Consider the following 56,184-nt stretch of genomic DNA (forward strand, 5'->3'; position numbering starts at 1 on the left):
TTGCTGCGATCATCGCGGGGCTTGGTGTGGCGCTCAACATGCTTCCCTGGTCGACCGGCAAGCAGTTCAAGGTCGACGATCTGCCAACCGCAGAACTTCCGCCGAAATATCGGAAAGCTCGCGTCTCATCTCGTGTGGGATGAAAGCGCGGGTAGTTCCATAATAGAGCTTAGCCCGAGGTAGTCTGGAAACGTTCATGCTGACAGTTGCAGTCGGGAGCAATGGACGGTCGGTCGAAAACTGGTTCGCCGATTATCGGTGCTCGTCATTATGGCTTCGGCTCGATGTCACTGCTCAAGCTGTGAAACCAGCGCCTGCATGTTCACACGCAGTCCGTCAGGATCGTAATTGATCTCGACGCCCCCGTTCCCAGGAGGCCCATGCGGATCAGAACATCGGGTGAGGCAGATCTTATCCGCCACGGGCGTGGGACACCAGCAGGGGCACGACTTCGCGCTCAAGCCGCTCGACAGACCAGCTGTGCACAGGAGCGGATACGACGATGGCTCCCGCCGGACGACCCTCTGGTCCCGGTACCGCAGCAGCAACATTTACCTCGTCGCGGATCGACTGGCGATCCGTGAAAGCCACGCCTCGAACGCTTGCTTCCAGAATCTCTGTGCGGATTTCGTCCTTGTTCGTAACGGTAAAGGGAGTACCGGGCTGGACGGGGCTTTCCGAAAGAATTCTGTCAATCTCTCCAGGTGGCAGCCACGACAGGATCGCCCGACCACCGGAAGATGAAACGGCCGGAAGTCGCCTGCCCGGGTAGGCGGTTCTGAAAGCCGGTTGCGGTCGGCTTTGAACATGCAGCAGGTGGATGATTTCCGTGCCGTCCAGGATGCAGAAGGAACAACGCAGCCCGCATTCTTCCCGCAGCCTTATAAGCCGAGGCCATACCGACCGGAGCAACGCGTTTCCCATCTGGAAACGATAAAGAAGATCAAGCGCCCGCTCCGAGACATGGAAAGCGCGTTTGGGCTGATCTTTCTTCAGATAGCCCAGTCCCGCCAGCGTATCTGTAATGCGCTGGACAGTCGGCACCGGAAAGCCGGTCTGCTGTGAAAGTTGCGTCAGGGTGAGCAGCGGCGTTTGCAGGTGGAAAAACTGCAATAAATGCAGGCTTTTGGAAACTGCGGTCACCGCGAGCGGATCATTCTCGTCGTCGACCAGCGGCCACAGCGTGCGTGGATTTGGCTCGAGGTTGGCCGGGCGTACCGCCCGTGTCACCATCAACTCCCCCATGCGTGAGACGGTTTCGCAAAGTTGCCCGGTCACCGTGCCTGCTGCCTCCGTGTCTACAGGACCGGAAAGCGAAATCGCAGCAAGCGGCTGGCCGGCTGCATCGCGAAAAGCGGTCGCAATGACTTGGCGGGATCCGCCTTCGACAGTACCGTCAAAGGAAAATCCCACGCTGCGCTCAGAGGCTATCCGCTCGCGCAGCAAACCCGCGTCGCCTGTCCATGTTGCCAGAAATGTATCGAGTGTTGTCGCATCCATAAGAGACAACAGCGCCCGGCCTGGCGCGGTCTCGGCAAGTGCGACGCGGCTGCCAACCGGGGCAAGTGCCAGGGATGCGGCGGGTGACGGGACCCGGGCCAGCGTAACAGCGGTCTTGCCGTCGAGGAGCCAGAGGTCGGTGCTGAGGCCGGTGCGTGCATTCAGTTCCACGACCAACGGCATCACGAGATCGATCAACTCGTTGCTGTAAAGATAGACATGTGCGGGATAACACGCCCGGTGCCCGAGAGAAAGGACACCGCTCAGTGCGTCGCGTTCAAGCCAATGGGATTTGACAAGTGTATGAACCAGACGCTGGGCGCTGGATCTGTTCATCCCTCCTCGCCTCGCAACATCGGCAATTCTCAGTTCAGGCGTTTCTGGCCCGAACATCTCAAGCACGGCAAATGCCTTCTCCAGCGCGGCAATACGGGCCCGGTGATCGGACCCGTCTGAGGGTTTGGTAAAATTCATTTTGCGACGCAGCAAGATCGTTGACAAGGCTTTCAACGAACCTATAATCGATAGTCGAGAATAGCAATCGCATCGCGGTAAAATAATCCTAAGGGGAACGCCTTGCACTCTATGCCAATCGGAATGACATCATAGTCAGCTATGCCCACATGCTCGCCATGTGACGGTAAGCTGAACCTTGCAAGCCTGTCGCGTTGCGGTCTCACAGCCGCGGTTGCGAAAGCTATTGCAGTCGTATGTTTCGCCGCACCTTTGCGGCGGTACAAGTGCTCTTCGCTGCGCAAACTTTGAGGGATCGCAGCGACATTATCGAAAACGGTCCGGATCGGAAGGGTGCCGTGCGCTTGCGTGCGGGCCAATGCCCGCGCGTTTCGGTCGCTACCTGCCAAACAAAAAAGGGAACAGCGAAATCATGCACGCTCAGTTGACCAGAAAAGCAAGCCGGGCAAGAAGCCGGCTCGTTGCGGCGATCATCGCCCTTTCAGCCTGTGTTGCGGGCTTTGGAACGGATGCCTCGGCCACAACAATGATGGCCGTACCGCATTCTGGCCTGCGTATTCTCGATCCGATCATCACGACCGCTCATATCGTGCGCAATCACGGCTACATGATCTATGACACGCTGCTGGCGCTTGATGCCGATTTCAAACCGCAGCCCCAGATGGCTGACTACACTGTTTCGGATGACAAGCTGACCTATACATTCACGCTGCGCGACGGTCTGAAATGGCACGACGGCACACCTGTGACAGCAGAAGACTGCATTGCCTCGCTTCAGCGCTGGGGCAAGCGGGATACTTCCGGTCAGATCCTCTTCGACAAGACAGAAAGCCTGACGGCTACGGACGACAGGACCTTTGTTTTCAAGCTGAAGGAACCCTTCGGCTTCTTACCCGACGTTCTGGCCAAGCCGTCTTCGGTCGTGCCGTTCATGATGCCGAAACGTATTGCCGCAACCCCGGCCGATACCGCCATTACCGAATTTGTCGGTTCCGGCCCCTTCAGGTTCGTCACGGCCGAGTACCAGCCGGGCGTCAAGGCGGTCTATGAAAAATTTACCGATTATGTGCCGCGCAACGAGCCTGCGAGCTGGCTGGCCGGCGGAAAGGTGGTCAAGGTCGACCGTGTGGAATGGTTGAGCATGCCCGATGCCCAGACGGCAATCAACGCTATCCAGTCCGGGGAGATCGACTATATCGAAGCTCCGCCAGTTGATCTTCTGCCACTTGTCGAGAGCAATGACGAACTGACCGTCAAGACGCTAAACACGCTTGGCTCGCAGACCATGGGCCGCATGAATTTCCTCTACCCGCCATTCGATAACAAGAAGATCCGCCGGGCTGCTCTCAAAGCGATGAACCAGAAGGATGTTCTCGACGCGCTGATCGGCAATCCGGACTACTACACCATCTGCGGCTCGGTCTTCGGCTGCGGTACGCCGCTTGAAGCGCTGGCCGGTTCGGAAAGCCTGACCGGCGCGGGCGATATGGAAAGCGCAAAGGCACTCCTCAAGGAGGCCGGTTACGACGGAACTCCCGTTGTCATCCTTCAGCCAACCGACGTCGTGACCGTCAAGGCCCAGCCCGTCGTGGCGGCGGCTGCGCTGAGGAGTGCGGGCTTCAACGTAGAACTTCAGCCCATGGACTGGCAGACGCTCGTCACTCGCCGCGCCTCGCAGAAGCCGGTGGCTGAGGGTGGCTGGAACATGTTCTTCACCAACTGGATTGTGCCGGAAATCATGACGCCGCTTAACAATCCGATGTTGAACGGTCGCGGCGCCAAGGGATTTTTTGGCTGGCAGACAGACGAGAAGCTGGAAGCGTTGCGCGCCAAATACATCGCCGCGGCGACAGCTGAAGAGCAGAAGGCTGCGGCCGCCGAGCTTCAGGCCCATGCCATGGACGAGGTCAGCTACGTTCCGCTTGGCCAGTACAAGAACCCCTCCGTGTGGCGCAACCAGCTTTCCGGCTTCCTGGAATCGCCGGTTCCCGTGTTCTGGAACATCGAGAAAACAGAAGACTGAGCCTCGTGGAAGAACATGGCGGCATCCTGTGGATGCCGCTGCCCTGCCTGCCCAACCGACGTGAGGATGCTTATGCTCGCCTATACGTTCCGCCGAATTCTGGCCTCCGTTCCGGTAATGATCACGGTCGCCGTCTTCGTTTTTCTCCTGCTGCGCATAACGCCCGGCGATCCGGCCGCCATCATCGCCGGCGACATGGCCACGCCAGAGCAGCTTGAGAAAATCCGCGCTGCCCTCGGCCTCGACAAACCAATCGTCGTGCAATTCGTCTCGTGGTTCTGGCTGCTTCTCCAGGGCGACCTTGGCGTGTCGCTGATTTCCAATACGCCAGTCACTGCGATGATCGGCAAGCACATCGAACCGACCGTGAGCCTTGCGCTCGTCACGATCGTCCTGTCGGTGCTGATTGCCGTTCCACTTGGGGTCATCGCTGCGTGGCGCCACGGCACGTGGATCGACTATGCCGTCATGACGGTGTCGGTCGTCGGCTTCTCCGTGCCGGTTTTCGTGATCGGCTATATCCTCATCCAGGTCTTCGCCATCGACCTCAAATGGTTTCCGGTGCAGGGCTTCCGGAGCATCACCAAAGGCGTCGGTCCTTTCGCGGAACGCGCCATTTTGCCGGCCCTCACACTTGCTTCCATTTATATCGCGCTGATCGCCCGCATGACACGCGCCTCCGTGCTCGAAGTGCTGGGCGAGGATTATGTGCGAACCGCCCGCGCAAAAGGGCTGAAGGAAAATACCGTCCTGTTCCGCCACGCGCTGCGCAATGCCGCGGTTCCTGTGCTCACCATTATCGGCACCGGCTTTGCGCTGCTTATTTCCGGCGTCGTGGTAACGGAGAGCGTATTCAACATTCCCGGCATTGGAAGGCTCACGGTCGATGCCATTCTTGCCCGCGATTACCCTGTCATTCAGGGCATGATCCTGCTGACAAGCGGTATCTATGTGATGGTCAATCTCCTCATCGACCTCTCCTACTCCTTCTTCGATCCGAGGATACGGTACTGATGGCCAATTCCACGCTTTTTGGTGCCGCCATGCGGCTACCCGTTTTCGCCGGCAGAAAAAAACGCGGACAAGCTGTCCTCGTCCCTGCCATCGCGCTTGCAATTCTTATCCTGATCATTCTCATGGCTGTTCTCGCGCCATGGCTTGCTCCGCATGATCCCGTGGCCATGACGCCCTCTGCCCGCCTCAAGCCCGCCAGCGATATCTACCCGCTCGGTTCCGATGCCTACGGACGGGACCTGCTGTCGCGTGTGCTCTACGGGGCTCGCATCTCCCTTTTTATTGGTATCGGAGCGACTGTCATCTCGGTGGCTGTCGGACTGGGGATTGGCCTGGTCTCGGGCTTCTTTCGGTTCCTCGACGCCGTGGTCATGCGGATCATGGACGCACTGATGGCAATTCCAAGCCTGCTGCTCGCCATCGCCGTGGTTTCGCTCACCGGGGCAAATATCTGGACCGTCATGTTCGCCATTACTGTCCCGGAAATTCCTCGTGTGGTGCGTCTTGTTCGCTCGGTGGTGCTGACTGCACGCGAAGAGCCCTACGTCGAGGCCGCGATCGCTGCCGGTTCGGGCCTTCCGAAAATCCTCTGGCGGCATCTGATGCCGAATACCCTGGCGCCGCTCATCGTGCAGGCCACCTATGTCTGCGCCTCGGCGATTCTTACAGAAGCGATCCTGTCTTTCCTCGGGGCTGGTGTCTCCACGGAAATACCGACATGGGGAAATATCATGGCCGAGGGACGCGCCTATTTCCAGATCAATCCGCAACTGATCTTCTGGCCAGGTCTGGTGCTCTCGCTCTGCATTCTATCCATCAACCTTCTCGGTGATACGGCGCGCGATCTGCTCGATCCGCGCATGAAGAAAAGGGAGGCCGCGAAATGACGGCTGTTGCATTCGATCCCGCCACCGCGTCCGAAGTATTGCGCGTCGAGAACCTCGTCATCCGCCTGACCGGAGACGATGACAGCGTGCCGGTCCTCAACGGCATTTCGGTCACCATCCGAGCCGGAGAAACTGTGTGCCTTGTGGGCGAGAGCGGTTCTGGCAAATCGGTGACCTCGCTCGCTACGATGGGGCTCCTGCCGCGAAATTCTCTTGAACCTGCAGGGGGTACAATCCTGTTTGAAGGTGAAGACCTCCTCAAGGCCGACGCCGGCCGCATGCGGGCACTGCGCTCGAAAAGTATTGCCATGATTTTCCAGGAGCCGATGACAGCACTCAACCCGGTGCTGACGGTTGGCCGGCAGATTTGCGAGGTGCTTCAGGAGCACACGACGCTTTCAGCAAGAGAGCAGAAGATCGCCGTTCTTGAGATGATGCGGGAAGTGCATCTGCCCGATGTCGAGCGGATATTCGCAGCCTATCCCCATCAGCTCTCGGGTGGACAGCGCCAGCGTATCATGATTGCCATGGCCTTGATCCTCAAACCCAGACTGCTGATCGCCGACGAACCGACCACAGCCCTTGATGTGACGACCCAGAAGCAGATCCTCAAGCTCATCAATGAACTTCAGGAAAAGCAGGGTACCGCCGTTCTCTTTATAACCCACGACATGGGCGTAGTGGCCGAGATTGCAGACACCGTCTACGTCATGAACCGTGGCAATCTCGTCGAGAGTGGTCCGGTCGACACGATTTTAAGAGCGCCGGAAATGGACTATACCCGCACGCTTCTTTCTTCCGTGCCAAGCCTTCAACCGCGCGAGCCGCGCCCCGCGCTCTCGGACGAGGTCGTGCTCTCGGCCTCGGAGCTTGAGAAGGTGTATGGCAAAAAAGGCTTTTTCGGAAAAACCGCGGCCGAAACAAAAGCCGCGACGGATGTGTCCTTCACACTGAAGAAGGGTCGTACACTCGGTATCGTCGGTGAAAGCGGCTCTGGCAAGTCGACCGTCGCTCGCTGTATCATGCGGCTGATCGATCCCACCTCCGGCTCGATCCGCATTTCCGGACAGGAAATCGCCGATTTCTCCCGCCGGACCCTGCAGCCATATCGCCAGCATATCCAGATGGTGTTTCAGGATCCCTATCGCTCGCTCAACCCGCGTATCACGGTGGGGGAAAGCATCATTGAAGGGCCAGTAAATTACGGTACGCCGAGGCGGGACGCCCTGAAGCGAGCGCGCGAACTTCTCGCAATCGTCGGCCTGCCCCCGGATGCAGTGGGCCGCTATCCTCACCAGTTCTCAGGCGGCCAGCGCCAGCGCATCGCGATCGCCCGTGCCGTTGCCATGAACCCGAAGGTTCTCGTGGCCGACGAGGCAGTGTCGGCACTCGACGTATCGGTTCAGGCACAGGTACTCGACCTTCTTGCGGACTTGCAGGAAAAGCTCGGTATTTCCATCCTGTTCATCACGCATGATCTTCGCGTTGCCGCCCAGATATGTGACGACGTGATCGTTATGCAGAAAGGTCGCATTGTGGAATATGCCAGCGGCTACGAAGTGCTCACCAGTCCGGTTCATGCATACACCCGCCAGCTTATCGATGCCGCCCCGGGGCGGCATTGGGATTTCGCCAATTTCCGGCCGCTTGCCCCCGAAGCTGCATAATTTCCAGGAGAATGACCGATGACGTCCCGGCGTGTCGCCTTTGCCGGTTTCATTCATGAGACCAATACATTTGCTCCCACCAAAGCCACTTATGACGCCTTTCTGAAGGGATCGGGCCATCTGCCGCTCTGCCGTGGCGAGGAGATGATCGCTCTCGTCCGGGGCGCAAATACCGGTATCGAGGGCGCGCTCGATTACGCCCGGCAAGCAAACTGGGAAGTTGTTCCTATACTGCGGGCAAGCGCCGTTCCTTCTGCTCATGTTACCGAGGATGCTTTCGAGCGCATTGCCGGTGAGATCGTTGCCGGCATCGTGGCAGCGCTGCCCGTCGACGGAATCTACCTCGATCTTCATGGAGCCATGGTCTGTGAACATCTGGACGATGGCGAGGGCGAACTTCTCGCCCGCATCAAAAGCGCAGTCGGCCACGACATCCCCGTCGCTGTCAGTCTCGACCTGCACGGCAACATAACCAGGCGGTCGGTCGACGACGCCGATGTCATGATCGGCTACCGCACCTATCCGCATGTGGACATGGCCCTGACTGGCAAACGTGCCGCGGGTTTGCTTGACCGCCTGATGGATGGTGAGCGTTTTGCGAAGTCCTATCGTCAGATCGACTATCTGATCCCCATATCGTGGCAATGTACTGAGATGGAGCCGGCGCAATCCATCTACGCCCGCCTCGCAGGACTGGAGGAAGAGAAAACAATTGTCTCGCTCTCCTTCTTTCCCGGCTTCCCGGCTGCCGATTTCAACGATTGCGGTGCGACTGTTCTCTCCTATGGAACGACGCAGGAAGCAGCTGATCTTGCCGCCGACGAGCTGAAGGCCCTGATCGACGCCAGTGAGCCCGCCTTTGCCGGGCGCGTCTACAGCGCTGATGAGGGCGTAAAGGAGGCAATCCGTCTTTCCGCAACCGCCGCAAAGCCTGTCGTGCTTGCGGATACGCAGGACAATCCCGGGGCCGGTGGCGATTCCGATACGACCGGAATGCTGCGGGCTCTCATCGACAACGGTGCACAGAACGCGGCGCTTGGCCTGCTCTATGACCCTGAGGCTGCGCTGGCAGCACAGGCAGCAGGCGTCGGCGCAACGATCCGCATCGCGCTCGGTGGAAAATCCGGCATTCCCGGTGACGAGCCGCTTGAGGCCGAGTTCATCGTCGAAGCATTGTCCGACGGGTTGACACGCGTCACCGGTCCCTACTACGGCGACACCCTGATGCGGCTTGGACCTTCAGCGTGCCTCAGGATCGGTGGCGTTCGCGTAGCCGTAGCCTCTCACAAGGTGCAGATGGCCGACCGCGGCCTGTTCCGTTATCTCGGCATCGAGCCGGAAACGTCGAGCATTCTCGTCAACAAGAGCTCGGTGCACTTCCGCGCAGATTTCGAACCGTTTGCCGAGACAATTCTCGTTTGTGCCGCACCCGGTCCAATGGCCGTTGACCCGGCTGCCCTTCCATGGAGGAGGCTTCGCCCGGGCGTCCGCCTCTCCCCTCTCTCTGCCGCCCTCTCCTGATCCGTCACTTTTTTGAATTCAAGGATACAGCAATGCCCGTTATCGAGAAAATTGCCGCCTGGCACGATGAAATGACTGCCCTTCGCCGTGACATTCACGCTCATCCGGAGATCGGTTTTGAGGAGATACGAACTTCCGCCATCGTTGCCGATAAGCTGGCGAGCTACGGCATCGAGGTGCATCGCGGCATCGGCAAGACCGGCGTTGTCGGCGTTTTGAAGGGGGCTAAGGGAAGCGGGCGTACCATCGGCCTGCGTGCCGACATGGACGCGCTGCCGATGGAGGAGCGTACCAACCTGCCTTACTCGTCGAAAATAGCGAACCGCTTCCACGGCTGCGGCCATGACGGTCACACGACCATGTTACTTGGTGCCGCGCGATACCTCGCCGAAACCCGCAATTTTGCCGGCACGGCCGTATTCATTTTTCAGCCCGGCGAAGAAGGCTGCGGAGGGGCTCGCGCCATGCTTGCAGACGGCCTGTTTGAACGTTTCCCCTGTGACGAGCTCTACGGGTTGCACAATATGCCGAACGAGGAGCCGAACAAGATCGGCATCAAGCCGGGCACCGCAATGGCCGGCGCTGATTTCTTCGATTTTCACATCAAGGGACGCGGCAGCCACGGTGCGCGTCCCGAAGGGTCCAAGGATCCCGTCATTGTCGCAACTCACTTGGTCTCGGCCCTGCAATCGATCGTGTCGCGCAACATTTCTCCACTTCGGTCAGCCGTGGTGTCGGTCACGCAGATTCATGCCGGCTCCGCCTATAATGTCGTTCCGGAAGAGGCGACAGTCTCCGGCACCGTGCGTTATCTCGACCGCGAGGTGAATGAACAGATCCGTGAGCGTATGCGCACCATCGCAGCCGGCCTTGCCGCGTCTTTCGAAGTCGAAATTGAAACAGACATTCGCAATGTTTTCGACGTCCTCATCAATACGGAAGAACTTGTCGAGGGCTTCGCCGATGCCGCCCGCGACATCGTGGGTGCAGACCTTGTCTATGCGAAGGACGAGCCTGTCATGGGCAGCGAGGACTTTGCCGATATGCTCTACAAGGTGCCCGGCGTCTACTGCACCGTTGGCCATGCCGGATCGGTACAGCTGCACAATCCGGGCTTTGTTCTGGATGACAATATTCTGCCGGTTGGTGCGAGCCTTCTGGCGCGTGTCGTCGAAAAACGTCTGGCCGCCTGACGCCCATGCCCTGCCACAAGATCGGGATTGCTCCCTCCCTTGAGCGCGGGCGTCCCGTCACGATGAAACGAGCCCCCTATTATGGATTTCACCAAACTTCCCCTTGATATAGACGCCATGCTGAAGCGTCTCAGGCCCTGGATAGAATGCGAAAGCCCGACATTCGATGCTGCAGCCGTGGATCGCATGATGGATCTTGCTGCCACCGATTTCGCAACGATCGGTGCCACAATAGAACGAATCCCCGGCCGTATGGGACTTGGCGGCAGCCTGCGTGCGCGTTTTGGCGACACGCACGGCACGCCTGGAATTCTTGTCTCCGGTCATCTCGATACGGTTCACCCGGTTGGCACGCTGAAAGAACTCCCGTTTCGTATCGAGGATACACGTGCCTACGGCCCGGGCATACTCGACATGAAGGGTGGCAATTTTCTGGTACTGGAAGCAATGAGGCAGCTTCTGAACACGGGCATCGGCACCCGCCTTCCCGTCACCGTCTTGCTGACCCCCGACGAAGAGATCGGCACACCCTCGACGCGGGACCTGATCGAGGCTGAGGCCCGGCGCAACAAATACGTGCTGGTTCCCGAACCGGCACGGGAGGAGAACGGGGTGGTCACCGGTCGCTATGCCATCGCCCGCTACAACCTGGTGGCCCGCGGCAGACCCTCGCATGCCGGCGTTTCGCCGAAATCCGGGCGGTCTGCAATTCGCGAAATGGCCCGCAGGGTGATTGAAATAGATGCAATGAGCGACGACGACTGCACTTTTTCCGTTGGCGTCATGCATGGCGGGCAATGGGTCAATTGTGTCTCTTCGCTGTGCACGGCCGAGGCACTGTCCATGGCGAAAACCGATGACGATCTCGCGTCCGGTGTCGCCCGAATGCTCAATTTGTCAGGGGTGGAAAACGAGGTGGAGTTCTCGGTCACCTGCGGCGTCACCAGACCCGTCTGGCCACCGGACCGTCCGGAAACCATGGCGCTTTACGAAAAGGCTCGTTTGCTTGCCGACAGTCTTGGGGTTTGCCTTCCCCACGGCAGTTCAGGCGGCGGTTCCGACGGCAATTTTACGGGCGCGCTCGGCATTGCCACGCTCTGTGGCCTGGGGCTGCGTGGCGCAGGTTATCACACCCTCGAAGAGCACATCGAAATTGACAGCCTGATTGATCGCGGCAGGCTTATGGCCGGTCTTCTGGCGACGCTGGATTGAGGATAGAGTAATGACAGGCGACATCACCCGGCTCTCCGCAGCCGCGCTTTCCAGGGCAATCCACCTGCGGCAGGTTTCCTGCCTCTCCGTGATGGAAGCCTATCTCGATCGCATCGACAGTCTCAATCCGGCCGTGAATGCGATCGTCTTTCGTCGACCAAGCACACAGTTGCTGGAGGAGGCGCGCGCCTGTGACCGGGAACTTGAGGGGGGTCGCTCGCGCGGATGGATGCACGGGTTCCCCCAGGCGGTAAAAGATCTCTCCGAAGTTCAGGGCCTGCCGTGCTCCTGGGGGTCGCCGCTCTTTGACAATTTTGTTTCCACCGCCGACAGTCTCCATGTGGAACGTGTTCGCGCCGCCGGCGCGATTTTCATTGGCAAGACCAACACGCCCGAATTTGGCCTTGGGTCCCATACGACCAACCCTGTCCATGGCCCAACCCGAAACCCCTATGACAGGACCAGAAGCGCCGGCGGTTCTTCCGGTGGCGCGGCGGCGGCGCTCGCATGCCGGATGCTGCCGGTCGCAGATGGCTCTGACATGATGGGCTCGCTGCGCAATCCTGCCGCCTTCAACAACGTTGTCGGCTTCCGGCCGAGTTTTGGGAGGGTTCCAGGCACAAAAGGGAACGAGCTTTTCCTTGGCCAGCTTGCCACTTCAGGCCCCATGGGCAAGACGGTGGAGGACGCCGCTCTGCTTCTCGCAACGCAGGCAGGTTATGACCGGCGCGACCCGCTATCCCTGGCGGATGAAAGTCTCGCGATCCGAGGTCCTGCAACGACACAGGGAATGAAAGTCGCCTGGTTTGGTGATTTCGGTGGATATCTTCCCTTTGAGCCCGGGGTTCTGGATGTCGATCGCAAGGCTCTCGCCGTCCTGGCGAACATGGGCTGCGATATCGATGAACTCGTGCCGGATTTCGAACTGCCGAAACTCTGGGAAGCGTGGATGACATTGCGCAGCTTCAGCGTGACCCACGGCCTGCGCGCCTTTTATGACCAGCCGGAAACACGGTCGCTTCTCAATCGGCAACAGATGTTTGAATTCGACATCGCGCTTTCGTGCAGTGCCGCCGATATCTTTAATGCGTCCGTCGTCCGGACAGCCTGGTACCAGTATCTCTGCAGATTGTTTGAACGGTACGATTTTATTTTGATGCCGAGTGCACAGGTATTCCCTTTCGATATCGATCTCTCGTGGCCGACCGAAATCGACGGAAAAGCCATGGACACCTATCATCGCTGGATGGAGGTCGTGATCGGTCCCACGCTGGCTGGACTTCCCGTGGCGGCCGTTCCCGCGGGATTCGGGGTTAACGGGTTGCCGACTGGTATACAGCTGGTGGGACCACCACGCAGTGACCGGGCAACCCTTGAATTTGCACTGGCGTATGAGCAGTCAGCTGACATCCAGACGGGTGATGTGGTCATGTAAACCCCTTTGGCGCTCCGGGGCTTTCTTTGAAGCGCGAGCCGGTCTGAGACGGATAGCTTATGCGGCTTGTAGCAAGTAATATCGTCTCGTTGGACCGGGTCCTGCGTTCAATTGCGGAGCCATGAGTATGGTTTCTGTTGCATCCCGGGCTTCCGTCTGTTCGCAACAACACATCTCTGCCATTGCCTGTAGCGGCTGAGGCGCTATCATGGGGATGCTGTGGGGCGCTAAGCTTTGGGAGGAGCGATACGTGAGACGGATGTGGCCAGATGAATTTGCGTTTCTGCTGGACGATGCGGAAGAGGTCGACTTGCATATTCCACCAGTGGCACATGAGGATGGATCGCCGGGAAAAACCATTTCCAGGAAGGCTTTGAAAGTTCGTATCAGCCAGCAGGACTTCGAGAAAATTTGGCCGCTTGCCGAGGCTCGCTATCGGTTGAACGGCAGGTTTGCGGGCAAGGCCATTACGCTGATCGCCAATAATCCCCATTACCAGAAGTGGCATCCCTCCGATGGCGGCAGTGTCGAAACCGTGTCGGATAGCGGTCAAAAATATACCACGCCTTATGTGATCGTGCACTTTCTGCTGGATGATGTCCGCGAGCCTGTCGAGGTTTAGTTCGCAGAGCCGCCTGCCGTCAGTTAGCCCCGGCCTTTCATGGCGTCCCGATATTGGACGTTGCGGGAATAGTCTCTCGCTTCAAAGGCTCTCGCATATGATCGAACGATCGTTGAAGATTGAGGCAGCCATTGTATGAAAACGGGAGACGCGGCCGCTGGCCGCGCCCTTCGGGTTCAGAAGCCGCTTTTTGCAAGAAATGCCCTGCTGGCTGCCAGATCATCGAGAATGCTGCCAGTATTACGCGGATCGCGTTCCTGTTCGATGGTGATATAGCCGCCATAACCAAGTTCGGTCAGGAGGCTGCGGATGGCTGGATAGTCAATCGAGCCGCGGCCTATCGGACACATCACGCCCTTGGCGCAGGCCTCGAAGAAGCGGATGCGCTCCGCCATCACTTCCTGAAAGACCGCGGCGTCGATATCCTTGAAATGAATGTAGTCGACGCGATCCCAATAGCGGCGCAACGTGGCGACGGGGTCCATGCCGGAATAGGCCATATGGCCGGTATCGAGGCAGAAACCCGCAAGATCTGCGGGAATGTCCTCAACGATCTGCTGCAACTCATCGGCAAACTCGATGTAGCCGCCGGCATGGGGATGTAAGGTGGCGCGCACGCCATATTTGTCCCGGGCGAGCGTTGCGATGGCCCGGATGTTCTCCACCATGCCCCGCCAGGCGGTTTTATCGAGACGTGGCGCGCGGTCAGAATGTCCGGCGGCATAATCACGCTCGTCATGGCCCCAGTCCATCACCGTCAGATAGGGGGCGGAAAAACGTTGGCCCGCATGGGTTTCCGGCTTTGGCAGGCGCGTTATCAGCGCGCAGATCTCCTCAGTCTGGCGTAGCAGATTGTCGCGATTTCCGGGTGAGACCAGATCGTCGAAGATGGTGCCGGCGACGATCTTGAGGCCTCGTTCATCCAGCGCCTGCGAAACGCGCCTGAGGTCGAGCGGCAGATAACCGTAGGGGCCGAGTTCCAGACCGCCGAAACCGGCTGCTTTCGCTTCGTCCAGCACCCTTTCCCAATGGGGAAGATGCGGGTTCTTGACATCGTCGACGCCCCAGCAGCAGGGAGCGGTGGTGATGGTGATCGGGTTGGTCATTTGATCCTCATGGCGGCAGCGGCATCGGCCTGTTCTCTAGCCCGGTGCAACGTCTCATCGGTTGATGGCGGCTTGCAGGGCAACGATGGAGGGCCGGCTGTCCGCTTGGTGAATATGATGAAATCCTCACATGAAGGCTGACCCAGCCGGAGGAGGATTGATCCGGAATGCCCTTAAATTCATTATGCGAAATCGACCCAGGTGGCACCGGCATCGGCCGAACGAACGCAGTTTTCCAGCCAGCGGACGCCTTCTGTGCCGGCTGCGATGCCGGGATAGTGATGGGTCTTGAGAAAAGCCCTGTCACCGCGATTGGCCGCATCGATTGCCTGGGCGATCCAGAGGTAAATGTTCGACCAGCTATCACCGAGACCTTCGGTGTGCAGCGCGCCCATACGATCGACAGCAAGGCTCTCCTCTTCCAGATACGGCATGCCGTGATGCAGGATACGCTCCGGCTCGCCCTGAACCTGATAGATCAGCTGATCGGGACGCGAATCGGACCATTCAAGCGACGCCCTGGAACCGATGAAGCGGTAACGCTGCGACCCCATATTGCCGGCATTGACGGAAGAAACCCACAGACGCCCGCGTGCGCCATTATCATAATGCATGAGTACCGTCGCATGGTCCTCCAGCGGCGCCCGCGTCGGGATGAAAGCCTTCCGGTCGCAAAGCAGTCGTTCCACCTTCATGTGCGGCAGCACGATTTCCGAGAGATAATAGAGATGCGTACCGATATCGCCGAGCACGAAGGTCGGGCCAGCGGTACGGGGATTGGTGCGCCATTTGACGGCCTCGCCTGCGCCCGCATCGTCGCCGGCATTGAAGCCGTGGGTATATTGCAGATCGACGATGCGGATATCGCCCAGCATCCCCTTTTTGACCATGGCAGCCATCTGGTGCACCAGCGGATGGCCGGTATAGCCATAGGTGACGCCGACGATCAGTCCCTTCTGTTCGGCCAGCCGCGCCACCTCGTCACATTCTGCAACGGTGAAGAATAACGGTTTTTCGCAGATGACGTGCAGCCCGGCTTCAAGGCAGGCCTTGGTGATCTCGTAATGGGTAAAGTTGGGGGTGGCGATGGAGACGACGTCGATACCGTCTTTGCGCGCGGTTTCGCCAGCTATCAGTGCCCTGTAATCCGGGTAGCAGCGTTCCGCCTCCACGCCGAGATTGACGCCGAAATCGCGGCCCATTTCGGCATCCAGGTCGAAGGCGCCGGCGACGAGCTGGTAATTGCCATCGCGCAGGGCGCCGGTGCGGTGCTTGTATCCTACCTGTCCCGTGCGGCCGCCGCCCACCATGGCCCAGCGCAGCGGTCGCGAAATCAGTCTTTCTCCATTGATCGTGTCGATCGTCTTTCCGTCGGATGTTTCGAATGGCGTAGCCAGAGGCAGGTTCTGCCTGGGCACCGGCACCGGTTTTTCGCGTTATTTCTTGAAATAGAGGTCGATATAGTCCTGCATCTTGGCGCGCATGAACCGGCTCGATTCATCCGCCCTGTCTTCCCAGGCGAAGACGCAGGAGGTCATGATGCCGTCGAAACCGATTTCAGCGAGCGTGCCGAAGAAGTCGTCCCATGGCACTTCGCCCTGACCGATATTCAGGTGCTGGTGCACCCTTGCCTGTGTACCGGGCGGGTTGAGAATGTAGCGGAGCCCAGAACTTGCCCTGTGGTTGAAGGTGTCGCCCACATGCACATGGGCCAGCACGTCCTTGGCTTCCCGAAGCATCGCCTTGGTATCGTCGCCGAAATAGAAGGTGTGTGGCGCGCAATAGAGGAATTTGACGTTCCTGGAGTTGACCGTGCGGATGATATCAAGCGCCGGCTGCAGCGTTTCGCACCAGTCTTCCGGATGCGGCTCGACATGCAGGCTGATGTTCTCGCGCTCGAAGATCGGTACCAGCTCTTCCATCGAGCGCCACCATGCATCCTCGCAGGCCTCGATCATCGAACCCGTATGGCAGCAATAACATGAGCCCTTGTCGGGATGCGGTCCACGGCCGAACTCCGAGTTCATCGTGTCGACCTCAAGTTCGATTGCGATCTCGATAGCGCGTTTCCAGTGTTTGACCGCTGCCTGCCGCTCGGTTTCATCATTGGAGGCCCAGCGATACATTGGCAGCAGCGCGGCGATGCCGACATCGGCCTCTTTCAAAGCCTTCTTGAAGGACCTGATACGTTCGGGAAACACGCGCGGCGCCTTGAACCATTCGAGGAAATCGGCACGCGGGCTGAGTTCGATCCAGTCGTAACCGAGCTCCTTAACTTTGGCGGGCAGCTCATCGAGGCTGGTGAAACGGTGCATGTGGGGGTCGATGGCGATTTTCATCGATCTTGATCCTTCTTATGTCTCGACTGGATGGCGAGGGCGGATGGCCGCAAAGGCAATGGACGCCATCACAAGCGACGCGGTTCGTATCGCGAAAGATTTCCTGAAAAATGCCATTGCTTCCTCCCCGCCCATCCTCCCGATGGGCCTGAATGACAGGCCGATTTATATCTTTCATTTTCGCGGAAATGGAATTTATATTTCATTTGGCGTTGCATTTCGTATCATTTCATGTCATTCATCAATGATACGATTGAGGGCGCCATGAATCGACCCACCATTGCCGATCTTGCGAGAGCCGCGGGCGTCAGCATCTCCACTGTCAACCGGCTGCTGCACGGTTCGAGCGCCGTACGTCAGGATACGATCGATCAGATTCTCAAGGCGGCGCAGGAGATCGGGTTTTATGGTCTGGGCACCATCAAGGACCGAAGGCGCGAGGCCTTGCCACATTACAGGCTGGGCTTCCTGCTGCAGCAATCCCACCGGCCGCTTTACCGCCTTTGGGGAGAAGGGATCGTCGCTGCCGCACATCAGAGGCTGGAAAGCGTCATCGAGCCGGACGTGGTTTTTGAGGACGATCTTTCACCGGAGGCCGTTTCCGCCAATCTCCTGAAGATGGGGCAGTCCTGCAACGCAATTGCGGTTGTGACTGCCGATCACCCGCTGGTGAGCCAGGCCATTGATGAGTTGCGGAGCAAAGGTGTTCCCGTGGTGACCTATGTGTCCGATCTGTCAGCGGCGAGCCGGGCGGGTTTTGTCGGAACCGACAGCTGGAAACGCGGCCGGACGGCCGCTTGGTTCCTCAGTCAGACCGTGAAAGGCGAGGGAGTGGTCGTGCCCCTGATCGGCAGCAACCGTTATCAGTGCCAGGATGTTTCAGATGCTAGTTTTCGCTCCTACATGCGCGAGAACACGCCGGAACTGCAGGTAGCGGAAACACTGCTGACCCATGAAGAGCCGGAAAATGCCTATGCCGTCATTCGGGACATCATTGCTGCCGAACCAGGGCTCAGGGGGGTATATGTCAATGGCGGCGGCATATCGGGCGTCTTGCGGGCGCTCAGGGAGCTGCCTGCGGAGAAACAGCGCGGCATAAAGATCGTCTGCAACGATATCGGCCCGGAAACGCGCAAGGGCTTGAATGAGGGGCTGATTACCGCTTCGCTGCCACTGCCCCTCGACAGGATGCCGCAACAATTGATCGACGTGATGTTGCGGCGCATCGAGAACGCGGATTCGTCTTCCGTCGAACAGCGGATCGTACCCTTTGAAATCCTGACGCCGGAAAGCATCTGGACATGATCGCAGGGTGACGGGAATTCAAAATCCCCGAACCGCGTGAAATTACCGATTGGAAAAGCCACTCCACACAAAGACCGGTGGTGCGCGCGCCTGTTACGATAAGTGGTGAAGAATGGCAGCGGTTGGTGGCACGGTGCGAGAACGCGGACGCTTTTCGTAGTCGGCTTTTTATGGGCAACCATGCTTACCGCAGAACCGAAGAGAGAAACTCGCGGGTCCGCTCTTCTTTCGGCTCTCCAAAAATTTCCTCCGGCTTTCCCTGTTCGCAGATGCGCCCCTTGTCGAAGAAGCAGACCCTGTCCGATACCTCACGGGCAAAGCGCATTTCGTGGGTGACAAGCAGCATCGTCAGATCGTGCTCATGCGCGAGATCGCGGATGACGGAGAGCACTTCGCCCACCAGCTGCGGGTCCAGCGCCGAGGTCGGCTCATCGAAAAGCAATACACGCGGGCGCATGGCGAGCGAGCGGGCGATGGCGACACGCTGCTGTTGTCCGCCGGAAAGCTGAACCGGATAATGATCTTTCTTGTCCGCAAGCCCCACCATTTTCAATAGTTCGATCGCACGCGCCTCAGCCTCTCCACGGGCGATACCCAGAACACGCACCGGCGCCTCCACGATGTTGCGCAGCACGGTCATATGCGGAAAGAGATTGAAGCTCTGGAAAACCATGCCGACGTGGTTGCGGATCTGGCGCAGGTGTTTTTCCGAGGCCATGAAGGGGCCCTTGCCTCCCGGCTCATGATAGGACATGTCAGCCAGCGTCAGTTTTCCCTCCTGGAAGGGTTCGAGTGTCATGAGAATGCGCAGGACCGTCGACTTGCCGGAGCCGGAAGGGCCGATGAGGGTGACTTTTTCACCCTTCGCCACGCTGAAATTGAACTGGTCGAGCACCGTCAGAATGCCGAAGCGTTTCGTGACATCCGAAAATTCGATCAGTGGCTGATTGGTGGTGTTGGTCATCGCAAGGGTATTCCTGCTTTTGGGAGCGCCCTTTGCAGGCGGCTGAGGCCTGCCGAGCAGATTATGGTCAGAAGGAGGAAGATCAGGCCGACAAGCGTCAGCGGCACCAGATATTCAAAGGTGCGTTCGCCGATCATGTTGGCAAGCCCCATCATCTCGAGAACCGTGACGACTGATAGCACCGGCGTTTCCTTGATCATGGCAACGAGATAGTTGCCCATGGCTGGAACGATGCGCGGAATGGCCTGGGGAATGATGATATCGCGATAGGTTTGCATGCGCGTCAGGTTAAGCGCGGTCGCCGCTTCCCATTGGCCATGGTGTATCGCCTCTATGCCGCCGCGATAGACCTCGGAAGTATAGGCCGCATATTGCAGGCCGAGCGCCAGCGCGCCGGTCAGAAAAGCGGGCAAGACGATGCCGAAATCCGGAAGCACATAATAAAGAAAGAACAGCTGCACCAGAAGCGGCGTATCGCGCAGGAATTCGACCACCAGCGCGGTCGGCCAGGAAATCATCTTTACCCGGCTGCGGCGCAGCAGCGCAAAGACAAGTCCCAAAACCAGTGCGATGGCAAAACCGGCGGCGGCTGCCTTCAGCGTCACGGTCAGACCGATCAGGATGATGGGCAGGATGGAGGTCGTGTAGGTAAGCCAGGTGGTCGTGTCCCATTCGTAACCATACATCATGAGAAGATATCCTTACGAATGGCGCGTGCGCGGGAAGACATTGCCGCGCCGCACGAAGCGTTCGATCGCCCGGATGACGACCATCAGGATCAGCGACATCGCGAAGTAACAAAGCAGCGTGACCGAATAGATGCTGGCGCTGTCCAGCGTCAGGTTGCGGATCGACTGTGCCGCGAAGGTGAGATCGGCAATCGAGATCAACGAGACGAGCGAGGAAAGCTTTAGTGTCTCGATGGCCAGATTCCCGAAAGCCGGCATCATTTCGACGATCGCCTGTGGCAAGGAAATGCGAAAAAGCGTCTGCATGCGTGTGAAGTTCAGCGCGCGTGCGGCTTCCAGCTGTTGCACCGAGACGGAGGACAGCGCGCCGCGAACGATTTCCGCGCCGTAGCCGCCAGCATGGGCGGCAAGCACCAGCACCCCCGTCGTGACAGGATCGAAGCTCAACCCGACCAGCGGCAGGGCATAATAGAACCAGAATAGCTGCACCAGCAGCGAGGTGCCGCGAAACACTTCCGTATAACAGAGCGCGATTGCCGACAGGATGGGTCCGCCCTCGACGCGCAGAATGCCGAAGAAAAAAGCGAGTACGGTGCCGACGACAAGTGCTGCCACCGTAATCGTCATGGTGACGACGGCGCCTTGCCACAACATCGGCAGATAGGCAGTCATGTCCATCTGGAGTTTTCCCGAATTCCCGAGGAACGGCGCCCGGTTATGCCCGGACGCCGGCTGGCATTATTTGCCGGCGCAGAGATCGGCGACCTTCTTTTCGGCCGCTGCCGCGATACTCTGTTCGGAGAGACCGTATTTGGCGAGAATTTTCTTGTAGTCGTCGGTCTTGCGGAATTCGACCAGGGCAGCGTTGAAGGCGTCACGCAGCTCCTTGTCTTCCGGGCGGAAAGCGAAACCGCCGTAGTTGCGCACCGGCGCATCCTTCACGACCGGATCGGTGAAAGGCTTTACCTGCTCGACGTTCGCCTGACCCTTGGCGAGTTCCGAAACCGTCAGCTCCGTGGCCGCATAGGCGTCGGCGCGGCTCTGCACGGTTGGGATGGCGTCGGCATTGGCTGGGATGAAGACGATCTGTTCTTCCTTGACGCCAACGGCGCGCAGGAAGTCGACATTGTTCGCGCCCGACACGACGGCCACCTTCAATGAAGGGTCCTTTGCGATATCGGCATAGGTGGTCAGCTTTTTCGGATTACCTTTCTTCACCAGCAGGCCTTCGCCATAGGATGAGTTCGGCTCGGTGAAGGCCACCTGTTTGCAGCGCTCGGGCGAGATATTCTGTTCTGCGGCCGCAAAATCGAAGCGACGGGCCTTGAGGCCGGGGATCAGCGTGCCAAAGGGCGTCACCGTCCAGTTGACCTCTTCGATGCCCATCGATTTCAGAACCGCATTGGCCACATCCGGGCCGATGCCAGCGGAGGTGCCATCCGGCTGCATGTAGGAATAGGGCACTTCATTAGCCGTGGCGGCGCGAATGTAGCCCTGGCTTTTGACTTCTTCGACGGTGAGCGCGCTGGCTGACGTCACGCCGATGGTAAGGGCGAGGGCGGAAAGGCCGGCGAATTTGGTGATCTTCATGTTCTAACTCCTCTGGTTGGGTTGCGTGGTCCGTTTTCGGATCTCACGGTGTTCTGGTGGCTAGGTATTCTCCGTGACCGTGGCGATGACGGAAAGGCAGTCTCCAGCCTTGATGAGGCCGGGTACGTGGCGCGCGGCAAGCAGCCCTGACATGGAGGCGCGGTAATCGACCGGTGCGAGGCCGGTTTTCCCGATGGGATAAACCCGTGCGATTGTCTCACCAACCGTGACCGCGTCTCCCAGATCGCGGACAAAGGCGACGAGACCGTCGTCTTCGGCAAAGGTGAAGCAGTCGCTGGAGGGCATATCCAGCCAACGGCTTGGCGCGGCAACGGGCGAACCGGCCAATATGCCTGCATGTCGCAGCAGATTGATGGTGCCCCTGCGGGCGATATCGATCGATTTCGCGCTCGCCGTGCCGGCGCCGCCGAGTTCGGTGGTGACAAAGACCTTGCCCATTTCCTCGACGGTCGTGTCCAGCATGCCGACGGCGTCGATTTCCAGCATCTTCATCGAATAGGGGGCAGCAAAAGCGGCCACGGCATCAAAGCAACGGCTTTCCTGAGTTTTGTCGGGCAATTCGTGAGCCGCTGCATAGGGCAGGAAATCAAGCGTCCTGCCGCCGGAATGAAAATCGAGAACGATATCCGCGAGCGGTATCAGATGACGGGTGACGTAGTCGGCAATCTTCTCCGTCACGGTACCGTCAGGGCGACCGGGGAAGCTGCGGTTGAGGTTTCCCCGGTCGATGGGTGAGGTGCGTGTACCTGCGCGAAAGGCCGGGTAGTTGAGCGCTGGGACAATGATGATGCGGCCTTTCACTTCGGCCGGCTCGAGCCTCTGGGCGAGTTCGAAAAGCGCCGCCGGCCCCTCATACTCATCGCCGTGATTGGCGCCGGTCAAAAGGGCGGTCGGCCCCTCACCATTGGCGATAACGCAGATCGGGATCATCACCGAGCCCCAGGCACTGTCATCGCGGCTGTAGGGCAGCCGCAGATGACCGTGTTGCACGCCCCTGGCGTCAAAATCGACGGAGGGCGTGATCGGGGAGGGGCGAAGCGCGGTCTTCAGCATCGTCTCAGCCCTTCACGAAGAGTTGCCGCGGTACATTGGAAAGGCATTCGACACCGGTGTCGGTAATCGCGATGCTCTCGGTGATTTCGAGCCCCATGTCCTCCAGCCACAGGCCGGTCATGAAATGGAACGTCATGCCGGGTTTCAGCTCCGTGCGGTCGCCGGGGCGAAGGCTCATGGTCCGCTCGCCCCAATCAGGCGGATAAGAAAGTCCGATCGGATAGCCGGTGCGGTTGTCCTTGATGATCCCGTATTTCTTCAGCACGGCAAAAAAGGCATTGGCGATGTCTTCGCAGGTATTGCCGGGCTTGGCTGCGGAAAGACCGGCCTCCATGCCCTCGAGCGTTGCTTTCTCTGCGTCAAGGAATGCCTTTGTCGGTTTGCCGAGAAAGACCGTGCGTGACAGCGGGCAATGATAACGACGGTACGCGCCGGCGATTTCGAAGAAGGTACCTTCGCCTGAGCGCATCGGCTTGTCGTCCCAGGTCAGGTGCGGCGCGGAGGCGTCGGCACCGGAAGGAAGTAGCGGCACAATGGCGGGGTAATCGCCGCCGAATTCTGCGGTGCCACGAATGCCGGCATCGTATATCTCTGCCACGAGATCGCACTTGCGCATGCCCGGTTCAACGACGTCAACGATACGCTTATGCATCAGTTCGACGATCTTGCCGGCCTTGCGCATATAGTCGAGTTCGGTTGGGCTTTTGACAGCGCGCTGCCAGTTCACGAGGCCGGCGGCGTCCTTGAAACGTGCGTTTGGCAGATGTTTGTTCAGCGATGCGAAGGCTGCTGCCGAGAAATAATAATTGTCCATTTCGACACCGACCGTCAGGCCTGACCAGCCCCGTTCCTCGATGATCTGCGACAACAGGTCCATCGGGTGCCGTTCGGTCGATTGAACATAGTGATCGGGATAGCCGATGATATTTTCATGGGCGAGGTACGCCGTGCGCCTGGCGCCATTGGCATCCTGTTTGCGGCCATACCAGATCGGCTCGCCATCCGGCGGCACGAGCACAGATTGGTGGACGTAGAAGGACCAGCCGTCATAACCCGTCAGCCAATGCATGTTGGACGGGTCGGTGACGACAAGCAGGTCGATACCGGCACTTTCCATGGCTTTCCGGGTTTTAGCCAGGCGCGCGGCATATTCCTCGCGCGTAAAGTTCAGCGTTACACTCACGCTGCGTCTCCCATTTTTACGCTGTTTTCGATGATCTGGCCGCTGCCTGCGTCTTTGGCGCGGGCAAAGGCGAGATTGGCGATGGCTGTGTCCTGCACGCCGGTGCCGGTCAGATCGGCAAAGGTGATGTCTTCGTTCGAGAGGCGGCCCTGTGACTTGCCGGCAATCACCTCTCCAAGCTCGGCGAAGGACTGATCCCGCTCGACGTAACCCGCGGCAATCGCGTGATGCAATTCGCCGAGAATGCGTGTCTGCGTAAGCCTGTCCGCGACATAGCGCACTCTGGCGAATACGGCCGGATCGATCTCGTTCTTGTGTTCGGCATCCGATCCCATCGCGGTCAGATGCTGGCCTTGTTCCAGCCAGTCGGCGCGCAGGATTGGCTTTTCGGCCGGTGTCGTGGTGACGATGATGTCAGCGTTTCGCACCGCTGCCTGTGGATCAGCCACTGCGGAAACTTCGATGCCGTGTTCCCTGGCAAAATCGTTTGCGAGCTTCTCAGCCTTGTCATGGTTTCGTGCCCAGATCCGCGCAGCTTTAATCGACCGCACCAGCGTCAAAGCCTCGAGCTGCAGACGCGCCTGCATGCCCGCCCCGAAAATCGTTGCGACGGACGCGTCCTTTCGTGCCATGTGCCGCGCCGCAACTGCACCGGCCGCAGCGGTGCGCACATCGGTAAGATAACCGTTGTCGAGAAGCAGGGCCTCCACCAGCCCGGTCCTCGCGCTGAAGAGGATCATCAGGCCATTGAGGCTCGGTAGCCCAAGCGTCGGATTGTCGAAGAAGCCGGGGCTGACCTTGATGGCAAAGCCGTCGAAACCCGGCACATAGGCAGTCTTCACATCCACTTCGCCGCGAAACTCGGGAATATCGAGCCGGAGGATCGGCGGCATGGCGACAGCTTTGGTGGCAAGGGCGCCAAAGGCCTGCTCGACACAGTCGACCGCGGAAAGGTCGAGCTTAACGACGGCGCGCAGGTCTTTTTCGGTGAGGATGGTGATGCGGCTCATGCGGCTCCCCCGTCGATGATGGTCTTGTGGAGCGCCGGATCGATGTTTCCGCCCGATACGATGATCGCGGTCGGGCCGCTGATGTTGACCTTGCCCGACAGGACGGCAGCGAAGGCAACGGCGCCCGCGCCTTCCACCCTCAGGCCTTCCTCGTGCGCCGCATGGCGGATGCCTGCTGCGATCTCGTCTTCGGAAACCAGCACGATGTCATCAAGCAATGCCTGGCAAAGTGCAAAGGTCACACGGTTCGCCAGTCCAATCCCGCCGCCGAGCGAATCCGCCAGCGTTTCTTCCTCCTGGACCGAGACGGGGCGACCGGCTTTAACCGACGCATGCATGGCCGCACCCCGCTCCATGGAAATACCGACGACCCGCGCCCTCGGCTTCAACGCTTTCACCGCAACGGCGATACCGCCCGCGAGACCGCCGCCCGAGAGAGGAACGAGAATTGTCGCCAGTTCAGGCATGTCCTCGACAACCTCGAGACCAATCGTGCCTTGGCCCGCCACGACGTCGCTATGATCGAACGGAGGTATAGGGGTCAGGCCATGGCTTCTGGTCAGGCGCTCCACTTCCTCCTGCGCGTCATCCTGTGATCTGCCGACGATCCGGATGTCGGCGCCAAGCGCGCGGATTGCCTCCACCTTGTTTGTCGGCACTAGCGCCGACATGCAGATGGTGGCGGGAATGCCGAGTTTGGCTGCAGCGTAGGCCACGGCCCGGCCATGATTGCCTGTCGAGGCGGTGACGAGGCCACGTTTGCGCGCCTCATCGTCAAGCGAGAATATGGCATTCATCGCGCCGCGCAGTTTGAAGGCGCCGATTGGTTGACGGCTTTCAAGCTTCAGATGAACGGGATGGCCACAGCGTTCGGACAGATTGTCCGAGCGGACCAGCGGGGTTCGCTCCACCTGTCCGGCAAGCCGCGCGGCCGCCTGCTCTATCGCGGCCAGCGAGACCGGAAGCGGGCTTTTTTCGGCGGATATGGACAGGTTTTCGCTCTTCATGATTGTCATGTTGTGAGCGAAGTAAAATCATGTCAATTATTATATTGTAATGATTCAATGATTTTCGGCTGATTGCCTCAGCCGATCGAGCCGATATCATAGACCGGGGGCAGTTGCTCGAAGGTCTGCCGTACGGTGTTTAAAGCCTTGGCCAGGCTTGCATGATTGAGGCGGCCGCCGAGGCATATGCGGATGCCGCCGCCATGGCCGGGTCCGGCAATGAATGGTTCTGATGGGGTTACCGCGACATTCTGGTTTGTCAGCGCACGTACAAGGCCGTCCTCAGTCCAGCGTGGCGGAACCTTCAGCCAGGCACAAAAGGACAGGGAGTGGGTCGAGGCGATATGGTGGCTCAATATGTCCGCGGCAATTTTCTGCCGCATGCGCGCTTCAGCGCGCTGGACGTCCAGCAGCCGCCTTGCGGTGCCGTTTTCTACCCAGCGCGTGGCGATTTCTGCCGTGAGATAGGTTCCACTCCAGCTCGATACACGCAGGATGGAGGCGGCGCGGATGGAATAGGCGGGTGGTACGACGAGATAACCAACGCGCAGCCCGGTCAGCACCGTCTTGGTGAAGCTGGTGACGAAAAAGCCCAGATCGGGCAGCATTTCAGTGATGGATGGCAAATCATCCTCGATGATCGGGCGATAAACTTCGTCTTCGATGACAAAGACGCCGTAGCGTTCGGCAATTGTCGCAATCTCCCGTCTGCGCTCCGCGCCCGATACATGCCCCGTGGGATTGTTGAGGGTGGGAATAAGCACCAGCGCCCTGACGCCGCCTGATGCACACGCGGCCTCCAGCGCGTCCGGTAAAACGCCCTCTTCATCGGTCGGCAGGCCCTTGAGACTGAAACCGAGAATGTTCGACAGGCCGATAATGCCGTGGTCCGTGAGGTTCTCGCAGAGAACCACGTCGTTCGATCGAATGATGCAGCTCAGGGCAAGGAAAATGCCGTGGGCTGCGCCGTTAGTGACGAGGATACGCTCCGCACCGGCGGTCACGCCCATCATGGTGAGCCAGGTTCGGGCGGTTTCGCGATGGCTGTCGAGGCCGGCCACCGGCCGGCAGGGGCGCATGAAACCCGAATTGTCACCATCGGCCAATTCACGAAGGATGGCGCGTGAGGCGTTTTCATGCTCGTCGAGATAGACGCCGCGGATAATGGAGAGATCGAGGACCTCAGTCGGGCTGTGGTCGAGCATCATGCGGCCCGCCCGTTCCGTCACCCGTGTCTTCACGAAGGTGCCTCGGCCGATCTCGCCGCTGAGATAGCCCAGCCGCTCGGCCTCCTTGTAGGAGAGGCTGACGGTCTGGACGGAAAGGCCGAGTTCACGGGCGAGGTCGCGATGGGTCGGCATGCGGTCCATTGGCTTCAGAACGCCGGCGTCGATATCGGCGATGATGCGTTCGGTCAGTGCCGAATGTTTCGTTTCGCCCTTCTGCTTGGCGAGAACTGGCCGCCATGCCACCGGTTTCGTTGCGGGAACCGGATCGAGGCTGAGCGGATTGGCTTGACGGCGCATGAAATTGTCTCGTTTTAGACGAAGATGATTTCATGACATTATGCACGGTTCGGTGAAAAGATGAAGCCTTATGCAGCGTAGATGACAATTGCATCCAAAACAGGCGCAATCGTCATCTCCCTGCTGTCCAGACGACCAGTTCCCCGTCCGGTAAAAGCCTGGCTGGTGATCAGATTTTTTCGCCAGCCTGGACCAGATCATCCATGACGCTGCGGACGGCGGCTTCGGCGATGGCGATGATCTCGTCCACCTCCGCCTTCGTCGTCACGAGCGGCGGTGCAAAGCCCAGAATATCGCCATGCGGCATGGCCCGCGCAATAAGGCCGCCATTGCGTGCTGCCTTCGAAACGCGTGCACCAACCGCAAGACCCGGTGCAAAACGTGTCTTCTTTTCCCGGTCCGCCACGAATTCGATGGCACCCATCAGGCCCACGCCACGCACCTCGCCGACGATTGGAAGCTGTGCGAACCTTGCCTTCAACTGCTCCTGAAAATAGTTGCCGACGGCCCGTGCATTGCCCGGCAGGTCTTCCTTTTCCACGATATCAAGCACGGCGTTTGCCGCAGCCGCACCGATGGGATGTCCGGAATAGGTATAGCCGTGCGAGAAGGCGCCGACGCGATCAGCGCCGTCCTCCATCACCTTGTAGACTTTCTCTCCTACGATCGCGCCGGAGAGCGGGAAATAGGCTGATGTCAGCCCTTTGGCGACGGTGATCAGATCCGGCTCGATGCCGTAATGTTGTGAGCCGAACATGGAGCCTGTACGCCCGAAGCCGGTAATCACCTCATCGGCGATCAACAGGACATCGTATTTTCTGAGAACATCCTGTATCGCCGACCAGTAGCCTTCCGGCGGCGGCGTGATACCCCCCGTGCCAAGCACCGGTTCAGCAATAAAGGCACCGATTGTGTCGGGGCCTTCGCGCAGAATGAGCTCTTCCAGTTCGTCGGCGCGCCGTTTTGAGAATTCCAGTTCGGTTTCACCGGCTTCAGCGCCCCAATAATGGTGGGGGACGCCGGTATGCAGCACGCCAGCGCGCGGCAGGTCCATGTGGTCATGATAAAAGCTCATGCCGGTCATGGAACCGGAAACGACGCTGCAGCCGTGATATCCCCGCTCGCGGGAAATGATCTTCTTCTTCTCCGGCTTGCCGCGCAGATTGTTGTAATACCAGACGAGCTTTGCCTGGGTCTCGTTGGCGTCCGAGCCGGACATGCCGTAAAACACCTTGCTCATCTTGCCGGGCGCCATCTTCACCAGCCGGTCGGACAGGATCGCCAGTTCATCCGTCGTGTGGGCGGCGTAGGAATGATAATAGGCGAGCCGATAGGCCTGACGGGAAATGGCTTCCGCCACCTCGGTGCGACCATAACCGACATTGACGCAATAAAGACCGGCAAAGCCATCGATCAACTGCTTGCCGTGGGCGTCCTGAATGCGGATGCCCTTGCCGGTTTCAACGATGGTCGGTTCCCCGAGCTTGCCGCTGGCGAAGTCTTTCAGCTGCGTGAAGGGGTGCAGAACCGCATTTCGATCCATTTCCGCGATATTTTTGATGTCGATGGTCATAGGCGGGTTCCTTTCAGGCAGCCAGATTGCCGAAGCAGACATATTTGGGTTCAAGATATTCCATCAGGCCGTGGCGCGAGCCTTCGCGACCGAGGCCGGATTGTTTCCAGCCGCCGAAGGGAATTGGCGCACCGGTGAATTTCGGCGTATTGACGGCAACCATGCCGTATTCCAGCTGGTCGGTCAGGCGCATCGCCCGGCCCAGATCGTTGGTGTAGACATAGGCCGCAAGTCCCATCTCGGTTGCATTGGCGCGGCGGACGACCTCATTCTCGTCATCGAAGGGAAGGATGGCGGCCACAGGCCCGAAGGTTTCCTCACGTGCGATCAGCATGTCGTCAGTCACATCAGCCAGCGCGGTTGGCGTTACGAAATTGCCGCCGAGCGGACTGTCCTGCCCGCCGCAGACGAGGCGCGCGCCAGCGGAGAGCGCCTGTGCGATCTGCTGACGGCACTTTTCGGCGACCGATGGCCGTGTCATCGGCCCAATGTCGATGCCCGGTTCAAGGCCGTGGCCAACGGTCAGTCTGGAAGTTGCGTCGGCAAACCGATCGATGAAGCGGTCATACAGCGCTCGCTGAACATAGATGCGATTTGCCGCCAGGCAGTCCTGGCCAGATGTAGCGAATTTGGCGCTGATGCACCCCGCCACCGCTTGAGAAAGATCAGAATCCCCAAATACGATGAAGGGTGCATGACCACCCAGCTCCAGCGACGCTTTCTTGACGGTTGCCGCCGACTGGGTAAGGAGCAGCCGCCCGACCTCCGTCGAGCCAGTGAAGGAGAACGCCCGCACATCGGTGTGCTCCAGAAGACGACGCGCCAGAGGCGCGGCTTCACCGGGCAGTACCTGCAATACGCCGGCCGGCATGCCTGCCTCCTCCGCAAGTTTTGCCAGAGCCAGCGCCGAGAGCGGAGTTTCGGGTGCCGGCTTGACGATCATGGTGCAACCGGCGGCAAGGGCCGCTCCTGCCTTGCGGGCTATCATGGCTGACGGGAAGTTCCATGGCGTGATCGCTGCCGTTACGCCGATCGGCTGCATCCGTACGGAGAGATTGCCACCTTTCAGGTGGCTCGGTATTGTCTCGCCATAGGATCGCTCGCCTTCGCTCGCGAACCAGTCGAGAAAATTGGCCGCGTAGGAAATTTCCCCCAGCGATTCTTCCAGCGGCTTGCCCTGCTCGGCGCTGATGATAGTGGCGAGATCGCGCGCATTGTCGCGCATCAGTCTGCCCCAGCTCCGCAGGATGTCGCCGCGTTCTACCGGCAGCGTCTCGCGCCAGTGAAGGAAGGCTGCGCTTGCGGCCTCTATGGCGGAATCGACATCATCGAGAGAGCAGGCGGTCACATCCACGAGATGGTCGCCGCCTGCTGGGTCGATGACGCTCAGCCTCTCGCTGCGCTCCACCCATACCCCGTCCAAAAAGGCGCGATGCTCGATCAGATCGGGCCGGCGAAGGTTCTTCAACGCGGCGCTGGCAATACCTTTCATGAATATGCTCCGTTTTCATTTGCGTGGAGCTTAGCGTCGCTGCATGATCGATCTCCGGCATTTATTTCCTGCTTGACGCAGAAATAATGCTAATTTTACCCAACTACGCAGGAATTCTGCATGACCGATATTGATCGAGCCGACAGGGCGCTGCTTGACGCCGTGCAAAAGAACAACCGTCTGACGTCGGAGGAGCTTGCGCGGATCGTCAATCTCTCGCCGACGGCCTGCCAGAGGCGGCTCAAGCGATTACGGGAGGAGGGAGTGATCGAGGCGGATGTGGCGATCATCTCGCCCAAAGCCGTGGGACGGGGCATCACCATGATCGTCCTCGTGTCGCTGGAACGGGAGCGCGCGGACATCGTCGATCGCTTCAAGTCGGCGATCCGTGCGACGCGCGAAGTCATGATCGGCTATTATGTCACCGGCGATGCCGATTTCATTCTGGTAATCACGGCAAAGGACATGGAGGACTACGAGGCCTTCACCCGCCGCTTCTTTTATGAAAACCACGACATTAAAGGGTTCAAGACAATGGTCGTCATGGACCGCGTGAAGGCCGGATTCGCCTTTCCTATCGAAGACTGACCGGCCAGAGGCCTGCCAACATGTCTGTGTCGGGACTTCCGCCTTTTGTACGGTCGTTCGAGTTCTGGACGGGCTGCAAGACCCTGCCCAAGCAGCGGGGGAAAGGAAGGAGGCCCGGATATCCGTGCGATGACAGATCCGGAGCCTCCGGGAGCTGGGAGTTCATGTAAGCCCTGCGCAGGCAGATCATGCGCTCGCAATTTGGAACATTGTCGCGCGCTATTGCGTGATTTCGGGTTCCACGAGTTTGGCAAGCTTGCGCAGTGACTCCTGCCAGCCGAGATAACATGCATCAGCCGGAATGATATCCGGCACGCCCTCCTGTTCGATATTCACTTCGGTGCCGGATGCCACTGCCTTCATGCTCACCGTGACTTTCATTTCGCCAGGCAGGTTGGGATCGTCGAAGCGGTCCGTGTAGACAAGGCGCTCTCCGGGCACGAGTTCAACATAGGTCCCGCCAAAGGAATGACTGTCGCCCGTCGTGAAATTTCGGAAAGACATCCGGTGATTGCCACCGACCTTCGCATTCAGTTCATGAACGGTACAGGTGAACCCGAATGGCGGGAGCCAGCTTGAAATCGCATCCGGTTCGATGAACGCGCGATAGAGCTTTTCGGGTTTCGTTGCGAAGACGCGATGTAGACGAATGACGCTTGGCATGGTTTCCTCCTGTTGATGCGTTGTCATTCAACGTGGTCGATCATTGTCGGGCTGAACAGCAGCCGGATATAGCGGTGAAGATGGTCGAGGCTTTCGACGGCTTGCTGCGGATTCCCGCTCGCTTTTGCCAGAATGAAGGCGCCCTGGATGACGGCTTGAATGTGCAGGGCAAGACTTTCCGCCGTAAATGTCTCTGTTATCCTGTATTGATTCAGGGCTGCTTCGATATCGCTGACAAGTGTTTCGGCGTGGCCTGAAATGCTGGTCCAGCACGCTTGCCGGATCGCCTCGCTGGTCTCGTAAACCTCCTGCGCCATGGTGCCGACAAAGCAGGTAAAATCCGGCAAGTCGCCCTGTATCAACTGCTTGCGGAAGGCGACATAGTTCAGCAGTCGCTCCAGTGGATCAGCGGCATCATGATAGGACGCGGTTTCGAACACGGCACCGGTTACCTCCGACCAGTGCTGGGCAGCCGCGACCGCCATTTCCTCCTTGCTGGAGAAATGGTGAAAGAACGCACCTTTGGACAGCTCGGCCTTGGCGCAGACATCGTCAACTGTCGTCGCGGCGTAACCTTTCGTCCGGATGACGGTAAATGCCGCCTCCAGCAGGCCCGGCCTGGTCAATGGGTTCTGTTTCCTTGCCACATCAAATCTCCCTTGCTTGATTAAATACAGACTAGTCGGTATTTAATCAAGCGGAATTTTACTGGTGTGTTGTCCGGTGACTTCCCGGTCCAATATTGTTGGGCAGGATGGCGCATAACAGAAGGCGCGCGCTCGATCACGCGAGGGAGCGCGCCGCTCCCGCGCCGTCATTAAAATGCGCAGATCCGGGCAGTTCTACTCCAGCGCCACCATGTAGGCTGGTAACTGTTCTTCGAAAAATTTCGAGAAAGTTGCGATGCGGGGCGGCAGGGCCTGATAGGGCGGATAATAGAGCGTCAGCCAGAGTTCCGGCGGCGACCAGCCGGGCAGGACATGGACGAGGCGGCCGCTGTGGATATGCTGTGCGATGTTGAAGCCCGGCAGCAAGGCGACCCCTGCGCCATCCGCAGCCATATCGGCCAGAACCTCGCCGCTATTGGCGCTGAAGGCACGACCTGCCGTTATCGTGATACTTGACCCGCCATCTGACAGAACCCAATTCTCCCGACGGCTCTCGCCGCTGTAGGCAAGGCAATCGTCAGGCGTCAGTTCAGCGGGGTGTTTCATCTGCGCGAACCGGCTGCCCGGAGCCGCCACCAATATGCGCGGTACAGCCCTGATCTTGCGCCATATGGTGAATTTGTCCGATGGGGCGGACGAGATACGGATCGCCAGATCGTAGTCATCATCCACGATATTGACCAGGCCGTCCGATAACGAAATCTCGAAGCACATTTTCGGATAGAGTTCCCGGAAGCCCGACAGGATCGGCGGCAGCACCGTTTTGCCGAGCCATGTCGGCGCGCTGATCCTCAGGCGTCCCTCGTCGGCCTTGTGGGCGTTGCGAACATCGCGCCGGGCGTTCTCCAAAGCCTCGACCGCCGGCTGAATCTGTGCGGCGAAGACGGCCCCGTCCGTCGTGAGCGATACCTGACGGGTGGTCCGGACGAATAATTGCACGCCGAGATCATCTTCAAGTGCTGCAATCGCACGGGTGACGGCCGCTGCCGTCATGCCGAGTTCACGGGCCACCTGCGCGAAGTTGCGCTTTTCGGCCGCCATCAGGAAGGTTTTGAGAGCTTTGTGATCGTTCATCTCTATTATTTCAAAAATCGCAATTCATTCGAGAAAAATATTGCAATTCCGCGATGCAATCAAGCGGGTTACATCTTTCTCCATCGAAACGGGCATACCAACAGCGAAAGGCGCCGACGATGATCAAGGATATCAAGGGCCTGCACCACGTTACCTCGATGGCGTCGGATGCGCGGCAGAACAACAGCTTCTTCACCGATACGCTCGGCCTGCGCCGGGTCAAGAAAACCGTTAACTTCGACGAGCCAAGCGTCTATCACCTTTATTACGGTGACGAAAAGGGAACCCCGGGCACCGTCATGACGTATTTTCCCTTCGCCAACATGATGGCCGGCCGTCCGGGCGTCGGCGAAGTGGGCGAGACACAGTTTTCCGTCCCCAAGGGTTCGCTCGGCTTCTGGAAAGATCGTCTCATTACGAAAGGTGCCGCCGGCCTTCAGGCCGATACGGTCTTCGGTGCACAGCGCCTGCGTTTTACCGGTCCGGATGGCGATGGACTCGCGCTGATCGAAACGGATAACGATGCTCGCGCTCCATGGCTTGCCGAGGGCATCTCCGAAGACAACGCCATACGCGGCTTCACCGGTGCGCGCTTCAATCTGAATGATACGGCCGCGACCGAGGAACTGCTTCGCTTCATGGGATATGAGCGCGCCGATGTAGAAGGCGATGTAACCCGCTTCGTCATTCCCGGCGGCAACGGCGCCGATACGATTGATCTCGCCACACTGCCAAAGACGCCCTTTGCCCGTCCGGGAGCCGGTTCGGTTCATCACATCGCTTTCGCGGTTGAAAACCGTCAAAAGCAGCTGGACGTGCGCAAGGCGCTGATGGACACCGGCTATCAGGTCACCCCTGTCATCGACCGCGATTACTTTTGGGCGATCTATTTCCGCACGCCGGGCGGCATCCTGTTCGAAATCGCCACCAACGAACCCGGTTTCGATCGCGACGAGGATACCGCGCATCTGGGCGAAGCGCTCAAGCTGCCAAGCCGTTATGAGCCTTTCCGCAATCAGATCGAGGCGAACCTCGCTCCCCTTGCGGCATAAAGCGGGTCGTTGATCCGCATCCACCGAAGAAATCATATCCACGCTTTCAAGGCGGCTGCCCCTGCCGGGCAGCTGACCGGCGAAGCCTTGTCAATTTCACCGCCGTCGATCGGCAATCACCACCTGAACGGAGAACCACCATGTCGAAGCTTGAAGTCCTTACTCCCGCCAACAGCCAGATCATCTTCATCGACCAGCAGCCGCAGATGGCTTTCGGTGTGCAGTCGATCGATCGCCAGACCCTGAAGAACAATGTCGTCGGCCTCGCCAAGGCTGCAAAGATCTTCAACATTCCGACGACAATCACCACGGTTGAAACGGAAAGCTTCTCCGGCAACACCTTCCCGGAACTGCTGGCAGTATTCCCGGAAAACGACATTCTCGAACGTACCTCGATGAATTCCTGGGATGACCAGAATGTCCGCGATGCCCTGGCGAAGAATGCTGCCAACGGTCGCAAGAAGATTGTTGTTTCCGGCCTCTGGACGGAAGTGTGCAACACCACCTTCGCTCTTTCGGCGCTGCATGATGTCGCCGATTACGAAATCTACATGGTGGCGGATGCATCTGGCGGCACCTCTGTCGATGCGCATAAATATGCCATGGACCGCATGGTGCAGGCGGGCGTCATCCCCGTCACCTGGCAGCAGGTGCTGCTGGAATGGCAGCGCGACTGGGCCCGCAAGGAAACCTATGACGCCGTCACCTCGCTGGTGAAGGAACATTCAGGCGCTTACGGCATGGGCATCGATTATGCGGTCACGCATGTTCATGGCGGTGCTGAGCGCGTCAAGCACGGCAAGCGCATCGGCCCTAACCCCGCGAAATAAGCTTTCAACCCTGACGCGCCGGCGGGATCAATATACCGGCCGGCGCGGCTTTATCCACCCAAAGGAGGTTTCCATGAAAGTCTATCTTCTGTCGCTTGGCGCCGGCCTGCTCGTCGGCATCGTTTACAGCCTGCTCAATGTGCGTTCGCCCGCGCCGCCCGTCATTGCCTTGGTCGGTCTGCTGGGCATCCTGGTCGGAGAACAGATCATCCCTTTCGCAAGAACGATCATAGACAGGGAACCGGCCGCCGTTTCGTGGTTCAACCAGATCAAGCCGCACATGTTCGGTCATATGCCCAGGGGTGGTGTCGAAACGGTAGATATTGCCAAGGGCAACGCACCCATCGAGAGGGAGAGAAGCTGATGCCGACACGACGCACTTTCCTCGGCGCGGCATCCAGTCTCGCCTTTCCGAATCTGTTTTCACCGGCTAAGGCCGCTGATCCCATCAAGAGCGGAGCTTCGTCCATGCATCCAGATACCATCCTTCACAATGGCCGCGTCACGACACTTGATCGTGCCAATCCGAATGCAACGGCAGTCGCCATCAAGGATGGTCTGTTTCTGGAGGTGGGAAGCGATACCGAGGTCATGGCCCTTGCCGGGCCGGAAACGAAGATCATCGACCTGAGGGGCAAGCGGGTTCTGCCGGGCCTGATCGACAACCACACCCACGTCGTGCGTGGGGGCCTGAACTTCAATATGGAACTGCGCTGGGACGGCGTGCGCTCGCTTGCCGATGCCATGGACATGCTGAAACGCCAGGTCGCGATAACGCCAGCCCCGCAATGGGTGCGCGTCGTCGGCGGTTTCACCGAGCACCAATTCGTCGAAAAGCGTTTGCCTACCATCGAGGAGATCAATGCGGTCGCGCCGGATACGCCGGTCTTCCTTCTGCATCTTTACGACAGGGCGCTGCTTAACGGCGCGGCGCTGCGTGCCGTCGGTTATACCAAGGACACGCCGAACCCGCCCGGTGGCGAAATCACCCGTGATGCCAACGGCAATCCCACCGGCCTGCTGCTCGCCAAGCCGAATGCCGGCATTCTCTATTCGACGCTTGACAAGGGGCCGAAACTGCCGCTCGACTATCAGGTCAATTCCACCCGCCATTTCATGCGCGAACTGAACCGGCTGGGTGTGACCGGCGTCATCGATGCCGGCGGCGGCTTCCAGAATTATCCGGATGATTACGAGGTGATCCAGAAGCTGTCAGATGAGAACCAGATGACCGTTCGGCTGGCCTACAACCTCTTCACGCAGAAGCCGAAACAGGAAAAGGAAGACTTCCTCAACTGGACGCAATCGGTCAAATACAAGCAGGGCAACGATTATTTCCGGCACAATGGTGCGGGTGAAATGCTGGTCTTTTCCGCGGCCGATTTCGAGGATTTCCGTCAGCCGCGGCCCGATATGCCGCCGGAGATGGAAGGCGAACTTGAAGATGTTGTCCGGATTCTCGCGGAAAACCGCTGGCCCTGGCGCCTGCATGCCACCTATGACGAGACCATTTCGCGGGCGCTGGATGTCTTCGAAAAGGTCAATCGTGATATCCCGCTCGAAGGGCTTAACTGGTTCTTCGACCACGCAGAAACCATTTCTGACCGCTCCATCGACCGTATCGCCGCGCTTGGCGGTGGCATCGCCACCCAGCACCGCATGGCCTATCAGGGCGAATATTTCGTTGAACGTTATGGTCAGGGCGTGGCCGAAGCCACACCACCGATCCGGCGCATGCTCGATAAGGGTGTGAACGTTTCGGCTGGAACGGACGCAACGCGCGTCGCCTCCTACAATCCGTGGGTGTCGCTCTTCTGGATGGTGACCGGCAAGACCGTTGGCGGCATGCAGCTTTACCCGCGCGCCAATTGCCTAGACCGCGAAACGGCGCTGCGCATGTGGACGGAAAAAGTCACCTGGTTCTCGAATGAAGAAGGCAAGAAGGGCCGCATCGAGAAAGGCCAGTTCGCCGATCTCGTGGTGCCGGACAAGGACTTCTTCTCCTGTGCGGAGGATGAAATCTCCTTCCTTACCTCGGAACTGACGATGGTGGGTGGCAAGGTCGTCTATGGCGCCGGTGACTTCAAGGCACTGGACGAGAGCAATATTCCGCCGGCCATGCCAGACTGGTCGCCAGTGCGCAAGTTCGGCGGCTACGCCGCCTGGGGTGAACCGGATGGCGCCGGCGCCCGCTCGCTGCGCCGCACGGCCATCTCCACCTGCGGCTGCGCCAGCGATTGCGGTGTGCATGGTCACGACCATGCCGGTGCCTGGACATCGAAGCTGCCGATTGCCGATCTCAAAGGCTTCTTCGGTGCCCTGGGCTGCTCCTGCTGGGCGGTATAAGCTTCATCGGCAAAAGAAGCCCACTCACGGGCGGCGCATGTGCCGCCCGTGGGATACGACCAATAACCGATAAAAGAATATTACAAATTACGCAATTATATCGAAACTATTGATGCAATTGTTGGCGGTAATCCTTTGCGCCAATATCGCTCCATCAGATGAACGCCAGCGCCGCTCGAACCGAACGGCCAGTAGGAGCACATTATGACTGAGCCGTTTTCAACCCTTCGCCTTCGGGTCTTCCTTGCGGATATCGTTGCCGCACCCGCCACAAAAACCCTTGCGCTTCTGGCGCTTTGCTCGGCCTATATTCAGGGACCGCTGACGAAGATTTTCGACTTTCCCGGGGCGATTGCCGAGATGAACCATTTTGGTCTTCAGCCGGCGGCCGCATTCGCCGTCGTCGTCATCCTGTTCGAACTCACCGCCTCCGCTCTGGTCGTGTCGGGCTTCCTGCGCTGGGCCGGAGCTCTGGCACTGGCGGGCTTCACTCTTGCCGCCACCTTCATCGCTCTCCGCTTCTGGGAAATGGCGCCGGGCATGGACCGCATGATGGCCACCAATGCCTTCTTTGAACATCTAGGTCTCGCTGGCGCATTTGTCGTCGTCGCTGCAATCGATCTCACGAAAGGAACGGGCAAATGAGCGCCGCAAAATCCTCCGCAAGCAGTTTTGCTCCGCTTGCACAACCGGTCTTCGCCGTCCTCTGGGCCGCGACTGTGCTGGGCAATACCGGCAGCTTCATGCGTGATGTCGCGAGTTCATGGTTGATGACCGATCTTTCGGCCTCTCCGGCGGCTGTCGCCATGGTGCAGGCCGCTGGAACCCTGCCGATCTTTCTTCTGGCGATCCCGGCCGGCGTGCTGACCGATATTCTCGACCGCCGCAAGTTCCTGATCGCAGTTCAGCTGTTGCTGGCCTCTGTCAGCGTCACACTCATGGTTCTTGCGCACACCGGCCTTTTGTCCGTCAGCGCCCTGATCGGTCTCACCTTCCTCGGCGGTGTCGGTGCGGCGCTGATGGGCCCGACCTGGCAGGCCATCGTACCGGAACTGGTGAAGCGCGAGGATATCAAGAGCGCCGTGGCTCTGAACTCGCTCGGCATCAATATCGCCCGTTCCATCGGTCCGGCTGCTGGCGGCATCCTGCTTGCGGCCTTCGGCGCGGCCTTTACCTATGGCGCCGATGTCGCCAGTTACTTCGTCGTCATCGCCGCCCTTTTGTGGTGGCCACGGGTAAAGAACGCTGATGATGCGCTGGCCGAAGGTTTCCTCGGCGCTTTCCGGGCGGGCCTTCGTTACACCCGTGCCAGCAAACCGCTTCATGTCGTGCTGCTGCGGGCCGCGATCTTCTTCGCTTTCGCCAGCGCCGTCTGGGCGCTGCTGCCCCTGGTTGCCCGGCAATTGCTCGGCGGAGACGCCAGCTTCTACGGTATCCTGCTCGGTGCTGTCGGCGCTGGCGCCATCGGCGGCGCGCTGGTCATGCCGAAGCTGCGCGAACGTTTCGATGCAGATGCCCTGCTTCTCGGTGCTGCCGCCATTACCGCACTCGTCATGGCCGCGCTTTCACTCGCACCGCCGAAGTGGCTTGCCATCATCGTCCTGCTGTTCCTCGGCGGCGCATGGATCACCGCTCTAACGACGCTGAACGGGGCCGCCCAGGCAGTTCTGCCAAACTGGGTACGTGGCCGTGGCCTTGCTGTCTATCTCACCGTCTTCAACGGCGCGATGACAGCCGGCAGCCTTGGCTGGGGTGCTGTTGGTGAAGCCACAGGTGTGCCGGGTGCATTGCTGATCGGTGCTGCGGGACTGCTGGTTGCGGGCCTTGTCATGCACCGCCTGAAACTGCCTGCGGGTGATGCGGATATGGTGCCATCAAACCATTGGCCGGAACCGCTCGTTGCCGAGCCGGTGGCCCATGATCGCGGCCCGGTGCTGATCCTGATCGAATATAATGTCGAAAAGCATCACCGCTCCGCTTTCCTGCATGCACTCGACGAGCTTTCCCAGGAACGTCGCCGCGATGGCGCCTATGGCTGGGGTGTCACGGAAGACTCCGCCGACCCGCAGAAGATCGTCGAATGGTTCATGGTGGAATCCTGGGCGGAACATCTTCGCCAGCACAAGCGGGTCTCCAATGCCGATGCAGATTTGCAGGGCAAGGTGCTGGCTTATCATTCCGGGCTGGAAAAGCCTGTCGTGCGCCACTTCCTGACGATCAACCGTCCGGGCAAGGCATAAACAGAAGGGGCCGAAAGGCCCCTTTTTGTTCCTACCGTTGCACCGGCTGCTATCGCGCAATCCGCTCGAGCACGCGGCTCAATGCATCTTTCAAGGCCTTTGAACCGCCTTTGCCATCGAAGTCTTTGAGCACCTGTTCGTTGAGGCCGCCTTTGGTGGCGAATTCACGGCTGATATCGTTAAAATCCGCCTTGCTTCCGGCCAACACCGCCACCTCGGAGAGGCCGCCAAAGAGGGGCGCAAGATAGGCACGCGCCTTTTCTTCCGGCAGTCCGTTTTCGGCCAACCATTCCGTAGCTGTCTGCATGATGCCGAAATAAGTAGCCATCAGAGCGCTTCCGGCGGCCAGAAGGTCGTATTCGGCCTTGGTCTCGCATTCCACCGCATTGCCGAGCACGTTGAAGATTGCTGCCGTATCCCTATCGGCGGGATAAATGGCGGTGACGCCTTTGCGGCGGGCGACGAAGGGCAGCGGGATCGCCTGGGTGAGATGTACATCCGCATCGATCCAGTCGAGAAGGGTTTCCCGGCTGGTCGCAGCCACGACGCTGATGACTTTCTGTTCGTCCCTGAACCGTAGCGGCCGGATGACCTCCTCGGCGATCTGGGGACGGATTGCCAGCATGACGGTATCGCAGCCATCGACGATCGCCTGATTGTCGCTTGAGACGATCACCTGCGAAAAATCGGCAGCCAGTTCAGCCGAAACATCCGCGCTGCGCTGGGACACCATGACATGTGGTACGGCGGCGGGTCTGGCAAGCAGGCCGCGTACCATCGCGTCGGTGATGGCGCCTGTTCCGATAAAACCGATTTTTTGGGGCAGGGACATGAATACTCCACTGTGGCGGCTGGATCGAGAGATGGTCGGTCCTTCCAGTTTGGCGCGATGCTAGATTTTCCACCGGTAAATGTCGACAGGCGGTCGGGCTATCTGTGACGCCACGGCACTTAGGTCGGCCGATGCTCGCGAAAAGCGGCAGCGAGCGTTCGCAACGCCTCACGCGATCTGCTGTCCGTCAGGGTCGAGAACATGATGATTTCGGTGGAAGGCAGGGAAGGCAGCCCAAAACGCTGGCTCACCTCCACGGTGCCGGGTGGGGCAAGACGGGAGGAGAAGGCGGAAATCGCAAGTCCCGCCGAAACGGCCGCGGTTACCATGGACGATGTGCCGCCGAGGAAAACCTCCGTCCAGGCTATGCCAGCCCCGTCCAGGGCGCGGGTGGCTATATCACGCACGCCACAGGCGGGAGACAGTGCCGCAAGCCGCAACGGTTCACCCTGACGATGTTCGAATTGCGGGGTTGCATACCAGCCGAAATGCTCCGGTCCGAGAACCTCGCCATCGCGCCGGTCGTCCTCGCGTCTGATGATGGCCGCGTCGATTTCCCCACGGTCGAACGCGTCGAGCAGGGAGCGCGAATGGTCCATCCGCACTTCAATCGTCAGGCCCGGGTCACGGTCGTTGAGGCGGGCCAGAAGGGTTGGCACCTCCGGTCCTGCCACGTGGGCGGCAATGCCGAGGCCAAAACGACGGCGCGGTGAGGAAAAGCCTGCCAATGCGCGATCGTGTGCGGCGAGAAACTCGCGGGCGGGCGCCAAAAACACTGCACCCTGCGCGGATAGCCGCACCGAACGCGGTGTGCGTTCGAGCAGCCGCTGGCCCAGCCTGTCTTCCAATCGCTTGAGCTTGACGCTGATCGCGCCCTGGGTGGTGCCGAGCGCTTCGGCCGCGCGGGTGAAGCTCTGCATATCGGCGATGGTAACGAAGGCTTCGACGGCCTCCACATCCAGCGTGCTCATGTCGACTATTCCAATTTGTTGTCTCTGAAATAGTCAATCATCCAATTCAGTTATGGTCAAGCTTTGTCTAGCCTGTCGCCTCCGTAGATCGGTTTCACAGTTGCGAGCCGAGCCAAGAAAGGCTGAAGAATGACCCTTGCTATTACCGAACAAACGGGCAGCAGAAGCGCCATGGCGCTCGCTGCCGTTTGTCTCTCCGCTCTTATGTTCGGACTGGAAATCTCCAGCGTTCCGGCGATCCTGCCGACACTGGAACAGGTACTGCACGCGGATTTCCGGCAACTCCAGTGGATCATGAATGCCTATACCATCGGCGTGACCATGGTGCTGATGGCAACCGGTGCGCTGGCCGACCGCTTCGGCCGCAAACGTGTCTTTATTGCCAGTATTGCTGCCTTTGCCCTTTCTTCCCTTGCCTGCGGAATGACGCAGAATGTTCCGGTGCTGATCGGCGCGCGCTTCTTTCAGGGCTTGAGCGGTGGAGCGATGCTGGTGTGCCAGATCGCCATTCTGTCGCACCAGTTCCGTACGGCGCGGGAGCGCGGCATGGCCTTCGGCTGGTGGGGAATCATCTCGGGCGTTGGGCTCGGTTTCGGCCCGATCATCGGTGGTGCCATTGTTGCGCTGTGGAGCTGGGAATGGGTTTTCCTCGTTCACGTAGCGCTCGCCATCGTGACGTGGCTGCTTGCTTCGGGCGGTGTGAGAGAATCGCGTGACCCGGAGGCGGCACGTCTGGATATCGCCGGCATGGCCACGCTTTCGCTGTCCGTTTTTTGCCTGGCCTTTTTCATCACACAGGGACCCGAGCTTGGTTTTGCGAGCCCGGCGGCGCTTCTGATCCTTGGCGCCTCGGCTGCGAGCTTCATCGCCTTCCTGATTGCCGAAAAGCTTATCTCAAGACCGATGTTCGACTTCTCAGTGTTCCGCATCCGGCCTTTTTCCGGGGCGATCATCGGTTCGGCCGCGATGAATATCAGCTTCTGGCCGTTCATGATCTATCTGCCGATCTGGTTTCAGGCTGGCCTCGGTTATGACAGCGTCACCGCCGGGCTCGGCCTGCTTGCCTATACGCTGCCAGCCTTGGTGGTCCCGCCTCTGGCGGAACGCCTGTCGCTGCGCTACCAACCCCGCCTCGTCATTCCGGCAGGACTGTTCACTATCGGCCTCGGCTTCATGCTGATGAAGCTGGGAAGCGGTATCGAAGAGGCGAACTGGCTTACAATGCTGCCCGGCTGCATCCTCGCCGGAATGGGGCTCGGACTTACCAATACCCCCGTTACCAACACGACCACGGGCGCGGTTTCGCCCGCCCGTTCGGGCATGGCTTCGGGCATCGACATGAGCGCACGCATGATCTCGCTTGCCATCAACATTCCAATCATGGGCTTTATTCTGGTCGAGGGCGTGGGGGCGTCGCTTCGGGCGAACCTGCCGATCGGGGCGGATGTGTCTCATGTGCAGTCGCTGGCGGAAAAGATCGCCGCGGGAACTGCTGGCGCCTCGGCGCAGGGCGTTTCGGAAGAGCTTGTCCACCGGGCGCTTGCGGATGGGTTCGGCCTGGTCATGCTTTATGCCGGCATCAGTGTATGGCTACTCACCGCCATCAGCTTCATGATCTTCGGGCCGGCGCGAAAGCCTGCCCATGACTAGGGTGGAGTTCAGGATGCCTCCCGGAAAATGACGGTCACGATCGTTCCGCCCTCCGGACGCGCCTTTATTTGCAGATCGCTGTCATGCGCCTGTGCGATTGCGCGGGCAATGGACAGGCCGAGACCTGTCCCGCCGGTCTTGCGCGCGCGTGACGGTTCCATCCGCCAGAAGAGTTCGATGCCGTGCGCCTCGACGCCGGCGGGGAAGCCCGGCCCTTTATCCTCGATCGAGACGAAGGCGCGCCCGTCCTGAAGCCCGGTCGAGCAACGCATAAACCCGCCGCTCGCCGCGTAGCGGCGCACATTGTCCATCAGGATAAGCAGCAGCTGCCGAAGGCGTTGACGGTCGCCGCAAACTGATGCTGCCTCCAGCGACATCTCGAGATCAATGCCTGCTTCGTTCATGAGCGGCCGCGCCGCCTCCGCCACGGCCGCGCATTCGGCGGCAAGATCAAGTGGCTCGGTATCTTTGACGAGGCTGTTGGTTTCGGCCAGAGAAAGCGTGCGCAAATCATCCACGAGACGTGCCAGCCCCTCCACATGGACGATGAGGTGGCGAATGGCTTCCTTGTCGAGGGGAAAGAGATCATCGGCAATGCCGTGCAAACGGCCCTGCAGGATCGTGAGCGGGGTGCGCAGTTCATGGGCTACCGCCATCGTGTTGAACTTCAACCGGTGCTCCATCATCTGAAGTTCCCGGACCAAGCTCTCGAAACTGTCGACGAGAAATGCGACCTCTGCGATGTGGCTCCCCTTGATCTCTGCTCCTCCGCTGAAGTTGCCGGTCGCCATGCGCCGCGCTGCATCGGCAAGTTCGCCGAGAGGTGCCGCAATGCGCCGAGAGATGAAGTAACCAAGCAAGCTGCAGAGAAAGACACCGAGCAATCCGAAAATGAATACGGATTTGATAAGCTCGTTATCGGCCTCGTCCTCGAGGCCCGGCAAAACCCTGACAAGGGCCTCAAGCTGACGCTGGTCCGGCATCACACCCCGGTCTATATCCGAGAAGGCCTTGGAGGCATCCGGCGATAGCTGGGCGATCATGCGCTCCTGAATATTGTCCGCATACCAGGAAACGCCGAAATAGACCAACGCAACCGCAAAGATGAGCATTGTAGTGATCGTGATCGCCGTCATCGTCCGCAGGCGGAGCCGCCAAGGCTTCATGGTTTTTGCTCCCCTGCCAGCCGATAACCGATGCTGCGCACCGAGACGAGATAACCGCAGGCGCCATGGTCCGTCAGTTTTTTGCGCAGATTGGCGATGTGTGTGTCGATAGTGCGCGCCAGCGCATCGCTTTCCGGCAGGCAGGCGTCAAGAATATCGGCACGCTGAAAGGCGTGGGTGGGACGACGCGCCATATGGGCGAGGATCCTGAACTCGCTCAGCGTGAGCGGCAGAACGGCCCGCTGACCGTCGTTGCAGACGGCTGCGACATAGGCTTCGGTGTCTACCTCAATGGGCCCGAAACGTAAAACTCCGCCAGAGCCCGGTTGCCGCGTGCGTTTCAGCACGGCATTCACCCGCGCGATCAATTCATGCGGATTGAAAGGTTTGACGATGTAGTCGTCAGCGCCGAGGCGAAGGCCCGTCAGCTTGTCCATGTCCTCGGCGAGAGATGTGACCATGATGACAGGCGTCTCCCGTTCCCGCCGGATGCGGTTCAAAACCTCGATGCCGTCGAATTTCGGCAGGCGAATGTCGAGGAGAACCAGATCAGGTCTCAACATGGAGAAATGGGTCAGCGCCGTTTCTCCGTCGCTGGCTCTGACGGTTCTGTATCCTTCGCGAACGAGATAGGCGTCTAGGATCTGAATAATATCGGGGTCGTCTTCGACGATTAGAATTAGTCCTTTGTCCATACTCAATCCGCAAGTTTACTGGTGTCGGCCGTGGCAGCGCCGGGACGCTAAGCGGATGCGGAACATCGGGCAAGAGCCGCTGTGCCTGAATGGATCCCACCGGCACTCCTTTCCATACACTCTTGTGTCTTTCTCCGCAGAGCCTTGACATTTCTGCGGAAGAGAACTGGCCATGCACCAGTCTCTCACCCATAAAACCCACCCCAAAAAGCGGCGTTTGACCCAACGGTCGAAATTTCGTGTCAACTTTATTTCTGTCATTCGTCAGGCATTTGCGCGTGCCTCCTGCAGTCCCTTTGTGCTGGCTCTTCTGGTCGCCCTTGCGATGATGATTGTCTTTACGATCAGGCCGGATATCGATCTTGGAGTAAGCCGGCAATTCTGGGCGGAAGGTTTCACACTCGGCGAGGACGAGTTCCTGATTTCCGTTCGCGATCTGAACCGCAGGCTTCCCTGGGTCTTGCTGTCCGGACTTGTGTTCATGCTTGTCGTAATGCCCTTCTCGCGCGGCTTGCCACGGCTTTTTCCACCACACAGACTGCTGCTTATTATCGTCTTTTTTGCCCTAGGACCGGGCGCTGCGGTGCATGCCCTGAAAAACCTGGTCGGCAGGGCAAGGCCGCGGCATCTCGCAGAGTTCGGGGGAGAGCTGGTTTATACACCGGTTCTTTCCCTCGGTGGCAGCTGCACCCGAAACTGCTCTTTTCCTTCCGGTGAAAGCGCTTCCGCAATCGCCCTTCTGGCCTTCATCATTCTCCTGCCAGAGAAATTTCGCCTGATCGGCACCGCGATATTGACGCCGTTCATCGTGATTTTCTCCCTGAACAGGGTGGCGATGGGAGCTCATTTCCTCTCGGATGTCCTGATTGCATGGCCTTTGATGTTTGCGGTATTTCTTCTGGTCCATCGGCCGTTCATCAACAATGGGCGTGCGATCGACGCGACTTTTTCGCGCAAGAGCGATGGTGCGCGGCGCTCCGACGAAACAAGACCGTTTGCCGAACAATAACGCCCGTCGGGCATCCGACCGCTAATATCAAAAGGGCAGCGGAAACCGCTGCCCCTTCCGTTTCTTCTGCGCAGATGATGGCAGCCTTATTTCACCTTTGCGACGACAAGCTTGCCGTCGGCGCGTTCGGCGATGAACTCGATATTGGCGCCTTCCTTGAGCTTTTCGAGCATCGCATCGTCCTTGACGCGGAACACCATGGTCATGGCTGGCATGTCGAGGTTCTTCAGTTCTTCATGGATGATCGTGACCTTCTTGGCGGCAGCATCGACTTTCTTGACTGTTCCCTTGGTGAATTCCTCTGCAAATGCGCTGAATGGAGCGGTGAGTAGAAGTGCGGCTGCGACGGTGATCTTAATGACGGTCTTCATGGTGAGATTCCTTCGGTCGTGGGTTACTTGGCGGATACTTTGAGATCGCCGCGCATGCCGGCCTCGTAATGTCCGGGTTTCAGGCAGGCGAATTCGAACATGCCGTCATTGGTGAATTTCCAGATGATTTCGCCGCTTTCTCCCGGCGCGAGGGTGATAGCGTTCGGGTTGTCGTGTTCCATCTCCGGCGCCTTGGCCATTGCAGCCTTGTGCTCCAGATTGGCTTTTTGCTCGTCCATGATGAATTCATGGTCCAGCTCGCCGGCATTCTTGACAGCGAAGCGAACCGTCTTGCCCTTCTTGAATTCGAATTTGGCGGGCGTGAACAGCATCTTGCCATCGGGTGTCTCTTTCATCGTCACCTGAATGGTCTGGGTCACCTTTGCCTTGTCGCCCGGTTCGCCCACCGCCATCGCTTCATGGCCGCCGCCGTGGGTGCCGGATGCGAGCGCTGGCGTGGCAAGAGTGGTGAGAAGCAGTGCAATTTTCAGTCCGGTCATGTCATTGTTCCTTGGTTTGTAAGGGTGGGTCATATTCAGCCGTGTTTCATCGGATGCGGCGTGATCTGCGTTTTGGGGTCGGTGTTCTTTTGGCTGTCCGGCAATTCGCCGGTCCACTCCCAGGCCTGCGTGCCGGGCGGATTTTCGTACCAGCCGGGGTCTGCGTAATCGCCCGCGGAAATGCCTTCGCGAACCTTCACGACAGAGAACATTCCGCCCATTTCGATCGGGCCGTGCGGGCCCCACCCCGTCATCATCGGAACGGTATTTTCGGGGATTTCCATTTCCATCGCGCCCATGTCGGCCATGCCGGCGGTGCCCATCGGCATATATTCCGGCCGGACCTTGCGGATCTTTTCGGTGACGCTTTTTTTGTCGACGCCGATGAAGGTGGGGACGTCATGTCCCATGGCGTTCATCGTATGGTGTGACTTGTGGCAATGGATCGCCCAGTCGCCGACATATTTGGCGTCGAATTCATAAGCCCGCATGGCGCCGACGGGAATATCGATGCTGACCTCCGGCCAGCGCGCCTCCGGCCGCACCCAGCCGCCATCCGTGCAGGTCACCTCGAAATCGTAACCGTGCATGTGGATCGGATGGTTGGTCATGGTCAGGTTACCGACGCGCACGCGCACCCGGTCGTCCCTGGAAACCACCAGCGGATCGATGCCCGGAAACACCCGGCTGTTCCATGCCCAAAGATTGAAATCCGTCATCGTCATGATTTTGGGGACGGAGGTGCCGGGATTGATGTCGAAGGCGTTGAGCAGGAACACAAAATCGCGGTCCACCGGCATGAAGGTGGGGTCCTTCGGATGGACAACGAAGAAGCCCATCATGCCCATCGCCATCTGCACCATCTCGTCCGAATGCGGGTGGTACATGAAGGTGCCCGACTTCAAGAGGTCGAACTCGTAGACGAAGGTCTTGCCGACGGGGATATGCGGCTGCGACAGTCCACCCACCCCGTCCATGCCCGATGGCAGGATCATGCCGTGCCAGTGGATCGTCGTATGTTCCGGCAGCTTGTTGGTAACAAAAATGCGCACCCGGTCGCCTTCCACGGCCTCGATGGTGGGGCCCGGTGACTGGCCGTTGTAACCCCATAGACGGGCAGTCATGCCCTCGGCCATTTCGCGTTCCACCGGCTCGGCGACAAGGTGGAATTCCTTGACGCCATTGTTCATCCGGAAGGGCAGGGTCCAGCCATTCAAGGTGACGACGGGATTATAATCGGGACCGGCGGTGGGCTTTACCGGCGCCTGCGTTGCCGCCGTTTCCATCACTGCCGCTTCCGGCAGGCTGCTGTTGGAGGTTTTCGCCCAGGCCGCCGAGGAGACCATCGCGGCGCTGACGCCCAGAAGTTGTCTTCTATTGAACATGGTCTTTCCCTTTCTCAATGTCCGCCACCACCGCCGCCGGAAGCGGCGGCAACCTCGGTCTCTCCGCCAGACGCGCCTGCGCCGCCGCCATAAATGGCAGGGGCGAGGCCGGCTTCGGCGAGCCAGAAGTCGCGTTTGGCATTGATGGCCAGCAGGTTTGAATTGACCTTCTCGCGGCTGTCGGCCAGCAGCTCGAACGTGTTGGTGAGCATGCCGTTATAGGTCAGCAGCGACTCTTCCTCGATCTTGTTGCGCAGGGGCACCACGCTGTTGCGGTAATGCCGGGCGATATCGTAATTCGAGCGATAGGCCTGATAGGCCGAGCGGGCCTCCGAGCGGATATTGACCGCCTTTTCCGCCAGCAGATTGGCTGCACGCATATAAGCGAGCTCGGATTCCCGCATGCGCGCCTGGCCGGAATCGAAGATCGGAATGACGAATTCCAGTTCCGCGTTGCCGGTCGTCTGCTTGTGCTTTTCGCCGTCTTCCAACTCGCGCTCGGTCTCGAAACCGGAGCGCAACTCGAGATCGGTGACATAGCGGGTGGCTTCCGTGAGCTTGAAGGAGCGCGCGGTCGCCTCAAGATCGAGTTTTGCCATCTGCAGATCAATGCGGCGTTGCAGCGCCTCCGCCTCGATCATGTCACGCTTGGCGAGTGTTTTTGGAAGCTGCGGCAGGCGGTTGGGAATGGCGTATTCGATATCCGCTCCCCATAGACCCATCAGCCGCGTCAGTTCTTCCTTGGCGAGGCGGGCTTCAAGTCGCGCCCTGGCGATCTGGCCCGTCAACTCGGCATAAAACACCTGCTCGCGGGCCTGGCCTTCCTTATTGAGCGAACCCGCCTCGCCAAGCTTCTTGGCGAGTTCAGAGGCGGCGTCCGCCGCGGTCTGCGCCTGCGCCAGTTGGCCGACATTTTCGAGGGCGGCAACGGCGTTGATCCATGCCCGGCGCGTATCTGCCGCCAGTTGCAGCGTTTTCAGCGCGGCGGCAAGCTGCGCCTTGCGGAAGTTGGTATCGGCAATCGCCACATTCTGCTTGAGGGTGGCGAGTGCCAGGATATTGGTGACGACCACACCCTCGATTGACTTATAGGCCCTGAGGCCGGGGGTGCCGATCCCCGTCAGCCCGATGCCGACCCGCGGATTGACCAGCATGGTCGATTGCCAGGCGGTAGCGGCGGCTTCCCCCAGATCGGCATAGGCCGCCTGCAGGCCCTTGTTGTTCAGCAGCGCAACCTGTACGGCGGTTTCGGCATCTAGGACCTTGCTGGCCGCCATCAGCCTTTTGACGCGGGCCTGTGTTGCCTGCGCTTCGACCCGGTTCTGCACCCAGATGGCCTGTTTTCCGGTCGCTTCCGATGTCTTTGCCGAAACATTGATGAACCCAGCATCCGACGCCGCATATTGTGCGGCCGAGACACAGCCACTGAGAAAAAGCGGCATGGATAGAACGGCTGCCAGTTTTGCGCCGAGTTTGAATGCACGTGGTGTCATGATGCGTCTCCTTTTGGAGCCTGCGCATCGTTCTGGTCACGCCAGGGTTTGGGATCGACCGGCATGCGGGCCGTGTAAGCCGAGACCGGGCTTTGGTAGCGAAGGGGGGCGACGGCAAGCGTCGGGTTTGCCGCGTCGTCATAGGAGGCGGCGTCATTCATCATCGATGTGGCTGTGCAGCCGCCCAGAAGCAGGGGCGCCGCAACCACAATATAAATTGGGTTCATGGGTCGTTTCCGAACAGGAGATGTAACGGCGTAGCGGCGTTACAGCCGCTCACGCACGGTCATTGCCCAAAGGCGGGCTTTGCCTGTTCAGATGTTCGGGGGGCGGTGAAGAAGCGGGGTCTGCCCCAGCGCCTTGCTGTCGTCGAGGAAGGAGCGGATGCCGCTGACGACGGGCGTGCCGACTGTGCCGTGATCGATCAGAACCGCCATGCCGAGACAGAAATCGCCGCAGCATTGTGGCTTCGCGGTTTTTTTGACACCACCGTCCTCGTCGGACATTCCCTGCAGGTCCTGGACGCCGTGGCGACCATGAGTGTCGGACATCATCGCCGAGCCGCCATGATCCATCATCTTGCTGTGATCCATCGTGGCGGATTGAGCGTGCTGCGTTCCTCCGGCGTCGGGACCATGCATTGCGGCGTTCACGGTGGAAACGCTGTAGCAAGCCAGTGATAGGATCATCACCAGTCTAAACATAAGGGCCAGCAATTTCGATGCTCGCAACGTTTCACGCATGGCCTTTAGAAAAGCCGCTGTCCAGTGATTTGTCAATGGATATGGTTCATAACCATTGATGAAAACCTTGATGTGAAGCTGATCGCCCATCCGATTTCATGCGAACGACCACAGCCCGATGCGGCCCTTTCGCCGACGATGCGGGTAATATCGGCGTCGGCGATGAAGTCGGGAGGAGGTAGCCCAAAGCGGCTCCGTCGCAGAAATTGCGGGCTCGGAAATCGGCGATGGTGTGCATGGCACTATCATCCCCGCGCCGCCGGCGGTCTATTCTTCCGTCGGGCGAAATCGAAGATGGATGAGCGGATAGGGCCGCCCCTGTCCGTCGAGATCGGAGCGTCCCGTCGGCTTGAAGCCCAGCCGGCGATAAAAGCCCAGTGCTTCGCCGTTTTGCTCGTTAACGTCGGTTGTCAGTGCCGGGTGAAGCGCAAGCGCACTTTCCACCAGGGCCTTGCCGATGCCTTTGCCGTGATGGTCCGGATCGATGAACAGCGCCTCCATATGGCCTTCATGCAAAAACATGAAACCCAGGGCGCGGTCTGTCTCGTCGACGGCAAGCGTCAACGGCGCCTGCGGCAAAAATGCCCTGACTTCCTCGCCGATCGCAACGCGATCCTGCGGAAGTAGAAAGCCGTGGGTTGCGTCAACGGCCCTGCTCCATATGTCGAGGATGGGCGCCGCGTCGCCATTGGTGGAGGTGCGAAGTGATATCATTCCCGAGCTTTAGCAATTCGGACGGTTTCGCGCCATGGGCCTGCTCGATCTTTTCGTGGGCAAATATGTGGGGAATTGCCACCCTCGAAATGCTGCCTGTTTGTCCCGATCGATCCTGTCTGCCTTTCGCGTCGAAAAAAACTCTCAAGAAAAAAGTGCTTGCAAAACGCCATCGGAAAAAAATAGATAAAAACAAGTTCTATCTATTTATTTAAGGATTGGGAGTGACGTATGGATCAGATGGCACTGCGGACTAACGAAAAACCGGCTGCTTTGAGCGATACTGAAACGAATCCCGCCGTTGAGGAGGCAAAAATTATCTATAATTTACCCTTCAACGATCTTTTGTTTCGAGCGCAGCAGGTGCACCGGCGTCATTTTGATGCCAATGCAATCCAGATGAGCCGGCTTCTTTCGATCAAAACGGGCGGCTGCCCCGAAGATTGCAGTTACTGCAGTCAGTCCGCCCGAAATCCGACCGGTCTGAAGGCTTCCAAACTCATGGAAGTCGAGCGGGTGCTGGCGGAGGCGCGCAAGGCAAAAGAGGGTGGGGCGACGCGGTATTGCATGGGCGCGGCCTGGCGTAATCCCAAAGAGCGCGACATGGAGGCTGTGGTCGCCATGGTCGAAGGCGTGAAAGCGCTCGGCATGGAAACCTGCATGACGCTCGGCATGCTGACGCCGGAACAATCCGAGCGGCTGGCCGATGCCGGGCTGGACTATTACAATCATAACGTTGATACGTCAGAGCGGTTTTATTCCGAGATCACTACGACCCGCACCTTCGAGGACCGGCTGGCGACGCTCGCCAATGTCCGCGATGCCGGCATCAAAGTCTGTGCCGGCGGCATTCTCGGCATGGGGGAGACGGTCGAGGACCGGATTTCGATGCTGGTGACGCTCGCCAACCTTCCGGCTCCGCCGGAAAGCGTTCCGATCAACATGCTGATCCCGATCCCCGGCTCGAAACTGGCCAATGCCGATCCTGTCGATCCGATCGAATTCGTCCGCACTATCGCGCTTGCCCGCATCCTGATGCCGCGTTCGCATGTAAGGCTTTCTGCCGGGCGTACCGAGATGAGCGATGAGATGCAGGCGCTCTGTTTCCTGGCCGGCGCCAATTCCATCTTCATCGGCGAAACGCTGCTGACGGCGGATAATCCGGGGGAAGATCACGATACGGCGCTCTTCCGCCGACTCGGCCTCAAGCCAATGGAATTGCCGCCTGTGGAAGCAGGAGGCTGCCGGTGAACCTCGCGGCGCTCTCCCCCTATGAGGCGAAGCTTGCTGGCCTCAGCCGCAAATCGCGGCTTCGTGCGCTTGCACCGCGCGAGGGGGTCGATTTCACTTCGAACGATTATCTCGGCCTTGCCGAAGCGCCGCGCCTGAAGGCGGCAATCGTTGATGCCATGGCAAGAGGCGTGCCGGTGGGCGCCGGTGGCTCGCGATTGCTGCGTGGCAATCACCCCGAACACGAGGCGTTGGAAGCGGAAGCGGCGGCGTTCTTCGGGGCCGAAAAAGCGATCTATTTCAGCAGCGGTTTTGCCGCCAATGTCGCGCTTTTTTCCACCCTGCCGCTGCGGGACGATCTTGTCCTACATGATGCCCTTATCCATGCCAGCGTGCATGATGGCATTGCGGCGGGAAAGGCCAAGGCGGTGGCTGTGCCGCATAATGAGGTTGAGGCATTCGAGCGGGAAATAATCCGCTGGCGGCAGGCGGGCGGTGAGGGGCGACCATGGATCGCTGCCGAGAGCCTATATTCCATGGATGGCGATTGCGCGCCGCTCGCGGCGCTTGCCGATCTTGCCGAACGGCATGGTGGTTTTCTGGTTGTCGATGAAGCCCATGCCACCGGCGTCTTCGGCCCCGGTGGGCGTGGACTTGCTGCGGCACTGGAAGGCCGTGGCAATGTGGTGGCGCTTCACACCTGCGGCAAGGCGCTCGGGGCCTCCGGCGCGCTTTTGAACCTGCCTGCGGTTCTTGCCGATTACCTCGTCAACCGCGCCCGCGGGTTCATCTATTCCACCGCCCCTTCGCCGCTGATGGCGGCGGCGGTGCGGGAAGCCCTGCGCGTCGTCGCGGACGAGCCCTGGCGGCGGTCGCGACTGGCAGAACTGGTCAGTTTTACTGGCGAGGAGTTACAGCGCCAACTCGGCGTGACGCCAAGCGGTTCACAGATCCTTCCGGTGATGATCGGCGACAATGCACGCTCGCTGAAGATTGCCGCGCGGCTGCGGCAAGGGGGCTTCGATGTGCGGGCGATCCGCCCGCCGACGGTGCCGGAAGGCACGGCGCGGCTGCGCATCGCCATCACGCTCAATCTGGAGGAAAGCCAGATTGCCGCCATGATCGGGTTGCTTGCCCTCTCGTTGCGGGAGCATGCAGCATGAGCCCCCGTTTTGTCATCTCTGGCACCGATACCGGCATCGGCAAGACGGTTTTTGCTGCAGCGCTCACCCATGCCCTCAAGGCTCATTACTGGAAGCCCGTACAGTCAGGGCTTGAGGAAGAAACCGACAGCGAGACGGTTGCAAGGCTTGCCGGCGTCGCACCTACGCGCATCCTGCCGGAAGCCTATCGGTTGAAGACGCCTGCCTCGCCGCATCTTTCGGCTCGTCTCGACAATGTCACGATCGATCCCGCATTTTTACGGCCGCCGCGGCTGGATGGGCCGCTTGTCATCGAAGGGGCAGGCGGGCTTCTGGTGCCGCTGACGGAGAGCGTGCTCTTCGTCGATATCTTTGCCCGCTGGCAAATTCCGCTCATTCTGTGCGCCAGAACCGCGCTCGGCACCATCAACCACACGCTGCTGTCGCTCGAGGCGTTGCGGCAACGCGCCATTCCGGTGCAGGGCGTGGTTTTCATCGGTGATGAAGACAGGGAAAACCAGCGCGTTATTTCGAATATAGGCGCGGTGCGTCCGCTCGGCCGGTTGCCACGCCTGGCGGATCTGACCAGCGACGCGCTGCATCAGGCCTTCGCCCAACACTTCAATCTCGCTGATTTTCTGGAGGCACCGGAATGAGCCGTTCCCCGGTCTGGCATCCCTTCACCCAGCATGGGCTGGAACCGCCGATGAAACATGTGGTCTCGACGCAAGGGGCGTTTCTGGTGGATGAGGATGGCAATCGCCTGTTCGACGCCATTTCATCCTGGTGGGTCACCACCCACGGGCACCGGCATCCGGCGATCATGGCGGCCATCCGCGCCGCCACCGAGACATTGGACCAGGTTATTTTTGCCGAGTTTTCCCATGAACCGGCCGAGACGTTAGCCCGGGGGTTGATCGAGCTTGCACCTGCCGGACTAAGCCATGTGTTTTATTCCGACAGCGGCTCGACGGCGGTGGAGGTGGCGCTGAAAATGGCGCTCGGTTATTTCCACAATCGCGGTGAAAAGCGCGATCGTATCGTGGTGATGGAGCATGGCTATCATGGTGATACGATCGGCACCATGTCTACAGGCGAGCGCGGTGTGTTCAATGCCGCCTATGAGCCGCTGCTTTTCGGCGTCGACCGTCTGGCCTTCCCGGAGGCGGGCAGCGAGCAGCGCACATTGGATATGTTCGAGGTCTATTGCCGCTCGGGCCGCATTGCCGCCCTGCTGATCGAACCGCTGGTGCTTGGAGCCGGCGGCATGAAGATCTATGGCGCCCATGTTCTTGCCGGGCTGAAACAGATAGCCGAACGCCACGGCTGCCTCGTCATCGCCGATGAGGTGATGACCGGTTGGGGCAGGACCGGAACCCTGTTTGCCTGTGAGCAGGCGGCAATTTCGCCGGATATTCTCTGCACGTCCAAGGGGCTCACAGGCGGTTCCCTGCCGCTGGCGGCAACGCTGTGCAGCGCAAAGATTTTCGATGCGCATTTTTCGACCGACCGTCGCAAGACCTTTTTCCATTCGAGCTCCTATACGGCCAATCCGATCGCCTGCGCCGCTGCCGTCGCCAATCTTCAGGTCTGGCGGGATGAACCGGTTCTCCAGCGCATCGGGCAGGTGCAACAGGCGCTGGGCGATAATATCGGGCGATTTGCAGATGATGGCCGTTTCGCCAATATCCGGCAGGCGGGCACCATCGCCGCGCTCGATCTTGTGGTGCCGGCTGGGGGGTATCTTTCCGCAGCGGGGCCACGCATGCGCCAGTTGTTTCGCGAGCGCGGTTTCCTCATCCGCCCGCTCGGCAACGTACTTTACCTGATGCCGCCCTATTGTTCGACGCCTGACGACCTGACACGCGCCTTTGACGTCATCGGTGAGGTTGCCGGGATCGTTACTCAGGCTGCACCGGTAAATTCGCGCGCCGCCGGGAGCTAGGAATGGAGATGCCAGGACCGTTGCGAAAGTCATGATAATGCAGACACGCACTTCCCGTATGGCTGGTTTCGGCCATGCCGTTCCTGCCCGTTGCGTCGGCAATGCCGAAATAGAGGCCAACCTCGGGTTGGAGGCCGGCTGGATCGAGCGGCGCACCGGCATTCGCTCCCGTTATTGGGCAGAGAAGGACGACACGTTGAGTGGCCTTGCGGAAAAGGCGGGCCGGATGGCGCTGGCGGATGCCAAGATCGATCCCGATAACATTGCGCTTACGCTGCTTGCCACCTCCACGCCGGACCATCTTCTGCCGCCTTCCGCGCCGCTGCTGGCACACAGGCTCGGTTTGACGCGCTCCGGTGCGATCGATCTTGCTGGCGCCTGTTCCGGTTTTCTTTATGCGCTCACCCTCGCGGATGGTTTTGTCCGTACCCATGGCCGCGCCGTCCTTGTTGTCGCGGCCAATATTCTCAG

At 59.4% G+C, this 56,184-nt stretch carries 54 protein-coding genes (1 of these 54 only partly in view); 25 read left to right on the forward strand and 29 right to left on the reverse strand.

Going from position 1 to position 56,184, the window contains the following annotated elements:
• Nucleotides 1–411 precede the first annotated feature (411 nt).
• A complete protein-coding gene (locus WA845_RS15115) occupies nucleotides 412–2,082 on the reverse strand; it encodes an IclR family transcriptional regulator (protein ID WP_337322440.1) in 1,671 nt (556 codons plus the stop codon).
• A gap of 304 nt (nucleotides 2,083–2,386) precedes the next feature.
• Here WA845_RS15115 and WA845_RS15120 point away from each other — a divergent pair, with 304 nt between their 5' ends.
• The 9 genes from WA845_RS15120 (at nucleotide 2,387) to WA845_RS15160 (ending at nucleotide 13,548) form a co-directional block, all read left to right on the forward strand.
• Nucleotides 2,387–3,997 (forward strand): ABC transporter substrate-binding protein, encoded by a 1,611-nt coding sequence (locus WA845_RS15120; protein WP_112555419.1) that lies wholly within the window; start codon nucleotides 2,387–2,389, stop codon nucleotides 3,995–3,997.
• Nucleotides 3,998–4,069: 72 nt separating this feature from the next.
• Complete coding sequence (locus tag WA845_RS15125) at nucleotides 4,070–5,011, forward strand: ABC transporter permease (RefSeq protein ID WP_004437414.1); 942 nt, start codon at nucleotides 4,070–4,072, stop codon at nucleotides 5,009–5,011.
• Between the two features lie 29 nt (nucleotides 5,012–5,040).
• Nucleotides 5,041–5,898 carry an ABC transporter permease gene (locus WA845_RS15130; protein WP_223215483.1) on the forward strand — a complete coding sequence of 286 codons (858 nt, stop codon included), beginning with the start codon at nucleotides 5,041–5,043 and terminating at the stop codon, nucleotides 5,896–5,898.
• A complete protein-coding gene (locus tag WA845_RS15135) occupies nucleotides 5,895–7,565 on the forward strand; it encodes an ABC transporter ATP-binding protein (RefSeq protein WP_112555280.1) in 1,671 nt (556 codons plus the stop codon). Before WA845_RS15130 ends, WA845_RS15135 begins: the two co-directional genes overlap by 4 nt.
• Before the next feature lie 18 nt (nucleotides 7,566–7,583).
• A complete protein-coding gene (locus WA845_RS15140; RefSeq protein WP_037090487.1) occupies nucleotides 7,584–9,086 on the forward strand; it encodes a M81 family metallopeptidase in 1,503 nt (500 codons plus the stop codon).
• Between the two features lie 32 nt (nucleotides 9,087–9,118).
• On the forward strand, nucleotides 9,119–10,279 hold the full coding sequence (locus tag WA845_RS15145) for a M20 aminoacylase family protein (protein ID WP_112555282.1): 1,161 nt from the start codon (nucleotides 9,119–9,121) through the stop codon (nucleotides 10,277–10,279).
• Nucleotides 10,280–10,360: 81 nt separating this feature from the next.
• Nucleotides 10,361–11,491 (forward strand): M20/M25/M40 family metallo-hydrolase, encoded by a 1,131-nt coding sequence (locus WA845_RS15150; protein ID WP_112555284.1) that lies wholly within the window; start codon nucleotides 10,361–10,363, stop codon nucleotides 11,489–11,491.
• A 10-nt stretch (nucleotides 11,492–11,501) separates the two neighbouring features.
• Complete coding sequence (locus WA845_RS15155; protein WP_112555286.1) at nucleotides 11,502–12,926, forward strand: amidase; 1,425 nt, start codon at nucleotides 11,502–11,504, stop codon at nucleotides 12,924–12,926.
• 259 nt (nucleotides 12,927–13,185) lie between these two features.
• A complete protein-coding gene (locus tag WA845_RS15160) occupies nucleotides 13,186–13,548 on the forward strand; it encodes a hypothetical protein (protein ID WP_112555288.1) in 363 nt (120 codons plus the stop codon).
• 176 nt (nucleotides 13,549–13,724) lie between these two features.
• Here WA845_RS15160 and WA845_RS15165 read toward each other — a convergent pair whose 3' ends face one another.
• From WA845_RS15165 to WA845_RS15175, 3 genes are all read right to left on the reverse strand, one after another.
• The gene (locus tag WA845_RS15165; protein ID WP_037090496.1) at nucleotides 13,725–14,654 is read right to left on the reverse strand and encodes a sugar phosphate isomerase/epimerase family protein; all 930 of its coding nucleotides are present in this window, start codon (nucleotides 14,652–14,654) and stop codon (nucleotides 13,725–13,727) included.
• Between the two features lie 182 nt (nucleotides 14,655–14,836).
• Entirely contained in the window at nucleotides 14,837–15,964 is a 1,128-nt protein-coding gene (locus tag WA845_RS15170) for a Gfo/Idh/MocA family oxidoreductase (RefSeq protein WP_112555421.1), read from the reverse strand.
• A 126-nt stretch (nucleotides 15,965–16,090) separates the two neighbouring features.
• A complete protein-coding gene (locus WA845_RS15175; RefSeq protein WP_100911310.1) occupies nucleotides 16,091–16,993 on the reverse strand; it encodes a sugar phosphate isomerase/epimerase family protein in 903 nt (300 codons plus the stop codon).
• Between WA845_RS15175 and WA845_RS15180 the strand changes: the two genes are divergently transcribed.
• Both WA845_RS15180 and WA845_RS15185 read left to right on the forward strand, forming a co-directional pair.
• Nucleotides 16,980–17,261 carry a hypothetical protein gene (locus WA845_RS15180; RefSeq protein ID WP_125270979.1) on the forward strand — a complete coding sequence of 94 codons (282 nt, stop codon included), beginning with the start codon at nucleotides 16,980–16,982 and terminating at the stop codon, nucleotides 17,259–17,261. The two genes, WA845_RS15175 and WA845_RS15180, sit on opposite strands and share 14 nt — an antisense overlap.
• Nucleotides 17,258–18,298 (forward strand): LacI family DNA-binding transcriptional regulator, encoded by a 1,041-nt coding sequence (locus WA845_RS15185; RefSeq protein ID WP_004437443.1) that lies wholly within the window; start codon nucleotides 17,258–17,260, stop codon nucleotides 18,296–18,298. The genes WA845_RS15180 and WA845_RS15185 overlap by 4 nt, the downstream gene beginning before the upstream one ends.
• A 184-nt stretch (nucleotides 18,299–18,482) precedes the next feature.
• Here the strand turns inward: WA845_RS15185 and ehuA are convergent, their stop codons facing one another.
• From ehuA to WA845_RS15240, 11 genes are all read right to left on the reverse strand, one after another.
• Nucleotides 18,483–19,262, reverse strand: coding sequence for an ectoine/hydroxyectoine ABC transporter ATP-binding protein EhuA (gene ehuA, locus WA845_RS15190; protein ID WP_006699965.1), 780 nt, complete (start codon nucleotides 19,260–19,262; stop codon nucleotides 18,483–18,485).
• Nucleotides 19,259–19,951 (reverse strand): ectoine/hydroxyectoine ABC transporter permease subunit EhuD, encoded by a 693-nt coding sequence (gene ehuD, locus WA845_RS15195; protein WP_022563363.1) that lies wholly within the window; start codon nucleotides 19,949–19,951, stop codon nucleotides 19,259–19,261. Before ehuD ends, ehuA begins: the two co-directional genes overlap by 4 nt.
• Nucleotides 19,952–19,963: 12 nt before the next feature.
• The gene (gene ehuC / locus WA845_RS15200) at nucleotides 19,964–20,629 is read right to left on the reverse strand and encodes an ectoine/hydroxyectoine ABC transporter permease subunit EhuC (RefSeq protein WP_112555293.1); all 666 of its coding nucleotides are present in this window, start codon (nucleotides 20,627–20,629) and stop codon (nucleotides 19,964–19,966) included.
• Nucleotides 20,630–20,689: 60 nt separating this feature from the next.
• Entirely contained in the window at nucleotides 20,690–21,541 is an 852-nt protein-coding gene (gene ehuB / locus WA845_RS15205) for an ectoine/hydroxyectoine ABC transporter substrate-binding protein EhuB (RefSeq protein ID WP_004437452.1), read from the reverse strand.
• 60 nt (nucleotides 21,542–21,601) lie between these two features.
• A complete protein-coding gene (gene doeB / locus WA845_RS15210) occupies nucleotides 21,602–22,615 on the reverse strand; it encodes a N(2)-acetyl-L-2,4-diaminobutanoate deacetylase DoeB (protein ID WP_112555295.1) in 1,014 nt (337 codons plus the stop codon).
• A 4-nt stretch (nucleotides 22,616–22,619) separates the two neighbouring features.
• Nucleotides 22,620–23,798, reverse strand: a complete 1,179-nt coding sequence (gene doeA, locus WA845_RS15215) for an ectoine hydrolase DoeA (protein WP_112555297.1) — start codon at nucleotides 23,796–23,798, stop codon at nucleotides 22,620–22,622.
• Nucleotides 23,795–24,808: an ectoine utilization protein EutC gene (gene eutC, locus WA845_RS15220; protein WP_112555299.1), complete on the reverse strand. Its 1,014-nt coding sequence runs from the start codon at nucleotides 24,806–24,808 to the stop codon at nucleotides 23,795–23,797. Before eutC ends, doeA begins: the two co-directional genes overlap by 4 nt.
• Nucleotides 24,805–25,824 carry a hydroxyectoine utilization dehydratase EutB gene (gene eutB / locus WA845_RS15225; protein WP_162719223.1) on the reverse strand — a complete coding sequence of 340 codons (1,020 nt, stop codon included), beginning with the start codon at nucleotides 25,822–25,824 and terminating at the stop codon, nucleotides 24,805–24,807. The genes eutC and eutB overlap by 4 nt, the downstream gene beginning before the upstream one ends.
• 68 nt (nucleotides 25,825–25,892) lie before the next feature.
• Entirely contained in the window at nucleotides 25,893–27,341 is a 1,449-nt protein-coding gene (gene ehuR / locus WA845_RS15230) for a MocR-like ectoine utilization transcription factor EhuR (protein WP_108081752.1), read from the reverse strand.
• 169 nt (nucleotides 27,342–27,510) lie between these two features.
• Nucleotides 27,511–28,914, reverse strand: coding sequence for an aspartate aminotransferase family protein (locus WA845_RS15235; RefSeq protein ID WP_112416528.1), 1,404 nt, complete (start codon nucleotides 28,912–28,914; stop codon nucleotides 27,511–27,513).
• 13 nt (nucleotides 28,915–28,927) lie between these two features.
• On the reverse strand, nucleotides 28,928–30,406 hold the full coding sequence (locus WA845_RS15240; RefSeq protein WP_112555301.1) for an NAD-dependent succinate-semialdehyde dehydrogenase: 1,479 nt from the start codon (nucleotides 30,404–30,406) through the stop codon (nucleotides 28,928–28,930).
• A 120-nt stretch (nucleotides 30,407–30,526) separates the two neighbouring features.
• Here WA845_RS15240 and WA845_RS15245 point away from each other — a divergent pair, with 120 nt between their 5' ends.
• Complete coding sequence (locus WA845_RS15245; protein ID WP_112555303.1) at nucleotides 30,527–30,994, forward strand: Lrp/AsnC family transcriptional regulator; 468 nt, start codon at nucleotides 30,527–30,529, stop codon at nucleotides 30,992–30,994.
• 219 nt (nucleotides 30,995–31,213) lie between these two features.
• Here the strand turns inward: WA845_RS15245 and WA845_RS15250 are convergent, their stop codons facing one another.
• The 3 genes from WA845_RS15250 to WA845_RS15260 form a co-directional block, all read right to left on the reverse strand.
• The gene (locus WA845_RS15250) at nucleotides 31,214–31,657 is read right to left on the reverse strand and encodes an SRPBCC family protein (protein ID WP_004437482.1); all 444 of its coding nucleotides are present in this window, start codon (nucleotides 31,655–31,657) and stop codon (nucleotides 31,214–31,216) included.
• Nucleotides 31,658–31,680: 23 nt separating this feature from the next.
• Entirely contained in the window at nucleotides 31,681–32,304 is a 624-nt protein-coding gene (locus WA845_RS15255; RefSeq protein ID WP_072495007.1) for a TetR/AcrR family transcriptional regulator, read from the reverse strand.
• A 195-nt stretch (nucleotides 32,305–32,499) separates the two neighbouring features.
• Nucleotides 32,500–33,399 (reverse strand): LysR family transcriptional regulator, encoded by a 900-nt coding sequence (locus tag WA845_RS15260; protein ID WP_004437488.1) that lies wholly within the window; start codon nucleotides 33,397–33,399, stop codon nucleotides 32,500–32,502.
• Between the two features lie 119 nt (nucleotides 33,400–33,518).
• Between WA845_RS15260 and WA845_RS15265 the strand changes: the two genes are divergently transcribed.
• From WA845_RS15265 to WA845_RS15290, 6 genes are all read left to right on the forward strand, one after another.
• Nucleotides 33,519–34,451, forward strand: coding sequence for a ring-cleaving dioxygenase (locus WA845_RS15265; RefSeq protein ID WP_004437491.1), 933 nt, complete (start codon nucleotides 33,519–33,521; stop codon nucleotides 34,449–34,451).
• Between the two features lie 140 nt (nucleotides 34,452–34,591).
• On the forward strand, nucleotides 34,592–35,281 hold the full coding sequence (locus WA845_RS15270) for a hydrolase (RefSeq protein WP_004437494.1): 690 nt from the start codon (nucleotides 34,592–34,594) through the stop codon (nucleotides 35,279–35,281).
• Between the two features lie 73 nt (nucleotides 35,282–35,354).
• Nucleotides 35,355–35,645, forward strand: coding sequence for a XapX domain-containing protein (locus WA845_RS15275; protein WP_006699976.1), 291 nt, complete (start codon nucleotides 35,355–35,357; stop codon nucleotides 35,643–35,645).
• A complete protein-coding gene (locus WA845_RS15280) occupies nucleotides 35,645–37,627 on the forward strand; it encodes an amidohydrolase (RefSeq protein ID WP_337322441.1) in 1,983 nt (660 codons plus the stop codon). The genes WA845_RS15275 and WA845_RS15280 overlap by 1 nt, the downstream gene beginning before the upstream one ends.
• A 204-nt stretch (nucleotides 37,628–37,831) precedes the next feature.
• Nucleotides 37,832–38,272 carry a DoxX family protein gene (locus tag WA845_RS15285; protein ID WP_112555307.1) on the forward strand — a complete coding sequence of 147 codons (441 nt, stop codon included), beginning with the start codon at nucleotides 37,832–37,834 and terminating at the stop codon, nucleotides 38,270–38,272.
• On the forward strand, nucleotides 38,269–39,867 hold the full coding sequence (locus tag WA845_RS15290; RefSeq protein ID WP_112555309.1) for an MFS transporter: 1,599 nt from the start codon (nucleotides 38,269–38,271) through the stop codon (nucleotides 39,865–39,867). Before WA845_RS15285 ends, WA845_RS15290 begins: the two co-directional genes overlap by 4 nt.
• Before the next feature lie 49 nt (nucleotides 39,868–39,916).
• Here the strand turns inward: WA845_RS15290 and WA845_RS15295 are convergent, their stop codons facing one another.
• Nucleotides 39,917–40,699 carry a pyrroline-5-carboxylate reductase gene (locus tag WA845_RS15295; RefSeq protein ID WP_044459515.1) on the reverse strand — a complete coding sequence of 261 codons (783 nt, stop codon included), beginning with the start codon at nucleotides 40,697–40,699 and terminating at the stop codon, nucleotides 39,917–39,919.
• A gap of 119 nt (nucleotides 40,700–40,818) precedes the next feature.
• Entirely contained in the window at nucleotides 40,819–41,670 is an 852-nt protein-coding gene (locus tag WA845_RS15300) for a LysR substrate-binding domain-containing protein (protein ID WP_162719224.1), read from the reverse strand.
• Between the two features lie 129 nt (nucleotides 41,671–41,799).
• On the opposite strand from WA845_RS15300, the gene WA845_RS15305 reads away from it, so the two are divergent.
• Nucleotides 41,800–43,320 (forward strand): MFS transporter, encoded by a 1,521-nt coding sequence (locus WA845_RS15305; protein ID WP_112555312.1) that lies wholly within the window; start codon nucleotides 41,800–41,802, stop codon nucleotides 43,318–43,320.
• 8 nt (nucleotides 43,321–43,328) lie between these two features.
• Here WA845_RS15305 and WA845_RS15310 read toward each other — a convergent pair whose 3' ends face one another.
• Nucleotides 43,329–44,486, reverse strand: coding sequence for an ATP-binding protein (locus WA845_RS15310; protein WP_112555314.1), 1,158 nt, complete (start codon nucleotides 44,484–44,486; stop codon nucleotides 43,329–43,331).
• Nucleotides 44,483–45,181: a response regulator gene (locus tag WA845_RS15315; RefSeq protein WP_004437520.1), complete on the reverse strand. Its 699-nt coding sequence runs from the start codon at nucleotides 45,179–45,181 to the stop codon at nucleotides 44,483–44,485. The genes WA845_RS15310 and WA845_RS15315 overlap by 4 nt, the downstream gene beginning before the upstream one ends.
• A gap of 298 nt (nucleotides 45,182–45,479) precedes the next feature.
• Between WA845_RS15315 and WA845_RS15320 the strand changes: the two genes are divergently transcribed.
• A complete protein-coding gene (locus WA845_RS15320) occupies nucleotides 45,480–46,190 on the forward strand; it encodes a phosphatase PAP2 family protein (protein WP_282455074.1) in 711 nt (236 codons plus the stop codon).
• A gap of 86 nt (nucleotides 46,191–46,276) precedes the next feature.
• Here WA845_RS15320 and WA845_RS15325 read toward each other — a convergent pair whose 3' ends face one another.
• The 7 genes from WA845_RS15325 to WA845_RS15355 form a co-directional block, all read right to left on the reverse strand.
• Nucleotides 46,277–46,561, reverse strand: coding sequence for a copper-binding protein (locus WA845_RS15325; protein WP_004437527.1), 285 nt, complete (start codon nucleotides 46,559–46,561; stop codon nucleotides 46,277–46,279).
• 23 nt (nucleotides 46,562–46,584) lie between these two features.
• Complete coding sequence (locus tag WA845_RS15330; protein WP_337322442.1) at nucleotides 46,585–47,061, reverse strand: cupredoxin domain-containing protein; 477 nt, start codon at nucleotides 47,059–47,061, stop codon at nucleotides 46,585–46,587.
• Between the two features lie 35 nt (nucleotides 47,062–47,096).
• Complete coding sequence (locus WA845_RS15335; protein WP_112555318.1) at nucleotides 47,097–48,446, reverse strand: multicopper oxidase family protein; 1,350 nt, start codon at nucleotides 48,444–48,446, stop codon at nucleotides 47,097–47,099.
• Nucleotides 48,447–48,460: 14 nt separating this feature from the next.
• Complete coding sequence (locus WA845_RS15340; RefSeq protein WP_112555320.1) at nucleotides 48,461–49,939, reverse strand: TolC family protein; 1,479 nt, start codon at nucleotides 49,937–49,939, stop codon at nucleotides 48,461–48,463.
• Nucleotides 49,936–50,166, reverse strand: coding sequence for a hypothetical protein (locus WA845_RS15345; protein WP_004437539.1), 231 nt, complete (start codon nucleotides 50,164–50,166; stop codon nucleotides 49,936–49,938). The genes WA845_RS15340 and WA845_RS15345 overlap by 4 nt, the downstream gene beginning before the upstream one ends.
• Nucleotides 50,167–50,253: 87 nt before the next feature.
• Entirely contained in the window at nucleotides 50,254–50,682 is a 429-nt protein-coding gene (locus WA845_RS15350) for a hypothetical protein (protein ID WP_112555425.1), read from the reverse strand.
• Between the two features lie 267 nt (nucleotides 50,683–50,949).
• Nucleotides 50,950–51,396 carry an acetyltransferase gene (locus tag WA845_RS15355; protein ID WP_337322443.1) on the reverse strand — a complete coding sequence of 149 codons (447 nt, stop codon included), beginning with the start codon at nucleotides 51,394–51,396 and terminating at the stop codon, nucleotides 50,950–50,952.
• 240 nt (nucleotides 51,397–51,636) lie between these two features.
• Here WA845_RS15355 and bioB point away from each other — a divergent pair, with 240 nt between their 5' ends.
• The 5 genes in view from bioB to WA845_RS15380 are tightly spaced (at most 37 nt apart) and all read left to right on the forward strand, a layout consistent with a single transcriptional unit that may run on beyond the window.
• Nucleotides 51,637–52,647, forward strand: a complete 1,011-nt coding sequence (gene bioB, locus WA845_RS15360; RefSeq protein WP_416220902.1) for a biotin synthase BioB — start codon at nucleotides 51,637–51,639, stop codon at nucleotides 52,645–52,647.
• Nucleotides 52,644–53,789 (forward strand): 8-amino-7-oxononanoate synthase, encoded by a 1,146-nt coding sequence (locus WA845_RS15365; protein ID WP_112555324.1) that lies wholly within the window; start codon nucleotides 52,644–52,646, stop codon nucleotides 53,787–53,789. Before bioB ends, WA845_RS15365 begins: the two co-directional genes overlap by 4 nt.
• Nucleotides 53,786–54,424, forward strand: coding sequence for a dethiobiotin synthase (gene bioD / locus WA845_RS15370; protein ID WP_112555326.1), 639 nt, complete (start codon nucleotides 53,786–53,788; stop codon nucleotides 54,422–54,424). Before WA845_RS15365 ends, bioD begins: the two co-directional genes overlap by 4 nt.
• Nucleotides 54,421–55,713: an adenosylmethionine--8-amino-7-oxononanoate transaminase gene (locus WA845_RS15375; protein ID WP_112555328.1), complete on the forward strand. Its 1,293-nt coding sequence runs from the start codon at nucleotides 54,421–54,423 to the stop codon at nucleotides 55,711–55,713. The genes bioD and WA845_RS15375 overlap by 4 nt, the downstream gene beginning before the upstream one ends.
• A gap of 37 nt (nucleotides 55,714–55,750) precedes the next feature.
• Nucleotides 55,751–56,184, forward strand: partial view of a beta-ketoacyl-ACP synthase III gene (locus WA845_RS15380; protein ID WP_112555427.1) — the beginning only. The gene runs 553 nt beyond the window's last position; the window shows 434 of its 987 coding nt (coding positions 1–434); its start codon is at nucleotides 55,751–55,753; its stop codon lies off the right edge, out of view.

Source organism: Agrobacterium sp. CMT1 (assembly GCF_037203725.1).
Taxonomy (GTDB): domain Bacteria; phylum Pseudomonadota; class Alphaproteobacteria; order Rhizobiales; family Rhizobiaceae; genus Agrobacterium; species Agrobacterium pusense.

What these genes read in the sequence shown, in the direction of transcription:
- WA845_RS15240 (WP_112555301.1), bottom strand. Translation starts at nt 30,406, where the DNA reads ATGAAAGGTATTGCCAGCGCCGCGTTGAAGAACCTTCGCCGGCCCGAT.
- WA845_RS15165 (WP_037090496.1), bottom strand. Translation starts at nt 14,654, where the DNA reads ATGACCAACCCGATCACCATCACCACCGCTCCCTGCTGCTGGGGCGTC.
- WA845_RS15145 (WP_112555282.1), top strand. Translation starts at nt 9,119, where the DNA reads ATGCCCGTTATCGAGAAAATTGCCGCCTGGCACGATGAAATGACTGCC.
- doeB (WP_112555295.1), bottom strand. Translation starts at nt 22,615, where the DNA reads ATGCTGAAGACCGCGCTTCGCCCCTCCCCGATCACGCCCTCCGTCGAT.
- WA845_RS15315 (WP_004437520.1), bottom strand. Translation starts at nt 45,181, where the DNA reads ATGGACAAAGGACTAATTCTAATCGTCGAAGACGACCCCGATATTATT.
- WA845_RS15120 (WP_112555419.1), top strand. Translation starts at nt 2,387, where the DNA reads ATGCACGCTCAGTTGACCAGAAAAGCAAGCCGGGCAAGAAGCCGGCTC.
- WA845_RS15295 (WP_044459515.1), bottom strand. Translation starts at nt 40,699, where the DNA reads ATGTCCCTGCCCCAAAAAATCGGTTTTATCGGAACAGGCGCCATCACC.
- ehuD (WP_022563363.1), bottom strand. Translation starts at nt 19,951, where the DNA reads ATGATGTATGGTTACGAATGGGACACGACCACCTGGCTTACCTACACG.
- WA845_RS15345 (WP_004437539.1), bottom strand. Translation starts at nt 50,166, where the DNA reads ATGAACCCAATTTATATTGTGGTTGCGGCGCCCCTGCTTCTGGGCGGC.
- WA845_RS15375 (WP_112555328.1), top strand. Translation starts at nt 54,421, where the DNA reads ATGAGCCGTTCCCCGGTCTGGCATCCCTTCACCCAGCATGGGCTGGAA.
- bioB (WP_416220902.1), top strand. Translation starts at nt 51,637, where the DNA reads ATGGCACTGCGGACTAACGAAAAACCGGCTGCTTTGAGCGATACTGAA.
- bioD (WP_112555326.1), top strand. Translation starts at nt 53,786, where the DNA reads ATGAGCCCCCGTTTTGTCATCTCTGGCACCGATACCGGCATCGGCAAG.
- eutC (WP_112555299.1), bottom strand. Translation starts at nt 24,808, where the DNA reads ATGAGCCGCATCACCATCCTCACCGAAAAAGACCTGCGCGCCGTCGTT.
- WA845_RS15340 (WP_112555320.1), bottom strand. Translation starts at nt 49,939, where the DNA reads ATGACACCACGTGCATTCAAACTCGGCGCAAAACTGGCAGCCGTTCTA.
- WA845_RS15310 (WP_112555314.1), bottom strand. Translation starts at nt 44,486, where the DNA reads ATGAAGCCTTGGCGGCTCCGCCTGCGGACGATGACGGCGATCACGATC.
- WA845_RS15170 (WP_112555421.1), bottom strand. Translation starts at nt 15,964, where the DNA reads ATGGTGGGCGGCGGCCGCACGGGACAGGTAGGATACAAGCACCGCACC.
- ehuA (WP_006699965.1), bottom strand. Translation starts at nt 19,262, where the DNA reads ATGACCAACACCACCAATCAGCCACTGATCGAATTTTCGGATGTCACG.
- WA845_RS15280 (WP_337322441.1), top strand. Translation starts at nt 35,645, where the DNA reads ATGCCGACACGACGCACTTTCCTCGGCGCGGCATCCAGTCTCGCCTTT.
- WA845_RS15275 (WP_006699976.1), top strand. Translation starts at nt 35,355, where the DNA reads ATGAAAGTCTATCTTCTGTCGCTTGGCGCCGGCCTGCTCGTCGGCATC.
- WA845_RS15335 (WP_112555318.1), bottom strand. Translation starts at nt 48,446, where the DNA reads ATGTTCAATAGAAGACAACTTCTGGGCGTCAGCGCCGCGATGGTCTCC.
- WA845_RS15285 (WP_112555307.1), top strand. Translation starts at nt 37,832, where the DNA reads ATGACTGAGCCGTTTTCAACCCTTCGCCTTCGGGTCTTCCTTGCGGAT.
- WA845_RS15290 (WP_112555309.1), top strand. Translation starts at nt 38,269, where the DNA reads ATGAGCGCCGCAAAATCCTCCGCAAGCAGTTTTGCTCCGCTTGCACAA.
- WA845_RS15250 (WP_004437482.1), bottom strand. Translation starts at nt 31,657, where the DNA reads ATGCCAAGCGTCATTCGTCTACATCGCGTCTTCGCAACGAAACCCGAA.
- WA845_RS15305 (WP_112555312.1), top strand. Translation starts at nt 41,800, where the DNA reads ATGACCCTTGCTATTACCGAACAAACGGGCAGCAGAAGCGCCATGGCG.
- WA845_RS15350 (WP_112555425.1), bottom strand. Translation starts at nt 50,682, where the DNA reads ATGCGTGAAACGTTGCGAGCATCGAAATTGCTGGCCCTTATGTTTAGA.
- WA845_RS15245 (WP_112555303.1), top strand. Translation starts at nt 30,527, where the DNA reads ATGACCGATATTGATCGAGCCGACAGGGCGCTGCTTGACGCCGTGCAA.
- WA845_RS15175 (WP_100911310.1), bottom strand. Translation starts at nt 16,993, where the DNA reads ATGAAAATCGCCATCGACCCCCACATGCACCGTTTCACCAGCCTCGAT.
- WA845_RS15355 (WP_337322443.1), bottom strand. Translation starts at nt 51,396, where the DNA reads ATGATATCACTTCGCACCTCCACCAATGGCGACGCGGCGCCCATCCTC.
- ehuR (WP_108081752.1), bottom strand. Translation starts at nt 27,341, where the DNA reads ATGCGCCGTCAAGCCAATCCGCTCAGCCTCGATCCGGTTCCCGCAACG.
- WA845_RS15270 (WP_004437494.1), top strand. Translation starts at nt 34,592, where the DNA reads ATGTCGAAGCTTGAAGTCCTTACTCCCGCCAACAGCCAGATCATCTTC.
- WA845_RS15125 (WP_004437414.1), top strand. Translation starts at nt 4,070, where the DNA reads ATGCTCGCCTATACGTTCCGCCGAATTCTGGCCTCCGTTCCGGTAATG.
- WA845_RS15160 (WP_112555288.1), top strand. Translation starts at nt 13,186, where the DNA reads ATGTGGCCAGATGAATTTGCGTTTCTGCTGGACGATGCGGAAGAGGTC.
- WA845_RS15325 (WP_004437527.1), bottom strand. Translation starts at nt 46,561, where the DNA reads ATGAAGACCGTCATTAAGATCACCGTCGCAGCCGCACTTCTACTCACC.
- WA845_RS15300 (WP_162719224.1), bottom strand. Translation starts at nt 41,670, where the DNA reads ATGAGCACGCTGGATGTGGAGGCCGTCGAAGCCTTCGTTACCATCGCC.
- WA845_RS15235 (WP_112416528.1), bottom strand. Translation starts at nt 28,914, where the DNA reads ATGACCATCGACATCAAAAATATCGCGGAAATGGATCGAAATGCGGTT.
- ehuB (WP_004437452.1), bottom strand. Translation starts at nt 21,541, where the DNA reads ATGAAGATCACCAAATTCGCCGGCCTTTCCGCCCTCGCCCTTACCATC.
- WA845_RS15150 (WP_112555284.1), top strand. Translation starts at nt 10,361, where the DNA reads ATGGATTTCACCAAACTTCCCCTTGATATAGACGCCATGCTGAAGCGT.
- WA845_RS15130 (WP_223215483.1), top strand. Translation starts at nt 5,041, where the DNA reads ATGCGGCTACCCGTTTTCGCCGGCAGAAAAAAACGCGGACAAGCTGTC.
- WA845_RS15330 (WP_337322442.1), bottom strand. Translation starts at nt 47,061, where the DNA reads ATGACCGGACTGAAAATTGCACTGCTTCTCACCACTCTTGCCACGCCA.
- WA845_RS15185 (WP_004437443.1), top strand. Translation starts at nt 17,258, where the DNA reads ATGAATCGACCCACCATTGCCGATCTTGCGAGAGCCGCGGGCGTCAGC.
- WA845_RS15265 (WP_004437491.1), top strand. Translation starts at nt 33,519, where the DNA reads ATGATCAAGGATATCAAGGGCCTGCACCACGTTACCTCGATGGCGTCG.
- WA845_RS15180 (WP_125270979.1), top strand. Translation starts at nt 16,980, where the DNA reads ATGGCGATTTTCATCGATCTTGATCCTTCTTATGTCTCGACTGGATGG.
- ehuC (WP_112555293.1), bottom strand. Translation starts at nt 20,629, where the DNA reads ATGGACATGACTGCCTATCTGCCGATGTTGTGGCAAGGCGCCGTCGTC.
- WA845_RS15260 (WP_004437488.1), bottom strand. Translation starts at nt 33,399, where the DNA reads ATGAACGATCACAAAGCTCTCAAAACCTTCCTGATGGCGGCCGAAAAG.
- WA845_RS15140 (WP_037090487.1), top strand. Translation starts at nt 7,584, where the DNA reads ATGACGTCCCGGCGTGTCGCCTTTGCCGGTTTCATTCATGAGACCAAT.
- WA845_RS15155 (WP_112555286.1), top strand. Translation starts at nt 11,502, where the DNA reads ATGACAGGCGACATCACCCGGCTCTCCGCAGCCGCGCTTTCCAGGGCA.
- eutB (WP_162719223.1), bottom strand. Translation starts at nt 25,824, where the DNA reads ATGACAATCATGAAGAGCGAAAACCTGTCCATATCCGCCGAAAAAAGC.
- WA845_RS15135 (WP_112555280.1), top strand. Translation starts at nt 5,895, where the DNA reads ATGACGGCTGTTGCATTCGATCCCGCCACCGCGTCCGAAGTATTGCGC.